This window comes from Aquirufa sp. A-Brett2-15D (assembly GCF_054558735.1).
The window spans coordinates 115343-173013 of sequence record NZ_JBSKFT010000004.1 but is presented as its reverse complement, the minus strand read 5'-3'; the positions used below and the strand labels follow the sequence as shown (position 1 = coordinate 173013).

Genomic DNA, 57671 nt, shown 5'->3' with positions numbered 1-57671 from the left:
CTTCTGTTTCCGCCTTTAAACCGAGCGAATCATAGATCGCGGTCACCTCTTTCACTTTTTCTGCAGCGTCGTACTCGGTGGCGGAAACCCAGCGCGTTAAATCGGATAATAAAGATCCCGACGCTTTTTTAAATGCTTTTATCAGTAGATAGGTTTTTTTATTCGCTAAAATATCTCCGCCAGGCTGCTTCCCAAATTTCTCCGGATCACCATAGACGTCTAATAAATCATCTTTCAATTGGAAACCCAGACCGATGGTTTCACCGATGCGGTAAAGTGAATCCGAAACCGACGAAGGCACCGAAGCCAACAAACCGCCCATTTCCATCGAAAATCCGATTAAAACCGACGTTTTCAAGCGAATCATCTCCATGTATTCTTCGACTGTCACGTCATCCCGACTTTCGAAATTCATGTCAAATTGTTGTCCTTCGCAGACTTCCGCAGCAATCCGAGAAAGGCGCCCCAGCAGGTGCTGAAAGTCGGCTAAACTTAAACCTTTAGCCTTATTCAGATATTGATAAGCATTTACTAGCATCACATCCCCAGAGAGAATAGCAATGTTATCATTCCATTTTGCGTGCACTGTTTGCTTGCCGCGACGTAAGGGAGCTTTGTCCATGATGTCGTCATGCATCAACGTGAAATTATGGAAAATTTCTACTGCTAAGGCTGCTGGAACTTGTTTTTCCCAGTCAGATTTGAACAAGGAATAAGTCAATAAGCAAAGGACAGGACGAATTCGTTTGCCCCCTAAACTGAGGAGGTAATGGATGGGGTCATAGAGCTCGCTAGGATTTTGGCCTATATCTAAACGACTGATTTCCTCTTCGAGGGCTGCTAAAAATTCTTTGTTCATTTTATCTATCTACTTCACCCATCACTAGATCTAAGGATCCGATAATGGCTACTAAATCTGCTAAATATGTCCCCTTCGCTAAATAAGGCAGCACGGACAAGTGGTGGAAAGAGCAAGCGCGCACTTTCAAACGTTGTGGAATATCCGAACGACCATCTGTGCGAATGTAAAAACCGAGTTCCCCTTTCGGATTTTCGGCCCTCACATAGGCATCCATCGCTTTAGGACGGATTTTTTTAGGGACCAAAGCCTGAGGATCAAAATCCCTCGTTCTCTTTTCATCCCCTAACAAGGCCACTAGACATTGTTCCATGATCCGAATCGACTCCTCACATTCCCGAATTCGCACGTGATTCCGATCCCAACAATCGCCTACCGAACCCATGGCACCTTCTCCCACAGGAATATCAAATTCTAATTCCGGATAAACCGAATATCCATCGATTCTACGAAGGTCAAAAGGCAAACCAGATCCACGTAACACCGGACCCGTACAACCATAATTTATTGCCGCTTCCAGTGGCAAAATACCCACGCTGGCTGTCCGCTTAATGAATATACTATTATCCTCTACTAATTGTTTTACTTCTTTAATGGTATTCTTTAAAACGGGAATCAATTCTTGTATTTTCTCTTCAAAACCCAAAGGTAAATCATAGAACAATCCTCCCACCCACACGTAATTATACAACATGCGTGCACCTGACAACCATTCCAGCAGTCGCTGAATGTCCTCCCGGTCCCGCATCAACCATAAAAAGGGGGTATAGGCTCCAATATCTAGTCCATACGTTCCGATCGCCACGAAGTGTGATGCGATCCGGTTTAATTCTGCCACCAGAACGCGGATGTATTCAATGCGTTTAGGTAGCTTCCCTGTTAAATCCAGCATCTTTTCCACCGCCATGGCATAGGCATGCTCAGAGTTCATCGCGGCCATATAATCCAAACGATCCACATAAGGGATGATTTGGTTAAAAGGCAGCGCCTCTGCATGTTTCTCGAAGCAACGGTGTAAATAGCCTAAATGAGGAACGACTTCTTTTATCCATTCTCCATCAGAAATTACCTCTAATCGAATCACACCGTGAGTCGATGGGTGCTGTGGCCCTAAGGAAATGATCATTTCCTCCGATTTCAAATCTTCTAGCCGAAATTTATTCGGGTCAGAATTCTTGAAATTTTCGGGAAGAAATTGATACTGGATGGGATTCATTAAGCAAAAATGAGAAATCTAATGGGTAAAAATAAATTTTTACATCTATTTTTAACAAAGGCTTTGGGGGAAAAAGAAATTATCCTACCTTTGCATTCCGTTTCGAGCAGAGGCGGATAAATGATTTATCTATTATGGCAAAGAAAGGAAATCGCATTCAAGTAATCTTAGAATGCACTGAGCACAAAGAAACTGGTCTTCCAGGCATGTCTCGCTACATCACGACAAAAAATCGTAAGAATACGACAGCACGTATTGAGTTAAGAAAATATAACTCTTTTTTGAAAAAAGTTACTTTACACAAAGAAATTAAATAGGTTGATCCATGGCTAAGAAAGTAGTTGCAACTCTGAAAAAAGAAGGCGGCGTTAAGTACGCTAAGATTATTAAGGCGGTTAAGAATCCTACTACAGGAGCTTATACCTTCAAAGAAGAAATCATCCTTCAAGATGACGTTAACGCTGCATTGAGAAACTAATTTTTCAATACCCGTTTACCTATCTTAAAAAAAATAGAGTCCCTTCTTGAAGGGACTTTTTTTATTTTGTTTACCTTCGTATCGTTTTATAACCTATACCATGGGATTATTCGATTTTTTAAAAAAGAAGCCAGAACCGCAGAAGCAAGAAGAAATTCAAGCTTTGGAGCAAGGTTTAGAGAAGACCTCCACCGGTTTATTCTCTAAAATCGGACGTGCTGTTGTCGGAAAATCGAAAGTAGACGAAGATGTACTCGATGAATTAGAGGAAATTTTATTGACCTCAGACGTAGGAGTAGCTACTACTTTAAAGATTATCGAGCGCATCGAGCGACGCGTGGAGCGTGATAAATACGTTTCTACAGAAGAATTAGACAAGGTATTAAGAGAAGAAGTTGCCGCCTTATTAGAGGAAAATCAATCGTCCTCTTTAGAAAATGCTTTTACTGAGCCCGCACAAAAACCCTACGTGATCATGGTCGTGGGCGTGAATGGAGTGGGCAAGACGACTACCATTGGTAAATTAGCGTCCCAATTTCATCAAAACGGGTTAAAAGTCGTTTTAGGTGCGGCTGATACATTCCGTGCAGCGGCAGTAGATCAATTAAAATTATGGGGAGAGCGCGTGGGGGTTCCGGTGATCGACCATGGCATGAATACCGATCCAGCGGCGGTCGCTTTTGATGCCGTTAAACAAGCCGTTGAAATGAATGCTGATATCGTCATCATCGATACGGCAGGGCGTTTGCATACTAAAGTAAACTTGATGACCGAGCTGGGTAAAATTAAGCGGGTGATTCAAAAATTTATTCCAGAGGCACCACATGAGGTGATGCTGGTTTTAGACGGTTCTACAGGCCAAAACGCCTTCATACAAGCACAAGAGTTCACTAAAGTAACCGAAATTACCTCCTTAGCCATTACGAAGCTAGATGGCACAGCAAAAGGGGGCGTAGTGATTGGAATTTCAGATCAGTTCAAGATCCCTGTCAAATACATTGGAGTGGGAGAAAAAATCTCTGATCTCCAAGTATTCAACAAAACCACTTTCGTGGATTCGCTTTTTGCGAAAAAATAATTATTTAACTTTTTCTTTCGCCCAAGTGTCTTTCAAAGTCACCGTACGATTAAATACCAGCTTTTCTGCTGTCGAATCTGAATCCAGACTATAATATCCTTTACGGATAAATTGCAAAGAATGACCTACCTCGGCAGATTTCAAACCTGGCTCTACGAATACCTTTGGAATTATTTGCAAAGATTCTGGGTTGATGAATTTCATGAAATCGTCCCCTAATTCTGAGGCATCTTCCACGATAAGCAAACGATCAAAGTTTCGCACCTCAGCTTCTATGGCATGAGCCACAGACACCCAGTGAATCGTTCCTTTCACTGAAACACCACTCGTATCTTGTCCAGACTTGCTTTCCGGAATATATTCCGCCTGCACTTCTATCACATTACCTGCCGCATCCATTTTGAAATCAGTACACGTCACGATGTAGGCTCCTTTCAAACGAACTTGCAAACCTACGCCTAAGCGGAAGAATTTCTTAGGAGGATCGATCATGAAGTCATCACGTTCGATATATAATTCGTTCGAGAAAGGAACGGAACGCTTTGTGATTACTTCGGCTTCTGGATTATTTTCAATGAGTAAATCCTCTGTTTTATCTGCAGGATAATTCGTAATCACTAATTTAATCGGATCCAAAACCGCCATCACGCGATCAGCAGATTTATTCAAGTCTTCCCGAATACAGAATTCTAGTAAGCTTAAATCAATCAAATTATCGCGTTTCGCCACACCGATACGCTCACAGAAATTACGAATGGATGCGGGAGTAAAACCGCGTCTGCGCAAACCTGAAATGGTAGGCATGCGGGGATCGTCCCAGCCATTCACGACTTTTTCGTTCACTAATTGCAATAATTTACGCTTACTCATCACTGTATGGGACAAGTTCAAACGGGCGAATTCATATTGATGGGAAGGAAAAATTCCTAATTTATCTAAGAACCAATCGTATAATGGACGGTGAACGTCGAATTCCAAGGTACAGATGGAATGGGTAATTTCTTCGATGGAATCACTTTGGCCATGAGCGAAATCGTACATCGGATAGATGCACCATTTATCTCCTGAACGGTGGTGTTTCACGTGGCGAATACGGTACATTAAGGGATCTCGCAGGTGCATGTTTGCATGAGCCATGTCTATTTTCGCACGTAAAACTTTTTCTCCGTCCGCATATTTACCTGCCCGCATCTCTCGGAATAAGGTCAAATTTTCCTCTACGCTACGGTTTCTAAATGGACTATGCGTTCCGGGTGTGGTAGGAGTTCCTTTTTGAGCAGCAATTTCCACGGCAGAAGAATCATCTACATACGCGAATGAAAGTGAAATTAATTTCTCTGCGAATAAATACAGCTCCTGGAAATAATCGGAGGTATATAATTCATTCGCCCAAGTAAACCCTAACCAGGAAACATCTTTCTTAATCGACTCCACATACTCCGTTTCCTCCGTCACCGGATTCGTATCATCAAAACGTAAATTAGTCCCCCCTCCGAAACGCTGCGCTAACCCAAAGTTCAAGCAAATACTTTTTGCATGTCCAATGTGCAGGTAGCCATTCGGCTCAGGCGGAAAACGAGTCAAAATACCTTGTGGGTATTTCCCAGACGCGATATCCTCCTGAACGATTTCTTCTAAGAAATTAAGGGATTTGGGTTTTAATTCTTCCATGTATACTTTTCGTGTTCCTTTTCGTGTCGACGAATAAATTTTAAGCTATAAGGTTCAAAAATAATCATTATTTGCCAAAATCCGTAATTTGCAGCACTATATCGATATGAGAAAAAACACCTTATTACTCGCACTACTTTTTTGGGGAGTTTTCCAAAGCTTAGCGCAATGGACTCCTCTTACACTGGATACGAAAGCCTCTTTTCGAGCGATTAGATCTCAAGGGAAGCATATCTGGATCGGAGGAACGCGAGGTACCGTCATTCATTCGCCAGATGGCGGAGAACATTTTACTGTTTCCACCGTACCTGGAGCCGATTCTTTAGACTTTCGTGACCTAGCCATCTTAGATGAAAATACTGTTTTGCTAATGAGCGCAGGTCCTGCAGAGAATGGAGCAGCGAGAATTTACCGCACGGATAATGGCGGATTAAGCTGGGAATTAGCCTTTCAAATCAAAGAGAAGGGCTATTTCTTTGATGCTATTAGTTGGGATGGTAAGCAAGGATTAGTTTTATCCGATCCGGCGGGGCCTTTTTACGGTTTAATTCGCATTAGCGAAAAAGGCAAAGCGTTTCAGTTACTAAATCCTATAAGTCATCCAGAATTACAAAAAGGAGAAGCCGCTTTCGCTGCGAGTGGATCAAGTTTGCAGAAAACAAAGGAAGGTTATTATATCGTCACCGGAGGTGGCGAAAAAGCTAGGGTACTTTTAAGTGAAGATGCACTAAATTGGAAAAGTATATACGCTGAAATTCAAGGCGGCGAAGGAACGGGGTTTTTCAGCCTAGGCGTTCGTAATGCCAGAAACCTATGGATCGCCGGGGGTAACTATTCGCGCATTAAAGAGGGGCCTGTGCCGGTAGTAGAAAGCAAGGATGCTGGTGCATCGTGGTCGCCTGTAGCGGGAGCACCAGCTTATTATGTGGAGAAAATTTTATGGGCAGATCCATATTGGATTCTATCTGGGCCGGCAGAAAGTTCGGCTTTTGACCCAAAAAAGAAGCAATGGATTAGCTTAGGAAAAAGCCCTTACCATAACCTATGTCGCGTAGGGGATCGCATCTATGGTGTAGGTGGAAGAGGCCAAATCGGTTTCATCAGCCTCTCCCAAATACAGCAACTATTTCTTTCTAAAGAATAACGAAATAGGCGTTCCTGATAAATCAAAGGCTTTACGCATCTGATTCTCTAGGTAACGCTCGTAACTTTCCTTGATGTACTGCGGTAAATTGCAGAAGAAAATGAAGGTCGGATACGGGGTCGAAACCTGCGTACAATATTTAATCTTAATGTATTTTCCTTTCCAAGCTGGTGGCGGATAACTCGCGATCACCTCCAGCATTACATCGTTTAATTTCGATGTAGAAATCTTTTGGGAACGGTTGCCATACACAGTTAACATTAATTCCAAAGCTTGGAAGATACGCTTCTTCTCCATCACCGATGTAAAGATGACCGGCATGTAATTCAAAGGAGCAATACGTTCTTTAATCGATTTCTCTAATTGAACGGCGGTATTCGTGTCTTTCGCCACTAAATCCCACTTATTAATCATTAAAACGATCCCTTTTTTGGCTTTATCCGCCATGCTGATAATGTTCATATCCTGCGCCTCTAAACCGGTCAATGGATCGATCGTAGTGGCATCAATAAGGATAATCGCCACATCGCATTCCTCTAAAGCCTTCATTGAACGCAATACCGAGTAATACTCGATGTTATCGTCTACTCTTGCTTTTCGGCGAATACCTGCCGTATCTGTAATAATGAAATCCTTCCCATACATCGTATAGTGATTGTGAATCGCATCTCTTGTCGTTCCCGCCTCATCTGTCACGATGGAGCGATCTTTTCCTAAAATGGCATTCAAGAAGGATGATTTTCCTACGTTCGGACGACCTAAAATCGCTACTCGAGGAATACCTAATTCTGGATTTTCAATTCCTTCCTCTTTAAAATGAGAAACCATCATATCGAGCATTTCACCCGTGCCACTACCACTTTCGGCTGCGATCGCAAATGGATCGCCTAAGCCTAATTCATAGAATTCTGCGGCAGCATACCCCTTTTCGTAGGTATCAGCCTTGTTCGCGATCAAAATCACGGGCTTACTCGAGCGACGTAAAACGTTCGCAAAATCCTTATCTAAATCCGTTAAACCGGTAGAGCAATCTACTACAAACAATAAAACCGCCGCTTCTTCAATGGCTAATTCTACCTGCTCACGTATGGCTCCTTCAAATTTATCGTCTGAACCATGCACGTAACCTCCCGTGTCAATCACGGTAAAGAAACGTCCAATCCATTGACCGTAACCATAATGGCGGTCGCGCGTCACCCCGGACACATTGTCCATGATAGCTTTCTTTTGTTCAATCAAGCGATTGAACAAAGTAGATTTCCCTACATTGGGACGCCCCACAATTGCAATAATATTTGACATTCTATGTTAAATTAATCGAGCGAATACCCGAATGAACGCAGCTTGTCTGTCTTCGCACGCCAATCTGGCTCCACTTTGACAAACTGCTCTAAAAATACTTTTTTACCAAAAAACTTCTCTAAATCCTCCCTTGCCTGGATACCCACCTTCTTGATATTTTCTCCTTTATGTCCAATGATAATCGCACGCTGCGACACCCGTTCCACATAAATTTCCGTAGCAATACGTAAAATAGTCGGCTCTTCCTTAAAGGATGTCACCACTACCTCACAAGAATAAGGAATCTCCTTTTTATAATTCAAGAAAATCTTTTCTCTAACAATCTCAGAGGCAAAGAATTTTTCAGGTTTATCCGTCAGTTCGTCCTTATCAAAAAAGGGAGGATGAACTGGCAAATGCTCCATGAGATGACTAAAGATTTGGTCCAAATGAACCGATTCTAAAGCCGAAATAGGAATAATCGGACGACCTGGGAAAATCCCCTGCCAATACGCGACCTTCTCCTCGAGTTTCTCCATGGTCACTAAATCAATCTTGTTTAATAAAACAAGAATAGGAGTTTCTGTAAAATCTTTCCAATTGGTCAAAAAATCCAAATCTTCAAATTCGTCAAAAACATCCGTCACATACAACACTACATCCGCATCCTCTATAGAGCTTTTTACGAAAGACATCATGGACTTATGCAATTCGTATTTAGGTAATAAAACCCCAGGCGTATCTGAGTAAACGATCTGGTATTCAGTACCCTTGTGTTCTCCATTTAACATCCCCAAAATCCGGTGACGTGTAGTCTGCGCCTTCGAGCTCACAATCGAAAGCCTCTCCCCCACTAAAGCATTCATCAGCGTGCTCTTTCCTACATTGGGTTTCCCAATAATACTGATAAAGCCTGCCTTGTGTTCCGGGGTCATAGAAATGTATGTAAAAACTGCCTAAATTGAGATAGGCAAGAATAATATCTACAAAGATACTTGTTTTTTCTGAAAGAAACGTGCATCTTTGCACTCCCAATTATATCGCGGGGTGGAGCAGTTGGTAGCTCGTTGGGCTCATAACCCAAAGGTCGTCAGTTCGAGTCTGGCCCCCGCTACATTGAAAAGAGGTCTTGAAAAAGACCTCTTTTTTTATACCCAAAATTTAAAGTCCAAGGCGACCGCTAAATAAATACATTGACCGCTTAATAATTCTTTTAACCAAGATGTTCTCAAATAGCTTAGGTTTGTTTGAAACTAGCCAAAGAATGAGAAAAACCTTGAAAATCCCCGGAATTGATCAATGCCCAGTAGAAGACATTGTTAGCATTGAAGGAAAAGGTAATTATACCACCATCTTTTTAAAGAATGGCCAAACCATTCTGATGGCAAAAACTCTCAAGAAATTCGAATCTCAATTACGCTTAGGCACTTTCCTTCGCATCCACAAGTCCTATTTAGTCAACAAGCTAAATGTGACAGGTCATGACTTAATCGAGACGAAGACGGTCAAAACAATTTTAAATCAATCGCTTCCTGTATCTCGTAGAAAACTAGATCTGGTTAGAGGGCAATTATCATAAAAGCATAATAACATAAAAAAAAGGCCTCGATTTTCATCGAGGCCTTTTTCATTTATAATCTAAAACTTAGTTCCCTTGAGGAGACATTAAGCTAAAGAATTGATCTAATTTAGGCGTTACGATAATCTCCGTACGGCGATTCTCTTTACGTCCTTTAGCTGTTTTATTAGCTGATGCTGGCTCAAACTCTCCGCGTCCACCCGCTGTTAAGCGCTCTGGATCCACATCAAATTTCGTTTGTAATACACGTACCACAGATGTCGCACGCTTAGCCGATAAATCCCAGTTATCTTGGATACAATCTGTAGAGATAGGCTGAGAATCTGTATGTCCTTCTACTAATACGTCTAACTCTTTGTGGTCATTCAATACTTTCGCCACCTTCGCTAAAACAGCTATTGCTTTCGCATTTACCACTGCGCTACCTGAAGCAAACATTAAGTTATCAGAGATGGAGATATAAACTACCCCTTTCTTCACTTCTACGGTTACATCTTCATCATTCACATCCGCTAAAGAACGCTTCAAATTCATCACTAAGGATAAATTCATTGAATCTTTACGTTGAATAGAGGAGTTCAAATCTTTAATGTACTTTCCTTGCTCATTTAAGGCATCTAAAGATTTACGGATACTTTCTGCACCTGATTTATTGATCACAGAAAGATCAGATAAACGATCTAATAAGTTGGTATTTGTCTTTTTAAAGTAATCCAATTGCTCCTGTAAAGTTTTCAATTGGCCATTTTTTGTTTCTAAATCAGAATCTCTCTTCTTTAATTCCCCTTGAAGGCTAGCTGTTAAAGATTGACAATCAGATAAGTCTGCTTTTGATTTAGATAAAGCTGAACTACTAGATGCTTGCAATTCAGTTAATTGTGATTCCAAATCCGCTAATTTCTTCTTTCCTACGCAAGAGGTGAATAAGAAAGGCAAGATTGCGAATACCAAAATTAATTTTTTCATAACGCTGTTGTGTTTATTTATCTGACAAAAATAAGGATCTACTTTAATATATGTATCCCGAAATGCAATTTTTTCTAGATAGTTTTTAATATTTCTCCGGCATCCACCTCCATTACTTGATTTACCGATGCCATCACTTCGAAAAAAGTCTTCATTTTTTCTGGCTCTACTCGATCATAAATCAACTTATTAAAAGCAATTACACCCTTTTTAGCCTGATCCCGTTTCTTCTTTCCTATCTCGGTTAGAAAAATCTTAACCACCCGCTTGTCTTCATAATTAGCCGAACGCTCGATCCACTTCTTATCCTCTAGGGTTTTCAGCATACGGGTCAAAGAACGCGCTTCTAATCCCAAGGCTGGAGCGATTTTAGTAGCGGGGGTACCATTTTTATCTATGTGCAACAACACATAGCCTATTGCCATGGTCATATCAAACTGTGCAGCATACGTGTTATACATGCGACTGATGGCGTACCATCCCGTCTTAATATGGAAATCAATCGTATCTTCTGCTTTCATGTGTATCCTATTTGTATGCAAAGTTTGTATGCATACATACCTTTGGGCAAAAATGGACTAAAAAAAAATAGGATGCAAGCATCCTATTTCCAAATTCCTATAAAAGCAATCGATTATTGTACTCGATTACCCTTCATTCTTTTCGAATCTACTTTCAATCCATTCAATGAAGATTTCATAATCATCAAACGAACACGCGGCGTTTTCGTTACTGACTTAGTTAAGCCCTCATATTTTTCGTTATAAACCAAGTACTTATTACCTTCGAAATTCAATCGAGAAATGGTTGAGTTACCTGTTTCATCCACTAATTGATAGAAATATTCTCCGCGCTCGCCTAAAACAGGTGCAAAGATTAGGCTATTTGAATCTTTAGCGGGGTTATCAAAGGAAACATACAATTTATCTCCCTCTTGTTTTAATAGAGCCCCTGGAGTTTGTTTCTCCAAGCTAACGCGATTTATCGACTTGCCGTTTTTAAAGACTAAGGCTCCTGCTTTCACATTCGCATCCGACGAGTTCATCTCTCTTTCTAAAATCAAACCATTATCATTATAAAACTGAATCTTCTGCAACGGAATGTTACTTTCCTTTACGGTCGCTAAAATTGATCCTGTTAAAAAGGCCTTTTCTGAGCATGAGCTGAATAAGACCGTTGCAAATAATAAAATGGCAAGTTTTTTCATGAGAATGTTTAGTTAACGCCTTCGGCTAAAACAAGTACTCGATTATTCAAAACTTCAACAACTCCTCCTTCGATTTGAAAGACCGTTTTATCTGCTGATAATTCTCCTTTTGCTAAAGTAGAAACAATCGCTGCGTGGTCATTTAAAATTTGGAAAGAACCATTAACGCCAGGCAAAGTCACAACAGATGCTTCTGCTGAAAATACTTTACGATCCGGTGTAATAATTTCTACAAACATAATTTTCTTTATTTAGCAGCTTCAGCTAATAATTTTTCTCCTTTTACTACCGCATCCTCAATGGTTCCCACTAAGTTGAAAGCAGCTTCTGGCAAATTGTCATAACCTCCGTCGATGATTCCGTTGAAACCTTTGATCGTATCGTTAATGTCAACAAGAACGCCTTTTAAGCCGGTAAATTGTTCTGCCACGAAGAAAGGTTGTGACAAGAAACGTTGCACACGGCGAGCGCGAGAAACGACTAATTTATCTTCTTCCGATAATTCATCCAAACCTAAGATCGCGATGATATCTTGTAATTCCTTGTAACGTTGTAAAATTTCTTTCACACGTTGAGCTGTATTGTAGTGAGAATCACCTAAAACTTCAGCAGATAAAATACGGGATGAAGAATCTAATGGATCCACCGCAGGGTAAATACCTAATTCTGCAATCTTACGTGATAATACCGTTGTTGCATCTAAGTGAGCAAACGTGGTTGCTGGAGCTGGATCCGTTAAGTCATCGGCAGGTACGTAAACCGCTTGTACCGATGTAATCGAACCACGCTTCGTCGAAGTGATACGCTCTTGCATCGCACCCATCTCTGTTGCTAAGGTTGGTTGGTAACCTACCGCAGATGGCATACGACCTAAAAGGGCAGATACCTCAGAACCCGCTTGTGTAAAACGGAAGATGTTATCGATAAAGAATAAGATGTCACGACCTTGACCTTCGCCATCTCCATCACGGAAATATTCCGCTACGGTTAATCCTGACAAAGCTACACGCGCACGTGCTCCAGGAGGCTCGTTCATTTGACCGAATACTAAGGTTGCTTGAGACTTCGCTAATTCTGTTTGATCTACTTTCGAAAGATCCCACTCACCAGCTTCCATCGCATGCTTAAATTCCTCGCCATACTTAATAACGCCTGACTCGATCATCTCACGCAATAAGTCGTTACCCTCACGAGTACGCTCACCTACACCTGCGAATACCGAAAGACCTTCGTATGCTTTGGCAATATTATTAATCAACTCCATGATCAATACAGTTTTACCTACACCGGCACCACCGAACAAACCAATTTTACCTCCTTTAACATAAGGAGCTAATAAGTCAATCACTTTAATTCCTGTGAATAAAACTTCTGTTGTTGTAGCTAATTCATCAAATTTAGGAGCAGCACGGTGAATCGGCAATCCTTTTTCTGATTTAGGCTGAGAGATACCATCGATGGCATCCCCTACAACGTTAAACAAACGCCCTTTAATTCCTTCGCCAGTCGGCATCGTCATCGGAGTTCCCTTATCGATTACCTCTTGTCCGCGTTGAAGACCTTCCGTTCCTTCCATCGCAATTGTTCTTACACGATCCTCCCCTAAGTGTTGTTGCACCTCAAGGACAAGCGTTTGACCATTTGATTTCGTTACTGAAAGAGCATTCAAGATTGCTGGTAAATGTGATCCTTCACCTTCGAAGCTCACATCGACAACGGGTCCAATTACTTGCGTAACTTTTCCTTTATTAACTGCGTTTGCCATTTGAATTTTAATTTGTTAGCTAAAAAACTACGTATTTATTTTGTTCTCGAATGCCTATTACATTCGGACTGCAAAATTAGCCTCTAAATTCGAATTTACCAAAACTGAAATTAGTATTTTTCAACTATTTTTTGCCAAAATCAGGTAATTTCTTTGAATGAATCGTAGTTTGTATGAAATTTAAAGATTCGTTTTTTTACCAAAACATGAGTTTAACTCGCACCCTCTTTTCGAAAAGCATTTATTATGCTAGTTTAACCCTGCTTTTAGTGGCAATCGCGCTTTGGATTCAGGGAGGAACGGAACTTTTTCATTGGGTAGACGTCTCAGAAATGATGCCCTATCAAAAAGTAGTGGACATCCAGGCCGGCCAAAAATTACATAGCACCGTTTATTTTATTCGTCAGAACTTTCATATCCAAGCAGCATCGTTAGATGCAACGCCAGAAATCATCGGATTTATTTTCGCTGTCATCGGAGTTTTAGTTTTGTTATTTTCCTTTTTACCCGTTTGGCAGGCTCTAGTAGGAGTCATATTGTGGATAGGAATCGTCAGTTTTACTCTTTCTGATGCGTCATTTTCCGCTTTATCTCAGATCGTAAGTGGGCAGGTATTTAGTCTGAGTCTCTTAGCAATAGCCGGATTATCTGTTTTAAGTTCAGCTAGTATCCCTACGTTTTTAATGGGGCTTGCACAAGGGCGCGATAGAGCAATATCTAAGAAGAACCGAACTATTTTAGGTTTGGTTTGGGGAATAAACCTGTTATTGACTTTGGGGAATCTACGCTTTGATTTAGGTTTTAGAACTGCGATTCCCGCATTTATATGGGTCATTTTAGGACTTGGCTTATATGTTTACCAAAACAGAGACAATAAGACCCTTCTTGGTTTAAGCTTACTTTCTGTATCGGCCTTACTTCCGCTGCTCTGGCATAGTAATACGCCTGGTATTCAAGCTTTAGAAAACTGGAATATGTTCAATCAGGTGATCATGGCATTGCTGTTCCCCTTGTTTATTATTCGAAATTTTGGCCCACTGATGGTCCAAAATCTTCCCGTACACAAGGTCATTCATAAGGCTGCGTTGCTCCCGCTGCATTTAATTCAAATTGGCGTACTCCTACTCAGTATGGGGGTTGTTTTTGCTTTTAATTCAAGTGCTTACCACCTGGGTATGGCTGCAAAGGAAAATTATGCGGGGGATGTTTCCGGCTTTTTGGGCGATAAACAAATGGCTGAAATCCATTACAAAAATGCCACCTTGCACAGTCGTATAAATACAAAAAGTAATCTGAGTCTCGCGGCTCTAGCGCAGCAGGCTGGGGATACGGAGACTTTCGCTTATTATGTGGCGGCAAGTCAAAGCACTAAGCAAGATCCTGCCCTTTCTGTGGCTTTAGCGAATGTTTTCGCCACGGAGAATCATCCCTTTGATGCCTTGTTTACTTTGCAGAAAAGCGATTTGAATGATCCGCGCATAGCGACACAACTCGCTTTGCAATACGAAAGACTCGCCTCCCCTGACTCTGCGGCCTATTTTTACGAACGCGCCCACACATTAGACCCGGAGAATCCACTATATGCCGCAAATAATCTTTATTCCGAGGTTGTTTATCTGAAACGCAAGCCAGCATTTACTGCCTCAGGGGATCTGGGCATTCAAGCTAATCTTTTAGCCGCTGGGATTCCCACCGCACCTATGCATCCTTCCTTTGTGCCCAAGGCTGATTTACGGGATTTGGTTTACTTATATAATGGTTTGGTCTTTTGGAAAGGAAAGGCACCTCAGTATGATTTACAGGCTTGGCAAAAAACGCATGCCGGTTTGTTCCCAGAACTAGCCCTTTTAAAATCCTGGCAAGCGTTTTACCACGCAAAACCTTTGTTTGCCTTGAATCAATTAAATTTGACCATCGCGGTAGACACTGCGCAAGGGCAGGCGCTGCCGGGAATTTTGGCCTTTTGGAAATATGCAACAGCGTATCCTGTGAAAACAGCACCGATTACGAGTGCTTCACAGGCTCGCAAATCGCTAGAAAAATACCCCTTCCAAGTAGCTGTCTTGCAGCAAGCACTCCCGCTTATTCCTGCCAAAACCGGATACGATGCAGCCTTGGCTGCCTTGCAATGGAACGAACAAAATCCTGCTTATTATCCGATCTATGCCCATCAAGCATTATTACTAGGTGAAATTTCGTACGCGGAAGACGCAATGGGGAAATTAAAAACGATAGACCCTGCGTTTTACAGATCGGTACTTGCGAGCTATTTGACTGATAAAGAACGCGCGCTCCAAAAAACAAATTTTTAACGCTTGTATAATTAATGGAGATTCTGTACTTTTGCAGTCCTTATTAATTTAAGTAGCGGAGTAAATGGTTCTTTCGCTGCTTAACCATTTAAAGAACCATCTTTTATGAATCAAAAAATTCGCATTAAACTGAAGTCATTTGACCACTCATTAGTAGACAAATCGGCTGAAAAAATCGTGAAAGCGGTAAAAGCTACAGGAGCAGTTGTTTCTGGCCCTATCCCTCTTCCAACGAAAATTGAAAAATTCACTGTTTTACGTTCACCACACGTTAACAAGAAAGCACGTGAGCAATTTCAATTATGTACTTACAAGCGTCTAATTGACATTTTCTCTTCATCTGCAAAAACAGTAGATGCGTTAATGAAATTAGAATTGCCATCAGGAGTAGACGTAGAAATCAAGGTTTAAGGACCAGTCAAGCGAGGGCTTAATCGCACCAAGCTTAACAAATAAATATGTTGTTTTACCTTTGCAGGCCATAAGCGCAAGTTTAAGCTGCTTTAATAAATAAAGAAATGAAAAGAACTTTTCAACCCTCTGTACGTAAGAGAAAAAACAAACACGGTTTCCGTGAGCGTATGTCTACAGCAAACGGTCGTCGCGTATTGACAAACCGTCGTGCTAAAGGACGTCACAAGTTATCTGTTTCAGACGAAAAAAGAGGCAAATAAGCCATAGATCTTAGAAAGGAAGATTTCTGGTTTGCTATTGTTGTACACTTAGTATTCCTGCTTTGAAATTTACATTTTCTAAATCAGAGCGTCTGACGCACATTAAAATTATAGATTCCTTATTTGAAAAGGATAGTCGAATCGTTGAAGAACGATTTGTCTATCCTTTTCGTGTTTTATACATCCAAGAGAATCCGTTTGAAAAGGATCCGGAGAATCCTCAGATTCTAATTTCTGTTCCGAAGCGCCGTTTTGCCAAAGCCGTGGACAGAAATACCTTAAAACGTCGCATCCGCGAAGCATATCGCTTAAACAAACCTCATTTTCAAGTCGAAGGAAAGGCGAAACTTCCGGATGTATTGGCTTTTGTCTATATTGGCTCTACAATTGAACCATCGGACAAAATCCATAAAAAAATGGTCGCCATCCTCGATAAATTCACCCAGCCGAATGAAACAGCTAGCTAAAATTTCCTTATTCCTGTTTTTAGGCTTGGGTTTGTGGGCATTTAATCGGGCTGACCAACTTTTTGATCTAGCTAAAAACCTGGACATCTATGCCAGCGTGATTAAAGAATTGAATCAATTCTATGTAGATCCGATCGATCCTAACAAGGCGGTGCAAAACTCCATTGACGGAATGCTGGACCAATTAGACCCTTATACGGTCTATTATCCGGAAGAGGATTTGGATGAATTCACTACGCTAACAACGGGGAAATACGAAGGAATCGGCATCCGGGCCTCTTGGGTAGACAAAGCCTATTATATCACCTTTGTGGACGAAAATAGCCCCGCCTTACAAGCTGGCTTACAGATAGGGGATCAATTAGTTTCCATTAATAGCAATCCAATCACGGAGGATTCCGATCCTAGTATCTTAATTAAGGGCCCCCGAGATAGTAAATTAATCGCCGAGATAAAACGAGGGGATGCACATCAAACATTAACTATTAACCGTTCTACCGTTCAAATCAAGAATGTAGGCTATGCTGGTATCATTCGACCAGGAATCGGCTATATCGAATTAGAAGAATTCAATCAATCCGCTACCAAAGAAATGAAAGCCTCCCTTGTTCAGCTGAAAAAGGAGGGGATGAAGAAATTGATTTTAGACTTGCGAAATAATCCGGGCGGTTTACTGACCCAGGCTGTCGACATTTGCAATCTATTTTTAGAGAAAGAAACAACCATAGTGAGCACGAAGGGCAAATTAAAGGAATGGAATGCGACCTACAAAGCTTTAAATCCGAGTTGGGATACTCAGCTGCCTTTGCTGGTTTTAATCAACCAAAATTCTGCCTCCGCGGCCGAGATTGTGGCGGGAGTTTTGCAGGATTATGATCGGGCGACAGTGGTGGGACAGCGGAGTTTTGGAAAAGGTCTTGTTCAAGTGACGCGCGATCTACCCTATCGTTCAAAAATCAAGATTACCACAGCAAAATACTATATCCCGAGTGGCCGTTGCATTCAAGCGATCGATTATTCTGATAAAAAAGATACTACTAAGCAAGAATTTAAAACGCGAAATGGCAGAAAGGTGAATGCTGGCGGGGGAATTGAGCCCGATGTTTTTGTGGGCAGACCACAGGCAAACAGTTTGACCCAGCAATTACTAAAGGAGAAAATCTTCTTTCAATATGCCCGTTTGTATAAATTAAAACATCCGCAAATCGCAGCGGCGGCTAGTTTTCATTTGAATGAGGGGGAATATGAAGAATTTGTGCAATGGGTAAAGGCTAGCAAGTTTAGCTTTCAAAGTCCTTTGGAAAAACAAATGCGCGAAGTCTTACAGGAAACACAGAAAGATTTGTTGTATGCGAATCTAAACAAAGAGCTAGACCGCCTAAAACCGGAATGGGATTCATCCATTGTGAAAGAGCTACAAGGCAATAAGAAGGTAATCGCTGCGCTATTAGAGCAAGAAATTGTACATCATTATTACCTGAAAAAAGGGATTAATGAATGGTCTTTTACACATGACCCTACCCTTTTAAAGGGAATTGACTTAATTACATCTACAAAATGAGCCTGATTCTTAGTTTAGAAACTTCGACACTAAATTGTTCCGTTGCCTTGCATGAAAAGGGGCAATTGATTAGCCATGAACTCGTCTCAGAGGAAGGTTCTCATTCGAAGGCTTTGACCCTACTAATCGAAAAAGTACTGCAAACTGCTGGGAAAAAACTAGCAGATTTAGCTGCTGTGGCTGTTTCCAATGGACCCGGTTCTTATACGGGATTACGTATCGGCTTAGCCACTGCGAAGGGAATTTGCTTTGCCTTAGACAAGCCTTTGATTTGCTTACCTACCCTTCAGATTTTAGCCTCCGTAGTTCAGGCACCGGAGGGATCACTCCTTTTGCCCTTGTTAGATGCCCGTAGAATGGAAGTTTATGCGGCCATTTACGATGCGCAATTAAGGGAGATTTTACCGCAGCAGGCTCATATTTTAGAGACTACTTCTTTTCAAGAATATACTTCATTGATTGCCTTCGGTAATGGGGCTGCGAAGTGGCAAGATTCCTGCGCGCATTCGTCCATTACTTTTTTAAAGGAGCCTTTATTACCTGATGCGATACATATGGGTGATTTAGCTTATGAAGCTTATGTGAACCAAAGATTCGAAAATCTCGTTACAAAAGAGCCCGACTATTTAAAAGAATATATGGGGACAAAACCGACATTAAAATCACTTTAACATGGCAGAGGAAATTATCAATAAGGTGAACCAAAGTGGGCTAACACAAATCGACCTAGAAGATTTACGCGTAGCTGGCGATCGGGTTTTTATCGATATTAAAGATCAATTATTTCAGGGGATTGCTTTGCGTGAAAAAGACTTTCGAGCCTTCATCACGGCACAAGATTGGTCTAGCTACCAAGATAAACATGTGGCCGTAGGATGCAGTGAAGAGGCTATTATTCCCACTTGGGCCTATATGTTACTAGGTGTTTCTTTGACTCCATTCGCGAAAACGTTGGTTTTTGGGAATTTACAGGACTTAGAAAAGGTTTTGTTTGAGCAGGCTCTTGCAAAAATTAATCCGTCGGATTTCCAAGATGCTAAAATCGTCATCAAAGGATGTTCGAAAGAATCAGTTCCTACCGAGGCTTATGTAAAAATCACGCAATTATTGCAGCCGGTGGCGAAGAGTTTGTTTTTTGGGGAACCTTGCTCCACGGTTCCGCTTTATAAAAGAAAATAGTAAATTTGAACTATGTCGACTGAAACGCAAGCACAATACCAGTTTATTGATAAAATTATCCAACATCATTTAGGCTCAACTACCGAAGTGAAGGATTTAGAATTTTTCTATGGGGGTAATTTTAATCTAGCGGTGCGCGTTAAATTGCAAAATGAGGAGGAGTATTTTATCAAATGGAACCAGGGCGATCACCAGGGCTTGTTTGAGGCTGAGGCTAAAAACTTGGATTTGATGGGAAAAACCTCCTCCATCTCTGTACCCAGCGTCATAGGCGCAGGTGCCATGGAAGAAAAAGAATACCTGATGATGGAATGTATTCCATCCGGTGAAAAGGAGGCAACCTATTGGAAAGATTTTGGTGAAAAAATAGCGCTTTTGCATAAAAACACGAGCCCCAAGGGACACGGACTTGATTATACGAACTACTTAGGTGCTGCAGCACAGATCAACACGTGGAATAAAGATGGGGTAGCCTTTTTTACAGAGAATCGACTACGAAAGCAACTCGAGCAAGCAGTGTATGATCGCAAAATCGATGCTGCTTTAGAAGCAAAATTTGAGTCACTGTTTGAAAAATTGCCCTCCCTGCTTCCGAACGAACCTTCTGCTTTGATTCATGGGGACCTTTGGTCTGGAAACGCGATGACGAATCCAGACGGTCTGATTACGCTGGTAGATCCGGCTTGTTATTACGGTTTAAGAGAGGCTGAAATTGCCTTTACGACGATGTTTGGAGGATTTGACGAGGCGTTCTATGAAGCTTATAACACGAATTTCCCTATTCAAAAAGGATTTCACGAACGAATTCCTCTCTATAATTTATATCCACTTTTAGTTCATGTGAACCTATTCGGGGAGGGTTATCTGCCAGCTGTTAAGAAGATTGTAGATACGTATTAACGACTTCGTCTATCTCTTTTGCCCCTGGGAAAAACGATACTAGTTTTCGCAAAATTTCCTCCATCACCGCATCTGGACAGGAAGCGCCGCAGGTCAATAAGACACGCACTTTATCTTTTTTAGGAATAAATGAATTCGTTATGCGCTCTTGCTTCGGCTCATTTTCAAAATGCTGAATTTCCTCTTTCGAAATAAACTTCTCCGCATTCTTAATGAAATAGGTAGGTAATTTCTCTACGCAAAGGTCCACTAAATGGGCTGTGTTAGATGAATTATAGCCTCCGGCCACAATCGCAAAATCAGCCTCCTCAGCTAATAAGCCATAGGTTGCGCTTTGATTATCGTTCGTAGCATAGCAAAGCGTATCACGCGTATCAGCAAAATAATCTTTAATGTTTTCTGGGGCAACCTGGAAGTGAAAGCGAATGATTTGGCGTAAATAATCGACTATTTCTTGCGTATCTGTCGCGAGCATGGTCGTCTGATTTACCACACCAATACGCTTCAAATCTTTCGTAGGATCAAAGCCTTCAGAATATTGCCCCGCAAATTCTGCATAAAATTCGTCTGCCGATTTTTCTTGTTTAATATACGCGGCTAAAGCAATCGTCTGCTTCATATCACGTACAATCAAAGTGGGGGTAACGGACTGAGAATGTGAAAAGGTAGCTTTCGTCTCTTCGTGACTAGGCTTTCCGTGCACAATCACTGTATAATCCTTTTTGCCAATGGCATCCGCTCGATTCCAAACCTTTTCCACAAAGGGACAAGTCGTATCGTAGGCATACGGGTCAATTCCCCGGGATTGCAAGATCGCTTGTATCTCTAAAGTAGTCCCGAAAGCCGGCACGATTACCACATCTTCTGCACTCAATTCTTCCCAGGCAACTAGTTGATCACCAGACGTATCTTGAATAAAGCGAACCCCGCGATCGAACAAATCTGCATTAACAGCAGGATTGTGAATCATTTCAGAAAGCAGAAAAATGCGGCGATCTGGGTTTTGATCAATAATTTGATAGGCTGTTTCAACTGCATTTTCCACCCCATAACAAAAACCAAAATGCCGAGAAAGTAACACCTCCACGGGACCAAAATCTAAGTGTGTAGGTGTAAAATCTTTCTTTAATTTATCTTGAACTCGCCTAGCCTCCTTCACTCGACCAATCAAGTTGCTCTTAAATAAGGAGGGTATAGAGAAGGATTTCATTTTTTTTAATATTCTTTTGTTCGTTATGAGAAGTGGTTGTGCAAGTGCTTGCATTATATAAACTGATTTTTTGGTTATTGGTTTCCAAAATTACGACATCTACCTCAATTAATCATTTTTTGTGCCTAATTTGCATCTCATTTAATCATAAATCCACATGGAATTCGAGCCGGCCTTAGTTATTGAAGAATGGGGGATGATTCTCGATTTTTTTGAAAACTCGTTTGGCAAGCGCCCATCGGAGATGGAGCCTATCTTACTACTGATAGGCGTTCAGGAATTAGGTCAAGGTCATGCGCATTTTACGAAAGAACAAAAGCAAGATCTCTTGCACATCGCAACGTGTAAGGTATTGAGCTACAGTAATTTTTACCAATTAGAGGGCTTGGATGAGGACGGTTGGCCGCATTGGGAAAATACCCAAGCAATTCCTTCGTTGCCCCTAAAAGAACAGGAAATTCTTTTAAAAGCACATGTCATTCATTATTTCAAAACAGAGGTATTCCCGAATGAAACTAATTAGTTATAATGTTAACGGTATTCGAGCCGCAATTACAAAAGGTTTTGTTACTTGGCTTCAGGAAGAAAATCCTGATATCATTTGCATACAAGAGCTGAAAGCGGAGATCGAGCAAGTTGATTTGAAAGAAATTTTCGCTTTGGGCTATGAAGTCTATTGGCATTCTGCACAGAAAAAAGGCTATTCAGGAGTGGCTATTTTCAGTAAGATTAGGCCAAATAACGTATCTGTGGGTTGCGGAATCGATAAATACGATGCTGAGGGCCGTGTTTTGCGCGCTGACTACGATGGATTTTCCGTGATGAGTGTGTACATGCCATCGGGTTCCAGCGGAGATGAACGCCAAGCTTTTAAAATGGACTGGTTAGCCGATTTTCAAAATTACATTAATGCCCTCAAGATCGAGTTTCCAAATTTGATCATATCGGGCGATTATAATATTTGCCACAAAGCCATCGACATTCATAACCCGAAAGGGAATGCGACTAGTTCTGGTTTCTTGCCGGAAGAGCGCGAATGGATGGAAGGATTTGTGAACCGCGGTTTTGTGGATTCCTTCAGAGCTATTAACGCAGATCCCCACCACTATAGCTGGTGGTCCTACCGCTCAGGAGCACGGGATAAAAATTTGGGCTGGCGAATTGACTACCAGCTGGTGTCTGAGGCTTTGGCAGAAAAAATACAACACGCCTCTATCCTTCCAAACGTTAAACATTCCGATCATTGTCCTATCGTACTACTCTTAAATAGCTAAATTATGCACTTTGAAAAACACGTATTTATCTGCGCTAATGATAAAGATGCCCCCAAAAAATGTTGTGGCTCAGGTCACGGAATGGAATTAGTAGATGCCTTCAGAGCGAGTTATGCGGCGCAAGGGGGAACCGCTAAAATCCGTGTCCAAAAATCTGGATGCCTCGATTTCTGTGGAAAAGGACCCACGATGGTCGTTTATCCGGAGGGGGTTTTCTATGGTAATGTGCAAGTAGAAGATGTAGCAGAGATCACAAAATCGCATTTAATCGAAGATGAGATTGTGACTCGCCTCCAAATTCAATAAATTGCAACATGATTTACCGCTTATATCCCACGCTTTTAAATTCCTTTAATCTCTACGCGAATCAATCCCGTGATTCGAATGGCAAAATCATCGTGGATGAAATCGAGCTAATCGATCGCATCAACCGAGTGAGAAAGCCTACAACGAATGCGCAACAAAAAGGAATTGATTTTGAGCGCGCAGTCACGTTAGGGGAAAATGAAGAGGCGTTTGCGGAAGGAATCATCGATCAAGCACGGGGTTTATTACCGGTTAAATACAAGACGCAGTTTTACGTGGAATCCCGCTATAAAAATGCGATGATTTACGGATATGTGGATGGAGTGGGTGATACGGTGGCTTTTGACTTGAAAAGCACGGCTTATTATGAGCCGAATCGCTTCTTAACAAATCACCAAAACCTCTACCTCCTAGGCCTTCAAAAATACGGTATTCAACGTTTAGACTACGTAATTACCGACTTCAAGCAAGTATATGTCGAATCATACGACGTGAATAATATCGATTTCAGCGCTCAATACGAGCAAATCGAAAAATTCATTCTTTTCTTAGAGGAAAACAAGAAATTTATTCGGGATAAGAAGATTTTTGATCGCAAATCGAGCGATAATCAATTATCGATTTTTGAGTAAAGCCCTTAGTTCATCTAAATGTTGAATTTCATGTGATAGATCCGTCTCTACGGAAAAGGGATTATAATGGATGGCTGGGATTCCTACTTGTAAAGCCCCACGCACATCGGCCTCCACGTGATCGCCTATCATCAAGGCCTCCTCGGCTTGAATTCCAGCGCGCAATAAAGCATACTGAAAAAACAAGGGATCTGGTTTCTTTGTGCCTACCTGCTCAGAGGTGATAATTTCCTTGAAAAAGGAGCGCATTCCGGCCCCTTCAATTTTTACATATTGAATGTCATCAAAACCGTTGGTTAATATATACAGCGGGAAATGTTCCGCTAAATCTTGAATAAGCTCAAAAGCCCCGGGCATCAGATTTGTCTTGCGCGGTGCACGCTCGAGGTATTTATCCCCGAAATCGGTAGCAGGACCCGAAACGCCAAGTTCCTGGAAAAACCGCAGAAAACGTGTTTCTCTTAATTCCGCTTGCGAAATTTCACCAGCTGCATATTGATCCCACAACGAGTTATTGATTTTTTCAAAGGTTTTCCAATAGGTTTCAGGATCGAAGGAAAAGTCGTATTCAACCGCTAAATCGAGTAATACTTCCCGGGCATTTAAGTCATGATCCCAAAGGGTGTGATCCCAGTCAAAAAAAAGCGCTTTCGGTTGAAAATTCATTTGACAAAGGTAATAATAACTTATCTTTGCTTTGGCCCATTTTAAAAAATCCCATGGAACATCAATTACAACTGAAGAAACCCCTCGCATTTTTCGATTTAGAGACGACCGGCATACAAATTAACCGGGATCGCATCGTAGAAATTTCGATTGCTAAAGCCAATCCAGATGGAAGTGTGGAGGTAAAAACGCGTCGCGTGAATCCGGGTATTCCGATTCCGCTAGAAGCGTCTTTAGTGCATGGAATTTACGATGAAGATGTAAAAGACGAACCTTCTTTTCGGATGGTTGCTAGATCATTGGCCACATTTTTAGATGGTTGTGACTTAGCCGGATTTAATTCCAATCGTTTCGATGTACCTATGTTAGTGGAGGAGATGTTACGTGCGGAAGTGGATTTTGAAATGAAAAACAGAAATTTAGTGGATGCCCAACGCATTTTCCATCTGATGGAGCCACGAAATTTAACCGCGGCCTACCAGTTTTATTGTGGCAAGGAATTAATCGGGGCACACGGCGCTGAAGCAGATGTGCTAGCTACCTTAGAAGTCTTAAATGCGCAAGTAAAACACTATGCGACCCGATCTACGAAGGATGCTGAGGGCAATGAAGTTTTCCCTATTCAAAATGACATGGAGAAACTTCACGAGCTAAGTGCCTCTAATTCAATAGACTTCGCAAACAGAATGGTTTATAATAAAGAGCGCGTGGCTTGCTTTAATTTTGGCAAACATATAGGTAAACCGGTACTCGAAATTTTAAAGTCCGATCCCTCGTATTACGACTGGATGATGAAGGGGGATTTCCCGATGGACACGAAGCGCAAACTAACCGAAATAAAATTGCAAGGTTTTCAGCGTTAAGGCATTTTTGATGTCGAGGCTATCAGATATTTTTGTAAATTTACCTCGCATAAATGCACTTTTTGGACAGGCTTTTGCCTGAAGCCTTTGTAATTATTTAAGACTATGCAATCAATACCTGAAATTATTCGTACGATTCCATTAACCCACTACATTATATTAAGCTCTGCTTTGTTTTGTATTGGTATTATGGGCGTATTAACTCGCAGAAACGCGATCATCGTATTCATGGCGATCGAATTAATGTTGAATGCCGTTAATTTATTATTAGCTGCTTTCTCCTCTTACTATTCTGATCCTGCCGGCCAAATATTCGTCTTTTTCATCATGGCAGTAGCCGCAGCAGAAGTGGCTGTAGGTTTGGCCATTATAGTGATGATCTACCGAAACATTCAAAGCATCGATATCGGTGTACTAAGCAAATTAAAAAACTAATTAAGCGCACCTATTCCGCCCAATTAATATGTCTTTATTATTCCTTATTCCACTTTTACCCTTACTAGGTTTTGCTATTAATGGTTTAGCATATCCGAAATTACCGAAGCAAATCGCGGGAATTATTGGAACTATTCCTCCCCTAGTTGCCTTCGCTCTATCGCTACAATTATTCTTGAATTTTGATGGCCAAGCGCAAATTCTTACTATCGCAGATTGGATTAATGTAGGTTCATTAAAAATTCCATTTGCCTTCCAAATCGATCAATTGTCCATTTTAATGCTCTTGGTTATCACCGGAGTAGGCACCTTGATACATATGTACTCGATTGGGTATATGGCGCACGATGCTGGTTTTGGCAAGTTTTTCGCCTTCTTAAACCTGTTTATTTTCTTCATGTTGATCCTGGTTTTAGGAGCTAACTTCACCGTTTTATTCATCGGATGGGAAGGCGTAGGTTTGTGTTCATACCTGTTAATCGGTTTTTGGAATAAAAAGAATTCGTACGGGGATGCAGCCCGAAAGGCCTTCATTATGAACCGCATTGGTGACTTAGGGTTCCTGGTAGGTATATTCTTGTTGATTCAGGATTTTGGGACAACAGATTATCAAACGATTTTTGCAGCCATTCAAAGTGGCGAGTATACAACCGATTTAAGCCTTATCGCCATCTGTCTATTCGTCGGAGCGATGGGTAAATCAGCGCAGATTCCTCTATTTACCTGGCTTCCTGATGCGATGGCAGGTCCTACACCCGTATCTGCTTTGATACACGCAGCTACCATGGTAACGGCGGGTATATACATGGTCATTCGCGCGAATGCCTTATTCGAATTAAGCCCAGAAGTACTACATTTCGTAGGCTGGATTGGTTTAGCAACGGCCTTATTAGGCGCAGCAATCGGTCTATTCCAAAACGATATTAAGAAAGTCCTTGCCTATTCAACTGTATCCCAATTAGGCTACATGTTTATGGGTTTAGGTGCCTCCGCTTATTCAGCTTCATTCTTCCATGTAATGACACACGCGTTCTTCAAGGCCTTATTGTTCTTAGGAGCAGGTTCTGTGATTCACGCGATGTCAGACGAACAAGATATTCGCCGTATGGGAGGTTTGAAATCGAAAATGCCGATCACGTTTATCACCTTTATGTTAGGTACGATCGCGATTGCAGGTATTCCTCCCTTTGCTGGTTTCTTCTCGAAAGACGAGATTTTAGCTAGCCTTTACCACCACGATCCTTTGATGTGGGGTTTAGCGATTTTAGGTTCGGCTTTAACGTCCTTCTATATGTTCCGCGTGTTTATCCTTACTTTTTATGGAGAATTTAGAGGAACAGAAAAACAAGCACATCATTTACACGAGTCCCCTATCACAATGACTTTACCTCTGATTATTTTAGCGGTATTCTCTGTGGGTGGTGGATTGATAAACTTGCCTCATTTTGCAGGAGGAAATGAATTTTTAGCTCATTGGTTAGCGCCTTTATTGCCTATGACGGGAGAAGCTGGCGAGGTAAATTTCTTAAGTTTGGAAGGAGGAGCCCCTCTATTAGCCGCTTTCTTACCAGCGTTCTTAGCGATCTACTTATTCGGAATGCAGAAGTCGGTACCATCAGAGGACGCAGAGATTTCAGGTATTCAGAAGGTGATTTACCACAAATTCTACATCGACGAATTATACGAACTGCTTTTTGTGAAACCGATAGCCTTCTTGTCTAATTTCTTCTTCCAAGTTATCGACTTTTTAGTGATTGATTTATTCGTAGAAGGCCTAGGCCGTTTTGTTAAATATGCTTCGAACGAATTTCGAAGAGCCCAAACAGGTAATGTAGGCATCTACTTATTCTGCATGGTCGCGGCCATCGTTGTCATTTTATTTGTTAGTTTAAAAAGTACGATCCTTCCTTAAACATTCGATCGCCACCTAGCTATGTATCTACTATTTATACTTTTATTTCCGCTTTTGATTGGATCAGCTTTGTTGATCTTCAAGCCAAAAAATGCGTTTGCCATTTCATTAGCGGCATCCATTATCGAATTAGCGGCAACGGCCTTCGTTTTGCAAGAGGCGCGTTTGAGCCCTGTTTCCTTCTCAGCCCCTTGGGTGGCTGAAGCTGGATTATCCTTCTCCTTATATGTGGATGGAATTAGTGGTGTGCTCATAGGGCTTTGCGCTTTATTAGTGCCTTTCATCGTAGCGACTACGGCTAATACGGATCGTGCGAACAACTCCCAATTCCAGGGTTTAATGCTTGCCATGCAAACGGCCTTGATGGGTGCGTTCTTAGCAAAAGATGCTTTCTTATTCTACTTTTTCTTCGAAGCCTCTTTATTACCGATCTACTTCTTAGCTGCTATTTATGGTGGCGAGAACAAGAACGCCATTACATTTAAGTTCTTTGTTTACACTTTGTTTGGGTCTTTATTCTTCTTAATCGCCCTAGTATATGTGTATTTACAAACGCCAGGCGAGTTTCACTCTGCGGATATCGAAATTTTGTACCAAACCACGAAAGGCCTGAGTGCTGATCAACAAAGTTATTTATTTGCTGCCTTCTTCTTAGCATTTGCTATTAAGATGCCAGTATTCCCCTTCCATACTTGGCAGCCAGATACTTATACGGTCGCGCCCGTTCAAGGAACGATGTTATTATCAGGGATTATGTTGAAAATGGGAACTTACGGAGTCATCCGATTTGTGTTACCTATGTTCCCCGTTGGCGTCGCGACATGGGGCTTGACGGCTTCCGTACTTTCGGTAATCGGGGTGATTTATGGATCCATTATCGCTATTCAACAAAAGGACGCGAAACGCTTATTAGCTTATTCATCTTTTGCTCACGTAGGTTTGATGTCTGCCGGTATTTTAACGGGAAGCATCGAAGGTATTCAAGGAGCGCTATATCAAATGTTATCTCACGGTATCAATATCATCGGTTTGTTCTTCGTAATCGAAATCATCGAGCGCAGAACTAAATCGAGAGAAATTGCACAACTAGGGGGAATCACTCAATTCTCGTATCCATTAACAGTGACGTTTGTGATCTTGAGCTTAGGTTCAGTGGCACTTCCATTAACGAATGGATTTATAGGGGAGTTCTTATTATTGAAGAGTGTATTTGACCAAAACATGACTTTAGGCATTATCGCAGGTATCACCATCATCTTAGGAGCGGTGTATACGTTGCGCTTAATTCAGAAATCGATGTTTGGGAATGTGTCTAGAATTACGGCTGAATTTGCGGACTTAACGGGAGCAGAGAAAGCAGTATTGATTCCTTTAAGTGTACTCGTAATTTTAGGTGGAGTTTTTCCATCGATAGTTTTAGGTTTTAGTGAACCAGCGGTTCAGCAATTAATTCAATGGTTCAAATAAAATAGTAAAAAAGCATTATGACGGCTATCATTGCATTATCACTTCTAGGTATTTTAAATTTATTCTTGGGCTTTTGGTCCTCGAGAAAGGTTATTCAAGCAGCGACCCTACTATTTTTAGCGGGCAGCATGACTTTAACGGCTTTGGACTGGAATCACGAAATGTTATGGTACGGACACATGTTCCATACCACGAACACGTCGATCAGCTTCAGCTTAATCATTCAATTAGCCGCTTTTATGGTCGTTAGTTTTTCCAAAGGCTTTGGCATCGATGAAGAACATACGCATCCAGCAGAATACTATGCGATTCTATTATTCTCCGTGGTAGGAGCAATTTTAATGGTTTCCTTCGACCACTTGATCATGTTCTTCGTGGGACTTGAAATCTTATCTGTAGCCATGTATGTGCTAACGGGATCCGATAAACGTAATTTACGCTCGAACGAGGCGGCCTTGAAATACTTCCTAATGGGTTCTTTTGCAACGGGTATTTTATTATTCGGAATCACTCTAGTTTACGGAGCCACCCGTTCATTCTACCTAGCGAACATCGCCTTAACCATCGCCAATACGCCACCAGAATCGACTCCTGTTTTCCTTTCGATCGGGGTATTATTGATGTTAGTCGGTTTCTTATTTAAGATCTCCGCTGCACCCTTCCATTTCTGGACGCCAGATGTGTACGAAGGTGCGCCTACCATCTTTACGATGTTTATGTCTACGGTTGTGAAGGCCGCTAGTTTTGCCGCCTTATACCAATTGCTTTCTGGGCCATTCGGAACGATGTATGGCACCTGGGTTTACCCGATCTATTATATCAGCATGTTAACCTTGCTAGTAGGTAATGTCACAGCGGTTTACCAGCAATCCGTTAAACGAATGTTAGCTTATTCTAGCATCTCTCATGCTGGTTATATGTTATTAACGGTGAGCGCTAATCAAGTGAGCACTCCGTCTAGCATCTTGTATTATTCTTTATCCTATACCCTTGCGACTATCGTTGCTTTTGGTGTAGTGATGCTTGTAGCGGAATACCAAACAGGGCGCACAGAGAAACCAGAGAATTTCAGTTCTTTTGAAGGTTTGGCCAAAGCAAATCCAGGTCTAGCTTTCTGTTTCACGATATCTATGTTGTCATTAGCGGGGATTCCATTAACAGCAGGTTTTTGGGGTAAATTCTTCGTCTTCTCAGACATTTTTAACAGACATGTCTATTATCCCGTGATTTTAGCTATTATTATGTCTGCTGTCGGAGTTTATTATTATTTCAAAGGTATCATTGCGATCTATTTCAAAGAAGGGGATATCGATCGCATCGAATTACCTGGATTAGTGAAATTCGCGATGTGGGCTTGTACTATAGGCACCTTGCTATTAGGCGTATATCCGAGCATCGTTAAAAACCTCTTTTAACCCAAGCATTTGAACCAAAAGAAACCAGCCCTATTTAATCAGAAAGACTTATTCGCTTACTTTATTGTAGCTGGACTAGGGGCTTGTGTTCAACTATTAGCCGGTGGATTAATTAAAGATTGGTTTCGCGTTTCCTACGAAGACTCGATTCTTCCCGCCTATTTTATCGCCCTAGTAGTGGGTTTTTTCCTGACAAAGCTTTTTGCCTTCAATGCTCGTCAAAGCCAGCAAACAAGACGCGAAATGGCAAAATACGTAGTAGTGGCTAGTTTCTCCGGAGGCGTCACCTGGCTATTTAGCACGATCCCGTATGAATACATCCATGCGCGTTACCCAGATTTCTTTTTACATATTCCTTATTCAGTAAAAAAATTAAATATCACCCAAATAGGAACCACCTTGCATGGAATGGGATATAGCTTCATCTCTAATTATATCTTACACAAGACTTTCACCTTTAAGTCAAGTGGCTTCTACGATCGTTTCAAGGATCTAATAAAATAGGACTTATCTAATTTAGCTATTTGGCTAAGCCTTAATTCTTAAGGATTCTTAAGTCAAATATGTGTCGTATGGGCACATTTTTATAAATATGATTCCATTCCTTAAAAATTTCTTAAAAAAATAGTTGCATTTATTTGTACTTATAAATTTATGCCGTAGATTTGTAACTCAAACCTTAAACAAAATAAGAAATGAAAAAAGTATTCGCTCTAGCTTTCGTTGCTGCAATGGTAACTTTAGCATCTTGTGGTGAGAAGAAAGCAGAAGCTTCTGCTGATTCTATGGCTGTTGATTCTGCTGCTGCTGACACTGCTGCTGCTGACACTGCTGTTGCTAAATAATTTTAGCACAACGATCACAAAAAAGTCCATCGCATGCGATGGACTTTTTTTTTGCTTAAAATCAGGATGAAGAATAAAAAAATCGATTCTTTTTTTGATCACTTCCCTCCCAAAGTAGCGGAATACTGCTTTCAGCTTTGGCATGATTATTCGTTTGACTTTATCGTCAGTAAATCCCGGGATTCTAAATTAGGGGATTACCGTTTCAGTCCAGCAAAAGGACATCAGGTAACTGTTAATCACAACCTCAACCCTTACGCCTTCTTAGTAACCTACATCCACGAAGTAGCACACCTGACTACGTATCTGGCTCATAAGAATAAAGTGCTTCCCCATGGACAAGAATGGAAGTCGCAATTCTATGTACTTTTCGAACCCATTTTAGATGAGGAATTATTACCAGCAGAACTCGTCAAAGTCCTGAGCGCTTATTTGAGAAATCCGGCAGCATCCTCTACCGGCTATCAACCTTTAGTCGATATATTAAAATCATTCGATACAGAGTCCCCCGCAGGCATTCCTATTCATGAATTAGCTGAGGGAACGGCCTTTCAATTAAAAAACCTTTCCTTGATCAAAGGGAAACTTCGTCGAACACGTTACATTTGCAAAGAAATTAATTCAGGCCGAAATTACTTAGTTGCCAAAAATGCGCACGTGTTACCGATTAACATTTCTTAGTATTTGTTTACTCTTGCTTTTGGCAGCCTTTACAGGACATGCTCAAAGTTCGGTTTTAGCTAGCGGCCGTTGGCTAAAAGTCGGCATCACCCAATCTGGTATTTACCAAATTACCCCATCATGGCTCTCAACACTAGGCCAAAAAGCCAGCCAAATGGGCGTGTATGGTCATGAAATAGGAGAATTACCGCAAGCAAACTCGACGGCCCGACCTATCGACTTACAAGCCATTCCCTTCCTGAAGCAAGGTGATGCTATTCTATTCTGGGGAGAAAAATTACCGAATCATTATAGCGATACGACTTTTTACTTCATCCGTTTAGATGATCCAGCACCGAAAGCCATCGCGGAAATTTCGGCTGCAGCTGGTTCAGTGGCGCAAACTGTTGATTATGGACTAAGTAGATTTCATTATGAACCCGAAACATATAACTTATTACAATCGGGACGAGAGTGGCTGGGGGATGGATTTTTTGGCAATGTAAACCGGACGATTCAATATCCTTTAGCGGATTATAAAACGGGAATTTCTAGCGTTCTAACAGGTCGACTCGCGTCGTCCTCCATTGCTCCCGGAACCTTCAGCTTTTCCATTCCTGGTAATTCGATTAATCCCCTTATTTTCCCAGCTACCACCGGGGGGCGCTATGACCAAAAAGCCTTTGTTCAACACTTTTCTGCTCGTATATTTCCAGAGATAAAAGACCAAAACTGGACCTGGAACTTAGCCTACTCGAATACCACTGGATCTGGTTATATCGACTATATCGATCTCGAATATCCGCGAAAATTTAATGCCTTAAACGAAAATCCGCATTATATCCTAGCCAATAAGACGGATTCCAGCTTCACTATTTCCATTCAGAATTTACAGGCAAACCACCAGGTTTGGCTAAAAAAATCAGGAAATAGCTGGAAAAAAATAACAGCAAACGAACCGAATCTAGCCCTTAGCCAGGTGAATCCAGGGACAGAACTTTTGATTTTCAATCCTTCGAAAGCAGCTGATCCGAAAACGGGGGAAATTATTGCGAATCAAAATATTAGAGCAGATGCATCGGCTGACCTGATTATCATTTCTAGTCCTTCCATACTTCCCGCGGCAAAACTATTAGCGGCTTATAAAAAGTCAAAAGGAATCAGTACTAGAACCTATTCGACTAAGGAAATATTTAATGAATTTTCTGCTGGCAAATTAGATGTAACAGCTATTCGAGATTTTATTCGATTGAAGAAACCTCGCTATGTCCTCCTTTTTGGGGATGCAACGGTCGATTATAAAGGAATTAATAAGGTAGCCACGGCTACGGAGCGATTGAATTATGTGCCTAGCTATGAGAGTAGGGAATCCTTAGAACCTTTACAGACCTATGTGTCCGATGATTATTTTGGCTTATTAGCTGAGAATCAGGGAGAATGGCTAGAGGGTAATGATGCTACGAACGAAGCTTTATCGGTAGGCATTGGTCGAATTCCAGCTAGATCATTTGAAGAGGCAAATACGGTAGTCAATAAACTGATCAGTTTTGAGTCCCAAAATCGCAAACAGCCCTATCGTTTCGCCTGGTTAGCCGATGATGGCGATTTGAATATCCACGTTCAAGATGCAGAAGACTTCTCGGCATTAATTCCTGAGGCATTCCTGGTACAAAAAACCTATTTAGATCAATTTCCCCAAGAAGGAGCTAACGGAATTTATACCTCAGCCGCTGGCAAAAAAGCCAGTCTCGATTTATTTAACCAAGAGGCAGATTTTATTCATTTCTTGGGTCATGGATCAGAATCAGCTTGGACTGACGAAAAAATCATCACGAATAACGAATTACAAACCCTGAAAAACAGCCAGCATCTGCCCATTCTTTTAACGGCTACGTGTCAGTTTGGTCGATTCGACGATCCTAATCAAATGTCAGGCGCCGAAATCAGCCTATTGTCGAATCAGGGAGGAGCTATTGCCCTTATTTCGACGACAAGACCCGTTTTTCAGAGTAGCAATTATCTATTCGGTCAAGCATTTTATAGACAATTAACTAATCATCTAAATGATATTAATTACCGCTTAGGGGATTTGTTCAAAGAGTCGAAAAACGACAGCCAATCTGGTGTTATTAACCGTAATATCACACTTTTAGGGGATCCTTCGCAAGCTCTACCTTGGAATCAAAAACAACTAAGTATTACAATAGACACCTTGGCCTCCGGTTTAATTCAAGGACAGACCACTCCCAGCATTGATGGAGAAATCCAAGTATATTATTATGGGGAGGATCAAGATAGGCAGACTTTGGGAACAAAAACAGAGAAATATAATTACCGTATCCCCGGAAATCTAGAAGGAATGCACTCTGCCAGCGTACTAAAAGGAAAATTCAATCTAGCTAACCTGCCTGCGTCTCGATTAAAATGGATCGCGCGTAGCGCCACTGACACCTATGGAGGAGGAATGAAAAGTGTGTTGAAAGCCAGTTCAGAAGCAAAAGAAAGCACTCCTCCTGTGCTTTCCGCAAGCTTATTAAACGAGTCTAATCCACAAGCTTGCTCGCCTAATCCCATCTTAAAAATCAACATAACAGATGCCAGTTCGCTTCGATTTGTGGGGCCAAAAGGTGAATTAGCTTATTTGACCATAAATGACACCTTGAAAATCCCCATTGCAAGTCTTTTTTCACCCGATTTGAATAATAGTAAACAAGGAACACTCCTTTACCCGTTCCAATCTTTAAAACCTGGAAATTATCGAATTAAGGCGAATTGTTTTGACCTACATACGAATCAGGGATTTTGTTCGTTTGATTTCACAGTTTCCGCATCAAATAAGGAGAATAGTTCGCTGAGAATTTACCCTAATCCAATGACAGAACGAAGTAATTTCTCCTTTATACAAGAGAAACGTTGGACCAGCTACTTCTACAAACTAAAAATTTATAGTATCTTAGGGAAGCAAATTTTAGAGAAAACTGGCTTGGTTCCTGGAAGTGATTCCGTCAACCAAACTTTCTCGATCGATTGGAGTCCTGAAGAGAAAAACCAATTAGATTTTATTAACTATTATCAATTAGAATTAACTTATGATACGGGAGCCCCTTTTCAAAGCTTTAGCGGTCGTATTGGAAATATAAAATAGCCCATGAAACAATTAGTGACCCTGATTTTATGCACCTTAGGATTTAATACCCTAGCTCAAACGACTTTAGTTTCTGGCCAAATCAATGCCGGGAGAATTCCTACTCCTACCCTCTTGTTCTTAAACGTGGCACCAGATGCGCGTTCTGCGGCGATGGGGGATGCAGGAGTGGCCTTGTCAGTAGATGCTAATGCCATTCACTGGAATACGGCGAAGCTTGCAACTACAGAAAAGAAAATGGGATTTTCCATGTCTTACACGCCTTGGTTGCGTAACCTAGTCAATGACATGGCACTCTATAATATAGCGGGCTATACGGTGACGAAGAAGAATTTAGTCTTTGGCTTTTCGGTTGATTATTTTGACCAAGGCATGTTCCAAGCTACGTTAGATAATGGAACAAGTGCAGGAAATTTTAATTCAAAAGAATTTGCATTAGGCATTTCTCATGCTCGGAGATTATCGCCGGCGCTTTCTTTAGGGATGAATTTGAAATACATTAATTCGAATTTATTAGGTAACTACCAGGGTGGCGGAGGAATAAGCAATGCATTGAAGCCTGCAGAAACGGTGGCGGCGGATGTTTCGGTATTTTACTCCAAGCCCAGCGTAGGACCATGGAAATATAGCTATGGCTTGACCCTTTCCAACATATCAGGTAAAGTAACCTACGGCGGAACGGAGAAGAATTTTATTCCCACCAATTTACGTGTCGGTATGGCGGCAACCCATGAAATAGATGATTTGAATAAATTAACATTCACCGTTGACTTCAATAAACTAATGGTTCCTACTCCTCCAGCTTATGTAAATGGCAAAATGGTGGGCACGGATCCGGCGACGGTTTCGGCGATTGGGGGAATTTTTGGATCTTTAGGGGATGCGCCAGACGGGATTAGTGAGGAGATGAAAGAAGTGACTACCTCGATCGGGGCGGAATACCTATTTAATAATTCCTTTGCCTTACGAACAGGCTATTTTAATGAGAGTGAAATGAAGGGAAATCGCAAGTACTTTACCTTTGGGGTAGGCTTTAAGATGGACTCGAAATACGGTCTTGACTTTGCCTATTTAGTACCAAGTGGACAAGGAAGTCCCCTAGCGAATACCTTACGTTTAACGCTCATTGCGGGTATAAATCAGCCCGTTAAATAATATGCTAGATCGCAGTATTGCCCCAGCCGCCTATCCGGTGGAGAAAGTCTTATTCCCTACACCTAGCCAGTTTACCTTATCGAATGGAATCGAGGTTTGGGTAGTTTCTGCTGGAGAACAGGAGGTTTTTAAATTTGAATTAAGTACTAAAGCTGGTGCGATTCATAGTCCTTTGGCTGGAATAGCGGGAATGACAGCTTCGCTCATGAAACGAGGCACATCCGAACATTCAGCACAAGAGATACATCAAAGTTTTGATTTTTTCGGTGCATTTTGGGATATACAGGCGAGTCTAGATCACGGCACTTTTACTGTTTATGGCTTAAATAAGCACTTTAATTCTTTAATGCTGCTGGTAGCAGAAATTCTACAGGACGCCACATTTCCCGCTGAGGAAGTGGAAAAAGAGATTGAAATCGAACGCCAAAAAACGAAACTCAGCTGGGAAAAAACCTCCTATGCTGCAAGCCAAAAATTTCGTTCTCAAATTTTTCCAAACGACCCATATGGTCGCTTCACGCTTGCTGAATCCTTCGATCAATTAGATCAAAAAAAACTTATTCAGCAGTACGAAGCCACTTGGAAAGCACAGAAACCGGTCATTTTCCTGTCTGGCAAGATTTCAGAGGGACAAATAAAATTTTTAGATCAAACACTAGGCCAAATTACCTTTAGTAGCCCAGCGATTCACATTCCTACACTTCAAGTTGCTTCCAAGCCTCTAAAAATCAGGGAAGAGAAAGAGGACTCCGTTCAAAGTTCCATTCGTTTCGGTCTGTCTGCTGTTTCAAGAACCCATCCAGACTATTTTAATTTCAGCTTGATGAATACCGTTTTAGGCGGCTATTTTGGATCTCGCTTGCAAAAAAATATCAGGGAAGATAAAGGTTTCACCTATGGTATCTCCTCCAGCTTAGCCCCCTATCCGCGGGGCGGGTATTGGGTCGTGGGAACGGATGTGAATGGGGAAAATGTGAATGCGACTTTGGCAGAAATAAAAAAGGAAATAAGCATTCTTCAAAACGATTTAGTCCCTCAAGAAGAATTAGACATCGTGAAAAGCTATCTATTAGGGAGCTTCACTGGAGAGCTCACTCAAGCTTTCGATATCGCGGAAAAAGTGCGAGTAATTCAATTAAATGGCCTGGCAGCCGATTTTTTTGACCAGTACCAAGATCATATACAAAATATCCAGGCCCAGGATATTAGAGACATGGCTGCTAAATACCTGAACCTGGATCAAATGCACGAAGTTATCGTGGGCTAAGAATTAAAACGAGGCTAATTCTTTAAATTCATTCACACGGCCAGCTAAATCAGCTTCCGTAATTTCGAATAAACGTTCTGTTCCGAATTTCTCCACACAGAAAGAGGCCATCGCCGAACCGTGTACGATAGCCTTACGCATGTTTTCGAAGGAGATATCATCTGTCTTCGCAAGGTATCCGATAAATCCACCCACAAAGGTGTCTCCAGCTCCAGTCGGATCAAATACCTCTTCTAATGGCAATGCTGGGCAATAGAACATGCGATCCCCTTGGAATAGCAAAGCGCCATGCTCCCCTTTCTTAATAATTAAGGTTTTAGGTCCCATCGCCATGATTAATCTCGCGGCAGTACGGAGCGAATATTGCTCAGATAATTGACGTGCCTCCTCATCATTAATGCAAAGGACGTCTACCATCGTCAAAACGCGTTTCAAATCATCCATCGCCACATCCATCCAGAAATTCATCGTGTCCATGACGACTAATTTGGGGCGTTTATTTAAGCCCTGAATCGCTTCGATTTGAACCTGCGGCGTTAGATTTCCTAACATTAAATAATCACAATCCTGGTAAGAGGCTGGGATAGCTGGCTTGAAATCAGCTAACACATTTAATTCCGTCACTAAAGTGTCACGGGAATTCATATTGTTATGGTATTTACCAGCCCAAAAGAAAGATTTCTCCCCTTTCTTAATCTGCAAGCCGTCCAAGTTGATGCCACGAGACGACAAGGTGTCCATGTATTCTTTAGGAAAGTCGTCTCCTACCACAGCCACTACATTTACCTTAGGTAAAAAGAAAGCTGCAGACAAGGCGATATAAGTACAAGATCCACCGATAATTTTATCAGTTTTCCCATAAGGGGTTTCAAGGGCGTCGAACGCTACGGTTCCAATGGATAATAAGCTCATAATAAATGATTTAACCTACTTTAGGACAACGACTAAAGGCTTGGTTTGGGTTGAAAAAATATCGGTATGTAATAAAAGTTTTATCATTCGTGGCTCCTAACTGGGAGACAAATCGAAGCATTTTAGGATTAAAGTCCCCTACCCAGTTCATATCCATGGTCGCATAGGGATAGAAAGGATTCGTTCGAGCAACTTCACGGAAACGTAGCGCAATCGCGGATTCAACTCCCTTACCTTGGTGCTCAGGAGTTACGCCAAAAATCACCCCACAAGTCCGGGTCAACGTTCCTTTCATCTTTAATAAGAGGAATTTTATCATGCCCCACCAATTCAGTTTACCGTTTAGGTGTTTCACGATTTGGTTTAGGTCTGGGATTACAATAAAGAAAGCCACCGGTGTCCCATCGGTTGTATAGGCAAACCACAATAATTGCTCATCGATGATGGGCTTCATGGTTTTCACTAGTTTTTGGGCAGATTCCGAGCTCATTTCCTTCACCCCAGGGAATTTCGACCAAGCCGCATTAAAAATGAAGCGAAAATCGTCTGCGTATTTTGGTAGATTACTCTTCTCAATATGTTGAAAGACATAATCTGGATTGTTAAAAATGCGTTGCGCTTTTTCCTCGATTCCCTGCGTGACGTTTGCTCCTGCAATAGAGGAAACGAATACATATTGTTGAAAATAGTCCTTAAAACCGTAGTTTTCGAAGAATGCGATGTAATAAGGTTTCGTCCAGGGCATTTTATAGGTAGGCTCAAACTCCCAGCCTTTGACCATCAAACCCCAGAAACCATCGCGCTCCCCAAAATTAATCGGGCCATCCATCCCCTCCATTCCTCGCTCGGCTAGCCAATTTTTACAGGCATCAAAAAGTAATATAGCTGCACTTTCATCCTCAATACACTCAAAAAAGCCCATTCCTCCCACAGGCACTTCGCCTTCCTTGGTATTGCGTTCATAGAAAGCAGCCACTCGACCGATAGGCTCACTGGAATCCGAAAATAAAATCCAACGAATTGCTTCACCTTGCTTAAAATGGGGATTCTTGCGTGGATCGAAAACAGCTTCCACATCGTTATCTAATGGACGAATCCAATTTTGGTCAGTTGTATATAACTGAACAGGTAATTCCAGAAAGGTCTTTTTTAATCGAGTGTCGTCTCCTACTTCTCTCAAAAACATGCCAAAAACGATTTAATGCAAAACAAATACAAAGGTAATGAATTGCGTTTGGGTTTGGTGAATTAAAAGAATCCAATTAATTTTAATTAATATTATTCTCTTTCGATCAGAAACGATCCGCTTACCATGCAGCCCTTAAAAATATACAATACCCTGAGTCGTGAAAAAGAACTTTTCACCCCGATCCACGAAAATCACGTTGGACTTTATGTCTGCGGGCCCACGGTATACAACTATGTTCACTTAGGTAATCTGCGCACATTTACGTCTTTTGACATCCTAAACCGCTATTTATTGCATATCGGATACAAGGTGCGTTATGTGAGAAATATTACGGATGTGGGTCATTTAGTGGGTGATGGTGACGAGGGTGAGGATAAAATAGGGAAGATGGCCAAACTGGAAAAGTTAGAGCCGATGGAGATCGTCCATCGCTTTACACAGGATTTCCATCAGGTATTAGAAAAATTCCATGTTTTGCCTCCTAGCATTGAGCCTACGGCGACAGGGCATATCGTAGAACAAATAGAGACGACGAAATCCTTAATTGAGAAGGGAGCAGCTTACGAATCGAATGGTTCGGTCTATTTTGACATCGAGACCTATAATAAGAATGGGGGGAATTACGGCCATCTATCCGGTCGCGTAATCGAAGATTTATTAACCGAAACTCGGGATTTAGATGGGATGGGCGAAAAGCGAAATCCATTGGATTTTGCGCTTTGGAAAAAAGCGTCACCAGAACACATCATGCGCTGGCCGTCCCCTTGGGGAGAGGGTTTCCCAGGCTGGCACTTAGAGTGTACTTGCATGAGTCATAAATACTTAGGGGATACGTTTGATATTCACGGAGGTGGAATGGACTTAAAGTTCCCCCACCACGAATGTGAAATCGCGCAGGCAAAAGCGGCATACGGTCGCGCTCCGGTACGGTATTGGATGCACACTAATATGTTAACGGTGAATGGCCAAAAAATGAGTAAATCCCTGGGAAACTCCTTCTTGCCATCCGAATTATTTGCGGGAAGTCACGCCCTTTTAGAGCAAGCCTACAGCCCCATGACAGTGCGCTTCTTTATGTTGCAATCGCAATACCGCAGCACCTTAGACTTTTCAAACGATGCGCTAAAAGCAGCGCAAAAAGGCTATAAGAAAATCGCCAATGGCTTGCGCATCATTAAAAAATTAGTCTATCCAACGGATATCACGGCAAATCCAGATGCTGCTCAGGAAAAAGAAATCAACGACGCGATCCAAGGTTGCTACGAAGGGATGAACGACGATTTAAACACGGCCGTAGCAATTGCACACCTGTTTACTTTATTAAAGAAGATCAACTCTATTTATACCGGTGGAGTAGCTTTTGAATCCATCTCAGCTGAAACATTTTCGAACTTACAGCGTTCATATGTCAGCATTTTAGAAGATGTTTTAGGGCTACACGAAGAAATCCCTGCTGAAATGAATGGCTTGACCGATGAACTTCTTCAGCTTTACAAGGGTTTCAAGGAAAGTAGACAATATGATAAAGTAGACGAGATCCGCGGCGCCTTTAAATCAGCTGGATTATTAATTAAAGACATGAAAAACTCCATTGACTGGGGATACGAAGAATAATATGCTCAGAAATTTAACACCCACCGTACGGAATTTGATTTTCATCAATGTCGCGATGTTCTTAGGATCAAGCTTCATTCCAGATGAATTATTTGCCTTATATTTCTTCCAGTCCACTAATTTTCATTACTTCCAAATCATAAGCTACATGTTCATACATGCAAATTTTTTGCATTTGTTGATGAATATGTTTGGGCTATATATGTTCGGATCGATTTTAGAAAAAGTGTGGGGTGGACAGCGATTTTTATTTTTCTACCTTTTCTGTGGTGTAGGCGCCGGTCTTTTACATGAGGCAATTCAATATTTCCATGATTATGCGAGCATTCGAAAGGCGCTAGAATTAGCTATTTCGAATCCTAATTCCGATTTCTTGATGGATTATTTCAATCGATTTGATGGCAGTTCTGCGATCAACGAAGGAAAAATGAATACCACCGGGGCAATCGAACATTATAAAAATTATACTACCCAAAATCCAGTAGTAGGAGCTTCAGGAGGTGTTTTTGGCATCTTGATGGCCTATGGCTATTTATTCCCTAATTCAGAGATGTTTGTGTTTCCTATTCCCATTCCGGTGAAAGCTAAATACCTGGTGATGGGATTTGCCTTTTATGAACTGTATGCTGGCAGAGCTGCTGCTGAAGGAGATAATGTGGCTCATTTTGCCCATTTAGGAGGAATGCTTTTTGCGGTGATTTTATTATTAATTTGGCGCCAAAAGAGAGACAGTTTCTATTAATATGCTCAGTATTTATAACGATATAAAAAATATTATTCAGCAGCCTGGACAGGGCTTATTGAAGATCATTATAGCGAATGGAGCCATTTTCATTGCTTTAATGATCGTCCGCGTGGGCTTATTGATCGCTGGAAAATCTGAATTATTTGACGCCTTTTTTGCGCAGGTTTCTCTTCCTTCATCCCTTGATTTACTACTCCAAAGGCCTTGGAGTCTACTAACTTATTTTTTCTTGCACATCGAGGTCTTCCACCTGGTGTTTAATATGATGTTCTTGTATTGGTTTGGCATCATTATCCAGGATTTCATTGGAAATAAGCGCCTCGTTCAACTCTTCTTTTATGGCGGTTTAGCTGGGGCTGTGGCCTTTATAACGGCCATGAATACCGTCAGCTTTTTCATTGAAAAAGGGCCTAATTTTATGAATGGGGCCTCTGCAGGGGTTTTTGCGGTGGTGGTTGCCGCAGCCACGATTCGACCTAATTACGAAGTGCGTTTGCTTTTATTGGGGCAGGTGCAAATAAAATATATTTCAGCCTTTTATGTACTTTGGTCCTTCATTGAAACGACCGGATCGAACGCTGGAGGGAACATTGCCCATTTAGGAGGGGCGATTATAGGATTCATTTTCGCCAAAAACTTTTTAGCTTCATCCCGTCCACAAGCCCTATTTGAAATTAAAATTAAAGAATTTGCACAGGTAGTCAACCAGAAAATTCAAACTAGAAAAGAACCTGAAACTGTACCGGAGGACGAGTTAAACTCCATTTTGGACAAAATATCACAATCCGGATATGATAGTTTAACGGATTACGAACAAAAAAGATTATTCAAAGCGAGTCAAAAAAATGAATAAGGCTTAAAAACATTTTTACCTTTGCCTTGTTACTCTTTCACCCTTACATCACAAGCGTCTATGCAATTTGAAGCCGGTCCATTACTTAGTAAAATCAACTCTCCGGAGGATTTGCGTAAGTTGCCGAAATCAGACTTAACTCAAGTTTGCGCTGAATTGCGTCAGTTTATCATAGACAACGTATCGGTGAATGGGGGCCATTTTGGCGCCTCTTTAGGTGTAACCGAGTTAACTGTAGCCTTGCATTATGTGTTCAATACGCCTGACGATCAATTGGTTTGGGATGTGGGGCACCAGGCTTACGGACACAAAATATTAACTGAACGGCGGGACGTTTTTCATACAAATCGCTTAATTAACGGCATTTCCGGTTTTCCGAAGCGTTCTGAAAGCGTATACGACACCTTTGGCGTAGGTCATTCCTCTACTTCTATCTCCGCAGCACTGGGTATGGCAGTGGGATCACGCTATAAAAAAGAAACACAAAGGCAGCACATCGCTGTGATTGGGGATGGATCGTTAACCGCGGGGATGGCTTTCGAAGCCATGAACCACGCAGGTGATATCCCGAACAATATGCTCATTATCTTGAACGATAATTGCATGGCCATCGACCCTAATGTGGGGGCCTTGAAAGAATATTTAACGGATATCACCACGTCTCACACCTATAATAAGGTGAAAGATGACGTTTGGAATCTGTTAGGGAAGATGTCCAAATTCGGAAAGACGGCACAAGAGATTGTTTCCAAGATCGAAAATGGATTGAAAGCCACGCTTTTGAATCAAAGTAATCTATTTGAATCGCTTAATTTGCGGTATTTTGGCCCTATCGATGGTCATGACATCGCTAATTTAACGACTGTATTAAATGACTTAAAAGATATACCTGGCCCGAAGATTTTGCATTGCATTACGACCAAAGGAAAAGGATATTCACTAGCCGAAAAAGATCAGACGCTTTGGCATGCACCTGGGAAATTTGATAAGACAACAGGGGAAATTCACAAGAAAACCTTTGATGATCCACAACCGCCTAAGTACCAGGAGGTTTTTGGTCATACACTCTTAGAATTAGCCGAAAAAAATCCGAAGATCATGGGAGTTACTCCGGCGATGCCATCAGGATCTTCCATGAATATTATGATGCAGGCAATGCCTGATCGGGCTTTTGACGTGGGAATTGCGGAACAACATGCCGTTACTTTCTCCGCTGGCCTAGCTACGCAAGGATTAACCGTCTTTTGTAATATTTACAGCACCTTCATGCAACGCGGCTACGACCAAGTCGTACATGATGTTTGTTTGCAAAAATTACCTGTCATCTTTTGTTTAGATCGCGCTGGACTAGCGGGAGCAGATGGTCCTACACACCACGGTTTACTTGATTTAGCCTTTATGCGTTGTGTGCCAAACATGATTGTGGCTGCCCCTCGCAATGAGCAAGAGTTGCGTAATATGATGTACACGGCGTCTTTAGATTCCTTCAAGGCCCATGAAAAAGCGATGACCATTCGTTATCCACGTGGAGAGGGTGTTATGCCCGCTTGGAGAACTGACTTAGAAGAAATTGAAATAGGCAAAGGAGTTCAAATACTGGAGGGGGAAGAAATCGCCATCTTATCTATTGGACATATTGGGAATGAAGCGATCGCCGCTTGCGAGGCCGCGCGTGCCCAAGGATTAAAACCTGCTTTATTTGATATGCGATTCGTGAAACCTTTAGACGAAGCCTTATTACACCGCATTTTCAAAGAATTTAAGACGATTATTACCATAGAAGACGCCGCTATTCAAGGCGGATTCGGTTCAGCCATTGCTGAATTCCTGGTAGACCACAGCTATACTTCTAAACTAATTCGCCTAGGAGTTCCCGACGAAATCATCGAACATGGGGAGCAAAAAGAACTTTATGCCCTATGTGGAATTGATGCAGCAGGTATTTTAGTAAAAATCCTAGCTAATAGCTCTGTGCAACCTGTGAAAAATAATCCGAAAGCACTTGTTTCTTAATTTGTTAATAGTACTTTTCAAAGAAATATTCCCTACCTTTGCACCTTGAATTTCCCAGTTAAAGGAATTTCGTTTCATTCAACGAATACATTTTTATGCTAAGCATTCGCAACATTGCCATTATTGCCCACGTTGACCACGGTAAAACTACCCTAGTTGACAAAATCATTCATGCCTCCAAGATTTTTAGAGAAAATCAAGAATTTGGAGATTTGATCCTTGACAATAACGACTTAGAGAGAGAAAGAGGGATTACAATTACGTCTAAAAACGTATCTGTTCGTTATAACGGGGTAAAAATTAATATTATCGATACACCTGGTCACGCCGACTTTGGCGGTGAAGTAGAACGCGTTCTACGTATGGCAGATGGTGTGATTTTATTAGTGGATGCTTTCGAAGGCCCTATGCCTCAAACACGTTTCGTTTTATCTAAGGCAATTGCCTTAGGTTTAAAGCCTATCGTGATTGTAAATAAAGTAGATAAAGAAAACTGTCGCCCGGACGAAGTACATGAAAGTGTATTCGATTTGATGTTTAACTTAGAGGCGTCAGAAGATCAATTAGACTTCCCTTGTATCTATGGTTCTTCTAAGCAAGGATGGATGAGTACTGACTGGAAACAACCAACAGATAATATCATTCCTTTATTAGATGCCATCATTGAGCACATTCCAGCTTCTAAAGTACAAGAAGGTACACCACAAATGCAGATTACGTCATTAGACTATTCTTCTTTCGTAGGTCGTATCGCGATCGGCCGTTTAGAGCGCGGAACGTTAACAGAAGGCATGCAAATTGCTTTATGTAAAGCGGATGGTTCAACGAAGAAAATGCGTATCAAAGAACTTCAAGTATTCGAAGGTCTAGGAAAAGTAAAAGTAGAAAAAGTAGAGTGTGGTGAGATTTGTGCCATTACAGGTATCGAAGATTTCGAAATTGGTGACACAGTCGCTGATGCGGAGAATCCAGAGGCGTTAGAGCGTATCGCTATCGATGAGCCTACGATGAACATGTTGTTTACGATTAACAACTCCCCTTTCTTTGGTAAGGAGGGTAAATTAGTGACATCTCGTCACTTACGTGATCGTTTGTTCAAAGAGACAGAGAAAAATTTAGCCTTAAAAGTACTTACAACAGATAGCGAAGACAAGTTCTTAGTGTTTGGTCGTGGTATTCTTCACTTATCCGTATTAATCGAAACGATGCGTCGTGAAGGTTATGAATTACAAGTAGGTCAGCCTCAGGTTATCTTCAAAGAAGGAGAGAACGGAGAGCGCCTAGAGCCTATCGAATCATTAGTAGTAGACGTTCCTGCAGAAGTAGCTGGTAAAGTAATTGAATTAGCGACTCAAGGAAAAGGTGAGTTATTGATCATGGAACCTAAAGGTGACTTACAACACTTAGAATTCAACATTCCATCCCGTGGTTTGATTGGATTACGTTCGAAAGTGTTAACGGCTACCTTTGGAGAGGCGATCATGGCCCACCGTTTTATTCAATACGAAGCATTTAAGGGAGCGATTCCAGGACGTATCAACGGATCATTGATCTCAATGAACACAGGTCCTGCCATTCCTTATGCCATTGATAAATTACAAGATAGAGGGGTGTTCTTCATCGATCCAGGCGAAGAAATTTACACTGGAATGGTAGTAGGTGAGCACAATCGCCAAAACGACATCGAGGTAAACCTTCAAGCATCAAAGCAATTAACGAATATGCGTGCGTCTGGTACAGACACCAATGCAAAAATTGCTCCTAAATTAAACTTCTCATTAGAAGAGTGTATGGAGTTTATCCAAAAGGATGAATACTTAGAAATCACTCCTAAATCATTACGTATGCGTAAAATTTGGTTAGACCCAAGTGAGCGTAAGCGTAACGAAAAGAAGCCAAGCTAATTTCCGAAAGGCTGCCCTCACCGGCAGCCTTTTTTTATAGCTCTATCGCTTGCCGCTCATCCAAAAAATAATAGTGCCTGGGCAGATACGGCTTCAACACCCCCATCCAATAATCCGACGGTTTCTTCAAGAAATACCAAGTGGCCCCCCGCCAGCTTTTTAGCCAAACAGGATTCTTGTACTTTATCTCTTTGCCAATAACCAACGTTTGCTGCCCCCTACACTCTGTAGGTTGTCGAACATAGGCAAACTTCTTGCCATGATAAATCCATTGGACATTCCCCTCTAAAGGCCAGCGCAGCGTCAAGGTGTCCTTCACTCCTTCATTCGACCACAGTGGGCTTAGATGTGATTGAATCCAGGCAGGTTCAACGGAGATAGGTAAGGAAGCAATCGAATGCCGCCCTGCCATTTCTACCCAAACAGCTTCCCCCTTTAAAGTGCTCAGGTACGCCGCAGGTTTTATTTCTGGTATTTGCCAAAACAACAAACCCACTAGCGCACAACTTTTCCACCTCCGAGGCGCCCAAACTAAGATGGCGATAGCCATAAAATACCCCCAAATTTCAAAGAGTGAAATGCGTAAAAAGGGGATCACCGAGGTAAATCGTTCTACCCATTGAAACATCAAACCATGCAGTAATTGAAAACTAGTAGAAAGTGTATAGGCTAAAGGCTGAAAGGCCCATTCGGGCAAAAATGATCCAATCCCCAGAAGCAAAAAACCTAAAAAGAGCGCAATGGAAGAGAACAGAATTAAAAAGGGATTCAGCAAAAAAAACGAAACCGGATGCGGCAATTGATGGAAATAATAGACGATCAAAGGCCAGGTCAACATTTGGGCAGCTAAAGCGACGCAGGTTAATTCCCAAATTTGGGTCAAAGGCCAACGAAGCAAGCCTGTAAACTGAAAAAGACGTGCCCAGCGTTGCTGAAAAACAATTAATCCCCAAACCGCTAAATAAGAAAGTTGAAAACCTGGGTCATACAGCGAGGCTGGATGTATAAACAGTAGCACGAAAGCACTAAAAGCCAAGGTATTCAGACTGTTTTGTCTTTGGAGAAAAGTTTTGGCAAATAAAATCACTGAAAACATCCAAGCGGATCTCAAAACCGGCAAAGAAAAACCACTAATCCCTGCATAACACCAGAGCAAGGCCATCATCAATCCAAAAAACACATAAGGGCCCACCGGCCGGCGCTTCAATGAAAAACCAAAAATCAAGGAAAGACCCATATACAAAAGACCCACATGTAGTCCTGAAACCGACAAAATATGAATCGCCCCTAAAGCGGAATACGTGGACAAAGTTTCAAAATCGATCTTCGTCTTCACTCCTAACAACATCGCCTCCGCGACATCTCTATCACGGCCAGGCTCAAAAGCGCGCTCTAATAGGCTAACAAAATGGGCCCGCGCTTTTGTGAAAAAGCTCACATCCTCCTCGCCTTTCCGCAAAAGTCGAATTCGATCGACTGAAACATAAGCCGATCCTCTAATTCCCTTTAACTCATAATAGTCTCTCCAATCTTTTTCATGCGGAAAGAGTGGTGCGGGGAATGGTTTTAATCCTACGCGAACTTCATAGACATCCCCTGCCCTCGGTCTCTGAATTTGATTTGTTATATACAGCCGATACAATCCAGGACTTTCGTGCCATATCGCTGAGGAATTCCGAGAACCTATACATCGAGCTAAAACGGACCAAGATTTAGGTTTTTGCTCGACTTGACCCTCCACTTGAAAAACCCAGCCGTCGCTAGGACGCACACTCGGAACGGGTTTTAGATATTCAGTCCAAGCCATGGAACTGGCGACAAACAAAGCCGAAATTCCGATACTTTTTAAAATTCGAGAAGGAAAAAAAAGAAGAGGGGACGCAAATAGCAGCCCATAATGAGTTCCCGAAAACAGAATTCCCACCATCCAAAGCAGGACGATTCGGACAAAAGGAAAACGAGAAAAATAGGAGTTCATCGATTAGGCGGAAAGGCCTAAAGGTAGAAGTTTTTAGTAGCGATTAAGGCCTCCACTTCATCAGGAACTAGATATTTTATAGACTTACCTTGTTGAATACAGGCCCTTATATAGGTCGCCGAAATATGTAAAACAGGTGCCTCGATCCGCTGAACGTTCTTATGTGCCCACAAATCTGAGCTTGGCTCTTCTCCTCGTGGATAGACATAGAGGCCATAATAATCAAGTATTTGGTGGTAGTTTTTCCAGCTTTTGAACTGTTCTAAATTATCGCCCCCTATAATCAGCTTAAATTCCGTAAATGGATGACGCTCGGCTAAATGAACCAGCGTATCTATCGTGAAGGAAGGACGTGGTAAATGAAACTCGATATCTGACGATTTGAAGGCAAAATTATCTGCAATGGCACGGTCTACTAGATCTAAACGATCAAATTCGTGCAAGAGGCTCTTGGTCTTTTTATGCGGATTTTGGGGGGAAACGACGAACCAGATTTGGTCTACCTCCGTCTGATTCAACACGGCCTGCGCAATGATCAAATGACCCTGGTGAATGGGGTTAAAAGAACCAAAAAACAGGCCTACTTTCATGATTTCTTCAATTGATCGTATAAGGCTTGTGCTTCTGCCACAGCCTCCTCCAGCTTATCATTCACTAAAATCACATCAAATTGATCTTGAAAAGACCACTCGAATTTCATCTTAAATATGCGTTTCGACAAAGCCTCTTCGTCTTCCGTTCCACGAGAGCGTAACCGATCTTCCAACATTTCTAAGGTAGGTACCTTCACAAAAACCGCTAAAGCGCGATCCCCGTAATATTTTTTCAAGGCTAGACCTCCGCGGACATCCACATCAAAAATCACCTGTTTCCCCGTCGCCCAAATACGCTCAATCTCCGATTTAAGCGTTCCATAATAGGCTCCCGAATAGACCTCTTCCCATTCCACAAATTCATCATTAGCAATTTTCTGCCGAAAGTCATCTGGAGTCAAAAAATAATAATCCTTTCCGTGCTCCTCATGACGACCACGTTTATCCCGCGTACAAGCAGAGATAGAAAAGCCTAAATCAGCATTGCGTGCTAATAATTCTTTAACTATAGTAGTTTTACCGGAGCCCGAAGGGGCGGAAAATATGATGAGTTTGCCTTCCAAAAATTCTGAGGATTAAATGAACCAACAAAATAAGGGAATTAAGAGCAATATAAGCAGTAGAATGGATGATATTTTTAACCGAATGCTATCAACTAGACTAGAAGGGCATTTCGAATGACAAGAGGATTTTAATGCTTTGCGTAAAGCTGCTTCTAACTCATGCCCTTCTTTACATGGCAAACATTGATCCTTATTAGCCAAAAAACGGTTTTCTTCCTCAGCAGTCGCTTCCTTATCCAAGATTCGTTGGATCAGCTTCATGCAATCGGGTTGATGGGAGCAATTCGTTTTCATAATGTTACTAACAGAGCTTCTAAAAAAATAGTTCCTAACTAGGCTGACAACATGTCAGTTTTGTAGCCTTTCTTTTCCGCATAGGTAGCTAACGTTTGTTTTAACATGGTTCGCGCCCGGTGAAGTCGCGAGCGGACGGTTCCGATGGGGATATTCAGAATTTTGGCCATTTCCTCGTAGCTGAACTCCTCTAAATCGCAAAGTATGATAATCATTCTAAAATCAACGGGCAAAGCCTGGATAGCAGATGTGATTTCATCCCCCAGCATTTCGTTCACCGTTTCGGCCTTCAAATCCGCTTGAAAAGCGGGTTCCGGATCATCTTCTCCTGCAAAGGATTGCTCCACCCATTCAAATTCTACTTTGGATGGACCTCGGGATTTTTTTCGGTAATCGTTAATGAAATTATTCTTGAGAATGCGGAATAACCAGGCTTTGGCATAGGTCCCAGGCTCAAATGAGCCAATAAAACGAAAGGCCCGCATGCAGGTATCTTGCACTAAATCATGCGCATCATCCTCGTCATTCGTCAGTCGTAGGGCAAAATTATACATCGCATCCAGATGAGGTACAAACTCCTTTTCGAAGAGTATTCTTGCTTGCGATTCTGTCAGCTCGGTGGCTGAACTTGTTGATGTACTCATGGCGGTTTATCTATAAGATATACCTAGGCTTACAATTTAAACGCCAAAAAGTAAAGATGACAAAAAGGCCTATTTACCCTTGTTAAATAATTCTAACAAAGTAAACACCGTAAGCCCTAAAAGAGTACTTAAAAATGCCTTCAACAGACTGAGTCCGAATAAACTCGCATTACTTGCCTCTAAAAGAAACAACACTACATGGTGTGTGAACAACATCAAACCTAAATAGGGGAAAAACCACATCCATTTCATCTCATCAAGACTAATGGAAGACCGCTCATCATACCCATTAGCAGGGGTTAAAAATTTAAAAATGGAAGGCCGTAACCAAGTCACTAGAACCGTGGCGAAGGCATGCATCCCGTGCGTATTATAAAATATATCTAATAACCAGCCTAAGGCGAATCCTCCCAAAATAAGGTAAGCAGGCGGCGTATTAATAGGCGCTTTGATAATCGCCCATAAATAAATGAAGCAAAATCCGTAATAAAATAAGGCCAAATCCCGCAAGAATAGCAACTGCACAACGATCGATAAAACCACCGCAATCAACCACTTGTATTGAAAATTTGCGCTCATATTAGTCGATTTTAGGTTTAGCTTGGTCTAATTTCGCCTGCTGACCCGCAAATTTGTTCTCAATCACATACACATAACGCAGTGTGGAAAAATGGGTCAATAACATCACTTTGATATCGTGAAAAGTTCCGTCATCCTGTAAGCCGACTTTGGCCACAATACCAATCGGAATATTCGGAGGATACACGGCATTATAATCAGAGGTAACGATGGTATCCCCTTTCACTACTTTCTTGTATTTAGATACATCCATCAGCTCAGCCACTTCGGATTGATAGCCCGGCCATTTAATGTAGCCGAGTTCACCGGACGATTTAATTTTCGCAGAAACCGTATTACTGGTATGCAGTACAGAAACAATTAAGGCTAAATTCTTCTCGCAGGAAATCACCTTCCCTACGACGCCAGTGGAGGAAATAACGGCCATGCCTGGCTTGATGCCATCTTGGTAGCCTTTTTCGATAGTTAAATAATTCTGGGAGTTGCGCGTGCTTTGGTCAATTACTTTACAGGCAATGGGCTTGTAGCGATCTAAAGAGGCTTGACTAAAAAAACTAAGATGCTCTGCCTTTCCCTGTACCTGAGCCTGCAATTGAAAAATTTGCTGATGTAATTTTTGATTCTCAAGGGCTAATTCGCCATTGATCTCTCGCAATTGGTGGTAGCTTGCCACTTCTTGACGGGCAGATAAAATAGACGCTGCCCAGGCATTCGTCGTATTAAAATAAATCGTGTGTTGGTAATTATTGTAAGTAAACACAGACCAAAGACTGATCCCCTGCAGCAGAACAAACAAGAGCAGGTTTCGCTGACGCAATAAAAACTCAAACAGTTGATTCATCCCCTACTAGGTAATCAATACCGCACGGTATTTCTCTAAGTTTTTCAAAATCTCCCCTGTTCCGCGAATTACCGCCTTCAAAGGATCATCCGCCACGTGTACTTTCAATTGAGTTTTCTTCTCAATACGCTTATCTAAACCGTGCAACATCGCACCACCACCCGCTAAATGAATACCGTTATGGAAGATATCGCCGGATAATTCCGCTGGAGCTTTTTGTAAAGTCTCCATAATCGCCACCTCAATCTTCGTGATGGAGCTATCTAAAGCATACGCAATTTCTGAATAATTAATCAAGATTTCCTTAGGGATACCGGTCATTTGATCACGGCCACGAATTTCAAAATCCGCTGGAGGATTCTCTAATTCTGGTAAAGCAGATCCCACTTGAATCTTGATCTGCTCCGCAGAACGCTCACCGATAACTAGTTTGTGTTCTCTTAATAAATAATCTTTAATGTCGCGAGTAAACTCATCCCCCGCCACACGAATCGAATTTTCTACTACGATACCACTCAAAGAAATAATTGCCACCTCCGTGGTTCCTCCTCCGATATCTACTACAAGCGATCCATTAGGTTGTTCAATATCAATTCCGATACCGATTGCCGCAGCAATAGGTTCGTGTACCATATACACTTCACGTGCTCCAGCATGTTCTGCGGAGTCTTTTACGGCTCTTTTTTCCACCTCGGTAATACCCGATGGAATACAAATCACCATTCGTAGAGCTGGAGAAAAGAAGGAATTTCCCTTATCCATCATCTTGATTAAACCACGCATCATTAATTCTGCCGCGGTAAAGTCTGCAATCACACCGTCTTTTAAAGGACGAATCGTCTTGATGTTATCATTTGTTTTCTCGTGCATCATCATCGCCTGACGACCCACGGCTAATACCTTATTCGTATTACGATCTAAAGCGATAATCGAAGGTTCGTCTACAACGACCTGATCTTTGTGAATAATCAAGGTATTTGCCGTACCTAAGTCCATGGCAATATCCTTCGAAAGAAAATTAAATAAGCCCATCTGATTTTGTGATAGTAAAACACAAATTTACATAAAAAATGCCCTAAATTTTGAAAAAAATAGAAATTTACAATTTCCTCGAAATAATCATAAAATAGGCCAAAGCAGATGCTCCGAATTACTTCCATACAACAATCTACCTCTTATTGATATATTACAAATAAATACCCGAAAAAAAATAGGGCAAAAGGGACAAATTAATCGACGAAATAATTTGGAATTATTATCTGTTTTATTAGTTTTGTCCAAGTTTATTTAGGAAATCGTATTAATTACACCGTTTGGTGATAAATTATGGAAGATTACAACAAGATCATTGAGTCCTTAGGTGTTAAATTCATCAAAGCGAGAAACATTAGAATATTACAACCGATTCGTATCAAGAATTTCTATGACGTAGAAAATTCACTCTTGATATTGTACAAAGGGGAAGTATCTTTTGGTGAGGAGGAGACTCCAGTTGAAGAGGGTGATATGCTATTTATCCCAGGCGGTAAAATGATCAGCGTAACCTACGGAAACGCAGAAAAACCGAAAGCTGTGAACAATGAAGAGTTCATGACACATCGGGAATTGTATTTTGACCAAAACACCGACGCTTCGCTCATCGGAACGCAACCCAACTCTTTCGGGATGGTGGCCTTCGAAGCAAAAGTTTTCGATTCAGTTAACTTCTTTACTTCTTTAGATATTCCTCCGTTCTTAATCAAACGTGATGATAAATTAGCGGCGACTATCCGCGAAATCTTAGAAGAGGATCTTTCTGATGCCATTGGAAAAGGACGTATCATCAAGATCAAAACGGAAGAGATCGTTATCGAAGTCATTCGTTACATTATTGAAAACCGTTTATTCGTAGAGCAATTAGCGACGAACTCGACTTACTTTAAAGATCCTCGCTTAATCGATATCTTCGCTTATATCAAGGATCATTTAGGTGGTGATTTATCGAACAAAGTTTTAGCGAACGTAGCGAACGTTTCAGAAGACTATGTAGGTCAATACTTCAAGATGTTAACGGGTATTAACCCACAAGATTATATCGAGTACCAACGTATGGAAGCGGCGGTAGGTTTACTTCGCACCACGAAGAAATCTATCCGCGCGATCGGTTCCGAAGTAGGGTACAAAGACACGGCGTATTTCTGCCGTCGTTTTAAGATGATGTTTGGTATTCCAGCAGGAAAAATGAGACGAAGAGAATCGTTGATGAATATTTAAACAAAAAACCCGCTGATAAACAAAAAACCCGCTGAATTTCTTCAGCGGGTTTTTTGTTAGTAGACAGTCGGCAGTGGTCAGTCGACAGTAACTGACTACTGCCGACTGATCACTGGCTACTGTATCGAAGCGAAGCTGCGACTACATCAAATACTTCAACTTCACTAACTCTCTCTCCGTTAAGAATCTCCAGCTTCCGCGTGGAAGATCTTTCTTCGTTAATCCAGAGAAAGTGGTGCGGTCTAGTTTCGTTACTTCGTAACCTAGGTGTTCGAAGATACGACGAACGATACGGTTTTTGCCAGAGTGGATTTTAACGCCGATGACGTAGCCGTCTGGAGTGACTTTGGCCAAATCATCTACTTTAATTTCGCCATCCTCTAAAACTAAACCTTCCTTAATTTTTTCGAAATCTTCGTCCGTCAAAGGTTTATCTAATTCTGCCTGGTAAATCTTCTCGATTTCGTTCGATGGATGCGTTAATTTATCCGCTAATTCACCGTCGTTTGTTAATAATAACAAACCAGTCGTGTTTCTATCCAAACGTCCCACCGGGTAAATACGCGATTCTGTTGCGTTCTTTACTAATTCCATGACGGTCTTGCGATCGTTCGGGTCGTCGGTAGTTGTTAAAAAGTCTTTTGGCTTATTTAATAATAAGTAAACTGGTTTTTCGCGGTTTAACTTACGGTTACCGTATTTTACGATATCCGTCGGATGCACCTGATAGCCCATTTCTGTGATTACCTTATTATTTACCTTGATTTCACCCGCTTCGATTAATTTATCCGCATCGCGACGAGAACAAATTCCCGCGTTTGCGATGTAGCGATTTAAGCGAATTTCGTCAGAACGACGATCAGTTTGGGCGATTTTCTTTTGGATTTTCGCCGGAGCACGCTCCTTGTAACGATCTAATTTATATTGAGGCTCGAAAGCGGGACCTGCATCAAAACGCGAACGACTTTTAAAGGTCTCACGATCTGAATAACGGGGATTGCGATCTCCTTCTGGACGCTCAGGGCGATCAGCAGAACGCTCTGTACGCTCCTCATAACGACGCTCAATACGCGCAGTTGGATTTTCATCAAGCGGTGTAGTAGGCGCAGACGATTCCTCAGAACCCTCTGGCTTAGGGACCGCATTGCGATCCCAGCGATTTTCTCCTTTATAAGGCGTACGTGTTGGATTTTCAGTTCTGCCAAAAGGCTTGCGTTCGCCACCTTGGTAGGGTTTGCGCTCGCCATCAAATGGCTTGCGATCTCCTCCTTGATATGGTTTGCGTTCGCCGCCTTGGTAGGGTTTGCGCTCGCCATCAAATGGCTTGCGATCTCCACCTTGGTAGGGTTTGCGTTCGCCGCCGCCTTGGTAGGGTTTGCGCTCGCCATCAAATGGCTTACGGTCTCCACCTTGGTAGGGTTTGCGTTCGCCGCCGCCTTGGTAAGGTTTGCGCTCGCCATCAAATGGCTTACGGTCTCCACCTTGATAAGGTTTGCGCTCACCACCGCCTTGATAGGGTTTGCGCTCACCATCAAATGGCTTGCGATCTCCACCTTGGTAGGGCTTGCGTTCTGATGAAAAACGATTAGTTGATTCTTGTCTAGGTGCACGTGGTGCACTTGAGTCATTGCGTGGTCCGCTGAAATCGCGGCCTCCTGAAGGACGACCTTCTGATCTGCTTGCAGATCTTCCTGTGGATCTGTCTGATGACGCACGACCTTCTGATGGTCGGCTGTCACGACGGTTATCGTCGTTTGAAATTCTTTTTCTCATAATTGTACAACATCACTGCTGGGAATAAATGATGACGAACGTTTGTCATCTTGCTTTCGATTGTCGAAATTTAGGCAAAGGTATATAAAATAATCGGGTTTGTATTTACATTTACGTTAGTTAAGCCATATATGAAATTCCTAAAGCCATTCTATTCAAGCGTTTACCTCTTTTTGATAGCGATCGTCGGCTTATTGAGTAGCTGTAATTATGATGCGCGTCTGTTCAGAAAAGCAAAGCAAAATTTCGAGTTAGGGGAATACGAATGGACGATTCGGGAAGTTAAGCCTTTGGCCCAAAGATACTTCAGGGCCGCTGAAACGAATTATTTTGTAGCAGAATCCTATCGACTTTCGAACCGCATCCAGTATGCTGCGCCGTTTTATTTAATTGCCAAAGAAAGGGGCTACGAAGACAAAAATATCAACTTGAATCTCGCCTACGCCGCTAAAGCGAATGGAAAATACGCGGATGCGAAAAAATACCTGAAAGAATTTATCGATTCTAAACCCTCCCGCGAACTAGTGGTGAAGGCCGAAATTGAATTAGATAATTTGCCCGCGGTAGAGGAATACAACAAAAAGCCGAGCCCCGTAAAGATTCAAGGACTAGTGGGGAATACGAATCAAGCGGAATTTGGCCCGATTAAAATGGGAGATGACCTCATTTTAACGAGTTCGAAGAAGCCTTTGATTTACAAAAACAACGGACTCCCCTTCTTAGGTCTCTATAAAGCTCACCTGAAAAAACCCGGAGAGATTGAAAAATTAGAACTGTTCAGCCCTAATTTACTAGACGCTAACGCAAATGAGGGTACGCCGGCCTTTTCGAAGGACGGAAATTTGATGGTTTTTGCGAGAGGAAATTCGGGTAAAAGTAAGGATCCGTCACCGGACGTAGATTTGTATATATCTACTAAAAGAGATGGGAACTGGTCTACACCAGAACGCTTAGCGATCTCTGATTCAATTGGTTGGGATGGGAGTCCCGCTTTTTCACGTGATGGGAAAACACTCTATTTTAGTTCCAACAGACGCGGAGGAAAAGGCGGACTGGATTTGTATCGGGCACCGATGGATAATTCAGGACGTTTTGGAAGACCTATTAATTTAGGATCCACCATTAACACAAGAGGAAATGAAATCTTCCCTTATGTTTCTGAAGACGGAAAGCTCTATTTCTCTTCTGATGGACACCCTAGTTTAGGAGGTTTGGATATTTTCGTGGCTAGTCGTAGCGGTGATGAAATCCAAATTGAACACCTCGGCATACCGGTCAATTCAGTGGCCGATGATTTTGGCCTATTTTTATCGGATGTTACTCAAGGCTATTTC

The 57671-nt window shown here is 41.7% G+C and carries 58 protein-coding genes and 1 tRNA gene (2 of these 59 running past the window's edge); 36 read left to right on the top strand and 23 right to left on the bottom strand.

The genetic code is table 11. From position 1 onward, the window contains the following. Window positions 1-859: the 5' portion of a polyprenyl synthetase family protein gene (locus ACST14_RS10800; protein WP_459463439.1), read on the bottom strand. It extends 119 nt beyond the left edge of the window; 859 of the gene's 978 nt are visible here — the first part of the coding sequence; the start codon lies at window positions 857-859; its stop codon lies beyond the left edge, outside the window. 1 nt (window position 860) lies between these two features. Then, complete coding sequence (locus tag ACST14_RS10795) at window positions 861-2075, bottom strand: NADH-quinone oxidoreductase subunit D (RefSeq protein WP_459463437.1); 1215 nt, start codon at window positions 2073-2075, stop codon at window positions 861-863. Between the two features lie 134 nt (window positions 2076-2209). Between ACST14_RS10795 and rpmG the strand changes: the two genes are divergently transcribed. From rpmG to ftsY, 3 genes are all read left to right on the top strand, one after another. After that, on the top strand, window positions 2210-2392 hold the full coding sequence (rpmG, locus tag ACST14_RS10790) for a 50S ribosomal protein L33 (RefSeq protein WP_459463436.1): 183 nt from the start codon (window positions 2210-2212) through the stop codon (window positions 2390-2392). A gap of 8 nt (window positions 2393-2400) precedes the next feature. Beyond that, window positions 2401-2553, top strand: a complete 153-nt coding sequence (locus tag ACST14_RS10785) for a DUF4295 domain-containing protein (RefSeq protein ID WP_459463434.1) — start codon at window positions 2401-2403, stop codon at window positions 2551-2553. Between the two features lie 100 nt (window positions 2554-2653). Next, on the top strand, window positions 2654-3631 hold the full coding sequence (ftsY, locus tag ACST14_RS10780) for a signal recognition particle-docking protein FtsY (protein ID WP_459463432.1): 978 nt from the start codon (window positions 2654-2656) through the stop codon (window positions 3629-3631). Here the strand turns inward: ftsY and ACST14_RS10775 are convergent, their stop codons facing one another. Next, on the bottom strand, window positions 3632-5302 hold the full coding sequence (locus ACST14_RS10775; protein WP_459463430.1) for a glutamine--tRNA ligase/YqeY domain fusion protein: 1671 nt from the start codon (window positions 5300-5302) through the stop codon (window positions 3632-3634). A gap of 106 nt (window positions 5303-5408) precedes the next feature. Here ACST14_RS10775 and ACST14_RS10770 point away from each other — a divergent pair, with 106 nt between their 5' ends. Next, window positions 5409-6446, top strand: coding sequence for a WD40/YVTN/BNR-like repeat-containing protein (locus ACST14_RS10770; RefSeq protein ID WP_459463428.1), 1038 nt, complete (start codon window positions 5409-5411; stop codon window positions 6444-6446). Here the strand turns inward: ACST14_RS10770 and der are convergent. Continuing rightward, a complete protein-coding gene (gene der / locus ACST14_RS10765) occupies window positions 6426-7748 on the bottom strand; it encodes a ribosome biogenesis GTPase Der (protein ID WP_459463426.1) in 1323 nt (440 codons plus the stop codon). The two genes, ACST14_RS10770 and der, sit on opposite strands and share 21 nt — an antisense overlap. 11 nt (window positions 7749-7759) lie before the next feature. Continuing rightward, window positions 7760-8662 carry a GTPase Era gene (gene era / locus ACST14_RS10760; protein WP_459463424.1) on the bottom strand — a complete coding sequence of 301 codons (903 nt, stop codon included), beginning with the start codon at window positions 8660-8662 and terminating at the stop codon, window positions 7760-7762. 106 nt (window positions 8663-8768) lie between these two features. Between era and ACST14_RS10755 the strand changes: the two genes are divergently transcribed. Together ACST14_RS10755 and ACST14_RS10750 are read left to right on the top strand one after the other, a co-directional pair. After that, window positions 8769-8841: transfer RNA gene (locus ACST14_RS10755), tRNA-Met, on the top strand. Between the two features lie 150 nt (window positions 8842-8991). Further along, complete coding sequence (locus ACST14_RS10750; RefSeq protein ID WP_459463422.1) at window positions 8992-9306, top strand: LytR/AlgR family response regulator transcription factor; 315 nt, start codon at window positions 8992-8994, stop codon at window positions 9304-9306. A gap of 66 nt (window positions 9307-9372) precedes the next feature. Here ACST14_RS10750 and ACST14_RS10745 read toward each other — a convergent pair whose 3' ends face one another. The 5 genes from ACST14_RS10745 to atpD all read right to left on the bottom strand — a co-directional run bounded on the left by ACST14_RS10745 (window position 9373) and on the right by atpD (window position 13244). After that, a complete protein-coding gene (locus ACST14_RS10745) occupies window positions 9373-10272 on the bottom strand; it encodes an OmpA/MotB family protein (RefSeq protein WP_459463420.1) in 900 nt (299 codons plus the stop codon). A gap of 74 nt (window positions 10273-10346) precedes the next feature. Then, window positions 10347-10793, bottom strand: coding sequence for a MarR family winged helix-turn-helix transcriptional regulator (locus tag ACST14_RS10740; RefSeq protein WP_459463418.1), 447 nt, complete (start codon window positions 10791-10793; stop codon window positions 10347-10349). 113 nt (window positions 10794-10906) lie between these two features. Next, entirely contained in the window at window positions 10907-11479 is a 573-nt protein-coding gene (locus tag ACST14_RS10735; protein ID WP_459463416.1) for a hypothetical protein, read from the bottom strand. 8 nt (window positions 11480-11487) lie between these two features. After that, entirely contained in the window at window positions 11488-11718 is a 231-nt protein-coding gene (locus tag ACST14_RS10730; protein ID WP_459463414.1) for a FoF1 ATP synthase subunit delta/epsilon, read from the bottom strand. Window positions 11719-11726: 8 nt separating this feature from the next. Continuing rightward, complete coding sequence (atpD, locus tag ACST14_RS10725) at window positions 11727-13244, bottom strand: F0F1 ATP synthase subunit beta (RefSeq protein WP_459463412.1); 1518 nt, start codon at window positions 13242-13244, stop codon at window positions 11727-11729. 206 nt (window positions 13245-13450) lie between these two features. On the opposite strand from atpD, the gene ACST14_RS10720 reads away from it, so the two are divergent. The 8 genes from ACST14_RS10720 (at window position 13451) to ACST14_RS10685 (ending at window position 20337) form a co-directional block, all read left to right on the top strand. Further along, a complete protein-coding gene (locus tag ACST14_RS10720) occupies window positions 13451-15556 on the top strand; it encodes a hypothetical protein (protein ID WP_459463410.1) in 2106 nt (701 codons plus the stop codon). Between the two features lie 105 nt (window positions 15557-15661). Continuing rightward, a complete protein-coding gene (gene rpsJ / locus ACST14_RS10715; protein ID WP_130895342.1) occupies window positions 15662-15967 on the top strand; it encodes a 30S ribosomal protein S10 in 306 nt (101 codons plus the stop codon). A 107-nt stretch (window positions 15968-16074) separates the two neighbouring features. Then, window positions 16075-16230, top strand: a complete 156-nt coding sequence (gene rpmH, locus ACST14_RS10710; protein WP_459463408.1) for a 50S ribosomal protein L34 — start codon at window positions 16075-16077, stop codon at window positions 16228-16230. Window positions 16231-16292: 62 nt separating this feature from the next. After that, a complete protein-coding gene (locus ACST14_RS10705; RefSeq protein WP_459463406.1) occupies window positions 16293-16697 on the top strand; it encodes a ribonuclease P protein component in 405 nt (134 codons plus the stop codon). Further along, window positions 16681-18258, top strand: coding sequence for a S41 family peptidase (locus ACST14_RS10700; RefSeq protein WP_459463404.1), 1578 nt, complete (start codon window positions 16681-16683; stop codon window positions 18256-18258). The genes ACST14_RS10705 and ACST14_RS10700 overlap by 17 nt, the downstream gene beginning before the upstream one ends. Then, window positions 18255-18929 carry a tRNA (adenosine(37)-N6)-threonylcarbamoyltransferase complex dimerization subunit type 1 TsaB gene (gene tsaB, locus ACST14_RS10695; protein WP_459463402.1) on the top strand — a complete coding sequence of 225 codons (675 nt, stop codon included), beginning with the start codon at window positions 18255-18257 and terminating at the stop codon, window positions 18927-18929. Before ACST14_RS10700 ends, tsaB begins: the two co-directional genes overlap by 4 nt. A gap of 1 nt (window position 18930) precedes the next feature. Further along, on the top strand, window positions 18931-19437 hold the full coding sequence (locus tag ACST14_RS10690) for a DUF2480 family protein (RefSeq protein WP_459463401.1): 507 nt from the start codon (window positions 18931-18933) through the stop codon (window positions 19435-19437). A 12-nt stretch (window positions 19438-19449) separates the two neighbouring features. After that, a complete protein-coding gene (locus ACST14_RS10685; protein WP_459463399.1) occupies window positions 19450-20337 on the top strand; it encodes a fructosamine kinase family protein in 888 nt (295 codons plus the stop codon). On the opposite strand, the gene ACST14_RS10680 is transcribed toward ACST14_RS10685, so the two are convergent. Beyond that, on the bottom strand, window positions 20312-21547 hold the full coding sequence (locus ACST14_RS10680) for a 4-hydroxy-3-methylbut-2-enyl diphosphate reductase (RefSeq protein ID WP_459463397.1): 1236 nt from the start codon (window positions 21545-21547) through the stop codon (window positions 20312-20314). The genes ACST14_RS10685 and ACST14_RS10680 overlap by 26 nt on opposite strands. A gap of 157 nt (window positions 21548-21704) precedes the next feature. Here ACST14_RS10680 and ACST14_RS10675 point away from each other — a divergent pair, with 157 nt between their 5' ends. From ACST14_RS10675 to ACST14_RS10660, 4 genes are read left to right on the top strand one after another with little or no spacing between them, the layout of a single operon-like run. Further along, window positions 21705-22070: a hypothetical protein gene (locus tag ACST14_RS10675; protein WP_459463395.1), complete on the top strand. Its 366-nt coding sequence runs from the start codon at window positions 21705-21707 to the stop codon at window positions 22068-22070. Continuing rightward, window positions 22057-22821, top strand: coding sequence for an exodeoxyribonuclease III (locus tag ACST14_RS10670; RefSeq protein WP_459463393.1), 765 nt, complete (start codon window positions 22057-22059; stop codon window positions 22819-22821). The genes ACST14_RS10675 and ACST14_RS10670 overlap by 14 nt, the downstream gene beginning before the upstream one ends. 3 nt (window positions 22822-22824) lie before the next feature. Next, the gene (locus ACST14_RS10665; protein ID WP_395617490.1) at window positions 22825-23127 is read left to right on the top strand and encodes a (2Fe-2S) ferredoxin domain-containing protein; all 303 of its coding nucleotides are present in this window, start codon (window positions 22825-22827) and stop codon (window positions 23125-23127) included. Between the two features lie 8 nt (window positions 23128-23135). Then, window positions 23136-23759, top strand: a complete 624-nt coding sequence (locus ACST14_RS10660; RefSeq protein ID WP_459463391.1) for a hypothetical protein — start codon at window positions 23136-23138, stop codon at window positions 23757-23759. On the opposite strand, the gene ACST14_RS10655 is transcribed toward ACST14_RS10660, so the two are convergent. After that, the gene (locus ACST14_RS10655) at window positions 23742-24425 is read right to left on the bottom strand and encodes a YjjG family noncanonical pyrimidine nucleotidase (protein WP_459463389.1); all 684 of its coding nucleotides are present in this window, start codon (window positions 24423-24425) and stop codon (window positions 23742-23744) included. The two genes, ACST14_RS10660 and ACST14_RS10655, sit on opposite strands and share 18 nt — an antisense overlap. 53 nt (window positions 24426-24478) lie before the next feature. On the opposite strand from ACST14_RS10655, the gene ACST14_RS10650 reads away from it, so the two are divergent. The 11 genes from ACST14_RS10650 (at window position 24479) to ACST14_RS10600 (ending at window position 37589) form a co-directional block, all read left to right on the top strand. Next, on the top strand, window positions 24479-25288 hold the full coding sequence (locus ACST14_RS10650) for an exonuclease domain-containing protein (RefSeq protein ID WP_459463387.1): 810 nt from the start codon (window positions 24479-24481) through the stop codon (window positions 25286-25288). Window positions 25289-25393: 105 nt separating this feature from the next. Next, window positions 25394-25723, top strand: a complete 330-nt coding sequence (gene nuoK / locus ACST14_RS10645; protein WP_459463385.1) for an NADH-quinone oxidoreductase subunit NuoK — start codon at window positions 25394-25396, stop codon at window positions 25721-25723. 28 nt (window positions 25724-25751) lie between these two features. After that, window positions 25752-27635 (top strand): NADH-quinone oxidoreductase subunit L, encoded by a 1884-nt coding sequence (nuoL, locus tag ACST14_RS10640; RefSeq protein ID WP_459463383.1) that lies wholly within the window; start codon window positions 25752-25754, stop codon window positions 27633-27635. Between the two features lie 21 nt (window positions 27636-27656). Continuing rightward, entirely contained in the window at window positions 27657-29102 is a 1446-nt protein-coding gene (locus tag ACST14_RS10635) for a complex I subunit 4 family protein (protein WP_459463381.1), read from the top strand. A 17-nt stretch (window positions 29103-29119) separates the two neighbouring features. After that, window positions 29120-30517, top strand: coding sequence for an NADH-quinone oxidoreductase subunit N (locus ACST14_RS10630; protein WP_459463379.1), 1398 nt, complete (start codon window positions 29120-29122; stop codon window positions 30515-30517). A 9-nt stretch (window positions 30518-30526) separates the two neighbouring features. Further along, entirely contained in the window at window positions 30527-31021 is a 495-nt protein-coding gene (locus ACST14_RS10625; protein ID WP_459463377.1) for a GtrA family protein, read from the top strand. Between the two features lie 191 nt (window positions 31022-31212). Continuing rightward, window positions 31213-31362, top strand: coding sequence for a hypothetical protein (locus ACST14_RS10620; RefSeq protein WP_459463375.1), 150 nt, complete (start codon window positions 31213-31215; stop codon window positions 31360-31362). A 66-nt stretch (window positions 31363-31428) separates the two neighbouring features. Continuing rightward, window positions 31429-32043: a SprT-like domain-containing protein gene (locus ACST14_RS10615; RefSeq protein ID WP_459463373.1), complete on the top strand. Its 615-nt coding sequence runs from the start codon at window positions 31429-31431 to the stop codon at window positions 32041-32043. 19 nt (window positions 32044-32062) lie between these two features. Further along, on the top strand, window positions 32063-35167 hold the full coding sequence (gene porU, locus ACST14_RS10610; protein WP_459463371.1) for a type IX secretion system sortase PorU: 3105 nt from the start codon (window positions 32063-32065) through the stop codon (window positions 35165-35167). A gap of 3 nt (window positions 35168-35170) precedes the next feature. Continuing rightward, window positions 35171-36322, top strand: a complete 1152-nt coding sequence (gene porV / locus ACST14_RS10605; protein WP_459463369.1) for a type IX secretion system outer membrane channel protein PorV — start codon at window positions 35171-35173, stop codon at window positions 36320-36322. Window position 36323: 1 nt separating this feature from the next. Further along, window positions 36324-37589 (top strand): M16 family metallopeptidase, encoded by a 1266-nt coding sequence (locus ACST14_RS10600; protein WP_459463367.1) that lies wholly within the window; start codon window positions 36324-36326, stop codon window positions 37587-37589. Between the two features lie 3 nt (window positions 37590-37592). On the opposite strand, the gene ACST14_RS10595 is transcribed toward ACST14_RS10600, so the two are convergent. Next, window positions 37593-38501: a PfkB family carbohydrate kinase gene (locus tag ACST14_RS10595; protein ID WP_459463365.1), complete on the bottom strand. Its 909-nt coding sequence runs from the start codon at window positions 38499-38501 to the stop codon at window positions 37593-37595. A 10-nt stretch (window positions 38502-38511) separates the two neighbouring features. Further along, window positions 38512-39687: a hypothetical protein gene (locus ACST14_RS10590; RefSeq protein ID WP_459463363.1), complete on the bottom strand. Its 1176-nt coding sequence runs from the start codon at window positions 39685-39687 to the stop codon at window positions 38512-38514. Between the two features lie 126 nt (window positions 39688-39813). Here ACST14_RS10590 and cysS point away from each other — a divergent pair, with 126 nt between their 5' ends. The 5 genes from cysS to typA all read left to right on the top strand — a co-directional run bounded on the left by cysS (window position 39814) and on the right by typA (window position 46819). Further along, window positions 39814-41304 carry a cysteine--tRNA ligase gene (gene cysS / locus ACST14_RS10585; RefSeq protein WP_459463361.1) on the top strand — a complete coding sequence of 497 codons (1491 nt, stop codon included), beginning with the start codon at window positions 39814-39816 and terminating at the stop codon, window positions 41302-41304. A gap of 1 nt (window position 41305) precedes the next feature. Continuing rightward, complete coding sequence (locus ACST14_RS10580) at window positions 41306-42046, top strand: rhomboid family intramembrane serine protease (protein ID WP_459463359.1); 741 nt, start codon at window positions 41306-41308, stop codon at window positions 42044-42046. Window position 42047: 1 nt separating this feature from the next. After that, on the top strand, window positions 42048-42902 hold the full coding sequence (locus ACST14_RS10575) for a rhomboid family intramembrane serine protease (protein WP_459463358.1): 855 nt from the start codon (window positions 42048-42050) through the stop codon (window positions 42900-42902). Between the two features lie 60 nt (window positions 42903-42962). Continuing rightward, window positions 42963-44915, top strand: a complete 1953-nt coding sequence (dxs, locus tag ACST14_RS10570; RefSeq protein WP_459463356.1) for a 1-deoxy-D-xylulose-5-phosphate synthase — start codon at window positions 42963-42965, stop codon at window positions 44913-44915. A 95-nt stretch (window positions 44916-45010) separates the two neighbouring features. Continuing rightward, a complete protein-coding gene (gene typA / locus ACST14_RS10565) occupies window positions 45011-46819 on the top strand; it encodes a translational GTPase TypA (protein ID WP_459463354.1) in 1809 nt (602 codons plus the stop codon). Window positions 46820-46853: 34 nt separating this feature from the next. Here the strand turns inward: typA and ACST14_RS10560 are convergent, their stop codons facing one another. The 8 genes from ACST14_RS10560 to ACST14_RS10525 all read right to left on the bottom strand — a co-directional run bounded on the left by ACST14_RS10560 (window position 46854) and on the right by ACST14_RS10525 (window position 53343). Next, a complete protein-coding gene (locus ACST14_RS10560; RefSeq protein WP_459463352.1) occupies window positions 46854-48797 on the bottom strand; it encodes a ComEC/Rec2 family competence protein in 1944 nt (647 codons plus the stop codon). Window positions 48798-48814: 17 nt separating this feature from the next. Then, a complete protein-coding gene (gene nadD, locus ACST14_RS10555; RefSeq protein ID WP_459463350.1) occupies window positions 48815-49387 on the bottom strand; it encodes a nicotinate (nicotinamide) nucleotide adenylyltransferase in 573 nt (190 codons plus the stop codon). Continuing rightward, window positions 49384-49953, bottom strand: a complete 570-nt coding sequence (gene gmk / locus ACST14_RS10550) for a guanylate kinase (protein ID WP_459463348.1) — start codon at window positions 49951-49953, stop codon at window positions 49384-49386. Before gmk ends, nadD begins: the two co-directional genes overlap by 4 nt. A 12-nt stretch (window positions 49954-49965) precedes the next feature. Then, window positions 49966-50247 carry a phosphohydrolase gene (locus ACST14_RS10545; protein WP_459463346.1) on the bottom strand — a complete coding sequence of 94 codons (282 nt, stop codon included), beginning with the start codon at window positions 50245-50247 and terminating at the stop codon, window positions 49966-49968. 38 nt (window positions 50248-50285) lie between these two features. Continuing rightward, window positions 50286-50891 (bottom strand): sigma-70 family RNA polymerase sigma factor, encoded by a 606-nt coding sequence (locus ACST14_RS10540; RefSeq protein ID WP_459463344.1) that lies wholly within the window; start codon window positions 50889-50891, stop codon window positions 50286-50288. Window positions 50892-50960: 69 nt separating this feature from the next. After that, window positions 50961-51470, bottom strand: coding sequence for a hypothetical protein (locus ACST14_RS10535; protein ID WP_459463342.1), 510 nt, complete (start codon window positions 51468-51470; stop codon window positions 50961-50963). A 1-nt stretch (window position 51471) separates the two neighbouring features. Continuing rightward, window positions 51472-52311, bottom strand: coding sequence for a rod shape-determining protein MreC (gene mreC, locus ACST14_RS10530; RefSeq protein ID WP_459463340.1), 840 nt, complete (start codon window positions 52309-52311; stop codon window positions 51472-51474). Window positions 52312-52317: 6 nt separating this feature from the next. Further along, window positions 52318-53343 (bottom strand): rod shape-determining protein, encoded by a 1026-nt coding sequence (locus ACST14_RS10525; protein ID WP_459463338.1) that lies wholly within the window; start codon window positions 53341-53343, stop codon window positions 52318-52320. A gap of 294 nt (window positions 53344-53637) precedes the next feature. Between ACST14_RS10525 and ACST14_RS10520 the strand changes: the two genes are divergently transcribed. Then, on the top strand, window positions 53638-54564 hold the full coding sequence (locus tag ACST14_RS10520) for a helix-turn-helix domain-containing protein (protein ID WP_130922635.1): 927 nt from the start codon (window positions 53638-53640) through the stop codon (window positions 54562-54564). 141 nt (window positions 54565-54705) lie between these two features. Here the strand turns inward: ACST14_RS10520 and ACST14_RS10515 are convergent, their stop codons facing one another. Continuing rightward, window positions 54706-56337 carry a pseudouridine synthase gene (locus ACST14_RS10515; protein ID WP_459463335.1) on the bottom strand — a complete coding sequence of 544 codons (1632 nt, stop codon included), beginning with the start codon at window positions 56335-56337 and terminating at the stop codon, window positions 54706-54708. A gap of 131 nt (window positions 56338-56468) precedes the next feature. On the opposite strand from ACST14_RS10515, the gene ACST14_RS10510 reads away from it, so the two are divergent. After that, window positions 56469-57671, top strand: the 5' portion of a protein-coding gene (locus ACST14_RS10510) for an OmpA family protein (RefSeq protein ID WP_459463333.1). It continues 804 nt past the right edge of the window; only the first 1203 of its 2007 coding nucleotides appear in the window; it begins with the start codon at window positions 56469-56471; its stop codon lies beyond the right edge, outside the window.

Bases quoted from the DNA above. Each gene is read 5' to 3' on its own strand.
- ACST14_RS10795 (WP_459463437.1), bottom strand. From the start codon at position 2,075: ATGAATCCCATCCAGTATCAATTTCTTCCCGAAAATTTCAAGAATTCT.
- rpmG (WP_459463436.1), top strand. From the start codon at position 2,210: ATGGCAAAGAAAGGAAATCGCATTCAAGTAATCTTAGAATGCACTGAG.
- ACST14_RS10785 (WP_459463434.1), top strand. From the start codon at position 2,401: ATGGCTAAGAAAGTAGTTGCAACTCTGAAAAAAGAAGGCGGCGTTAAG.
- ftsY (WP_459463432.1), top strand. From the start codon at position 2,654: ATGGGATTATTCGATTTTTTAAAAAAGAAGCCAGAACCGCAGAAGCAA.
- ACST14_RS10775 (WP_459463430.1), bottom strand. From the start codon at position 5,302: ATGGAAGAATTAAAACCCAAATCCCTTAATTTCTTAGAAGAAATCGTT.
- ACST14_RS10770 (WP_459463428.1), top strand. From the start codon at position 5,409: ATGAGAAAAAACACCTTATTACTCGCACTACTTTTTTGGGGAGTTTTC.
- der (WP_459463426.1), bottom strand. From the start codon at position 7,748: ATGTCAAATATTATTGCAATTGTGGGGCGTCCCAATGTAGGGAAATCT.
- era (WP_459463424.1), bottom strand. From the start codon at position 8,662: ATGACCCCGGAACACAAGGCAGGCTTTATCAGTATTATTGGGAAACCC.
- ACST14_RS10750 (WP_459463422.1), top strand. From the start codon at position 8,992: ATGAGAAAAACCTTGAAAATCCCCGGAATTGATCAATGCCCAGTAGAA.
- ACST14_RS10745 (WP_459463420.1), bottom strand. From the start codon at position 10,272: ATGAAAAAATTAATTTTGGTATTCGCAATCTTGCCTTTCTTATTCACC.
- ACST14_RS10740 (WP_459463418.1), bottom strand. From the start codon at position 10,793: ATGAAAGCAGAAGATACGATTGATTTCCATATTAAGACGGGATGGTAC.
- ACST14_RS10735 (WP_459463416.1), bottom strand. From the start codon at position 11,479: ATGAAAAAACTTGCCATTTTATTATTTGCAACGGTCTTATTCAGCTCA.
- ACST14_RS10730 (WP_459463414.1), bottom strand. From the start codon at position 11,718: ATGTTTGTAGAAATTATTACACCGGATCGTAAAGTATTTTCAGCAGAA.
- atpD (WP_459463412.1), bottom strand. From the start codon at position 13,244: ATGGCAAACGCAGTTAATAAAGGAAAAGTTACGCAAGTAATTGGACCC.
- ACST14_RS10720 (WP_459463410.1), top strand. From the start codon at position 13,451: ATGAGTTTAACTCGCACCCTCTTTTCGAAAAGCATTTATTATGCTAGT.
- rpsJ (WP_130895342.1), top strand. From the start codon at position 15,662: ATGAATCAAAAAATTCGCATTAAACTGAAGTCATTTGACCACTCATTA.
- rpmH (WP_459463408.1), top strand. From the start codon at position 16,075: ATGAAAAGAACTTTTCAACCCTCTGTACGTAAGAGAAAAAACAAACAC.
- ACST14_RS10700 (WP_459463404.1), top strand. From the start codon at position 16,681: ATGAAACAGCTAGCTAAAATTTCCTTATTCCTGTTTTTAGGCTTGGGT.
- tsaB (WP_459463402.1), top strand. From the start codon at position 18,255: ATGAGCCTGATTCTTAGTTTAGAAACTTCGACACTAAATTGTTCCGTT.
- ACST14_RS10690 (WP_459463401.1), top strand. From the start codon at position 18,931: ATGGCAGAGGAAATTATCAATAAGGTGAACCAAAGTGGGCTAACACAA.
- ACST14_RS10685 (WP_459463399.1), top strand. From the start codon at position 19,450: ATGTCGACTGAAACGCAAGCACAATACCAGTTTATTGATAAAATTATC.
- ACST14_RS10680 (WP_459463397.1), bottom strand. From the start codon at position 21,547: ATGAAATCCTTCTCTATACCCTCCTTATTTAAGAGCAACTTGATTGGT.
- ACST14_RS10675 (WP_459463395.1), top strand. From the start codon at position 21,705: ATGGAATTCGAGCCGGCCTTAGTTATTGAAGAATGGGGGATGATTCTC.
- ACST14_RS10670 (WP_459463393.1), top strand. From the start codon at position 22,057: ATGAAACTAATTAGTTATAATGTTAACGGTATTCGAGCCGCAATTACA.
- ACST14_RS10665 (WP_395617490.1), top strand. From the start codon at position 22,825: ATGCACTTTGAAAAACACGTATTTATCTGCGCTAATGATAAAGATGCC.
- ACST14_RS10660 (WP_459463391.1), top strand. From the start codon at position 23,136: ATGATTTACCGCTTATATCCCACGCTTTTAAATTCCTTTAATCTCTAC.
- ACST14_RS10655 (WP_459463389.1), bottom strand. From the start codon at position 24,425: ATGAATTTTCAACCGAAAGCGCTTTTTTTTGACTGGGATCACACCCTT.
- ACST14_RS10650 (WP_459463387.1), top strand. From the start codon at position 24,479: ATGGAACATCAATTACAACTGAAGAAACCCCTCGCATTTTTCGATTTA.
- nuoK (WP_459463385.1), top strand. From the start codon at position 25,394: ATGCAATCAATACCTGAAATTATTCGTACGATTCCATTAACCCACTAC.
- nuoL (WP_459463383.1), top strand. From the start codon at position 25,752: ATGTCTTTATTATTCCTTATTCCACTTTTACCCTTACTAGGTTTTGCT.
- ACST14_RS10635 (WP_459463381.1), top strand. From the start codon at position 27,657: ATGTATCTACTATTTATACTTTTATTTCCGCTTTTGATTGGATCAGCT.
- ACST14_RS10630 (WP_459463379.1), top strand. From the start codon at position 29,120: ATGACGGCTATCATTGCATTATCACTTCTAGGTATTTTAAATTTATTC.
- ACST14_RS10620 (WP_459463375.1), top strand. From the start codon at position 31,213: ATGAAAAAAGTATTCGCTCTAGCTTTCGTTGCTGCAATGGTAACTTTA.
- ACST14_RS10615 (WP_459463373.1), top strand. From the start codon at position 31,429: ATGAAGAATAAAAAAATCGATTCTTTTTTTGATCACTTCCCTCCCAAA.
- porV (WP_459463369.1), top strand. From the start codon at position 35,171: ATGAAACAATTAGTGACCCTGATTTTATGCACCTTAGGATTTAATACC.
- ACST14_RS10600 (WP_459463367.1), top strand. From the start codon at position 36,324: ATGCTAGATCGCAGTATTGCCCCAGCCGCCTATCCGGTGGAGAAAGTC.
- ACST14_RS10595 (WP_459463365.1), bottom strand. From the start codon at position 38,501: ATGAGCTTATTATCCATTGGAACCGTAGCGTTCGACGCCCTTGAAACC.
- ACST14_RS10590 (WP_459463363.1), bottom strand. From the start codon at position 39,687: ATGTTTTTGAGAGAAGTAGGAGACGACACTCGATTAAAAAAGACCTTT.
- cysS (WP_459463361.1), top strand. From the start codon at position 39,814: ATGCAGCCCTTAAAAATATACAATACCCTGAGTCGTGAAAAAGAACTT.
- ACST14_RS10580 (WP_459463359.1), top strand. From the start codon at position 41,306: ATGCTCAGAAATTTAACACCCACCGTACGGAATTTGATTTTCATCAAT.
- ACST14_RS10575 (WP_459463358.1), top strand. From the start codon at position 42,048: ATGCTCAGTATTTATAACGATATAAAAAATATTATTCAGCAGCCTGGA.
- dxs (WP_459463356.1), top strand. From the start codon at position 42,963: ATGCAATTTGAAGCCGGTCCATTACTTAGTAAAATCAACTCTCCGGAG.
- typA (WP_459463354.1), top strand. From the start codon at position 45,011: ATGCTAAGCATTCGCAACATTGCCATTATTGCCCACGTTGACCACGGT.
- ACST14_RS10560 (WP_459463352.1), bottom strand. From the start codon at position 48,797: ATGAACTCCTATTTTTCTCGTTTTCCTTTTGTCCGAATCGTCCTGCTT.
- nadD (WP_459463350.1), bottom strand. From the start codon at position 49,387: ATGAAAGTAGGCCTGTTTTTTGGTTCTTTTAACCCCATTCACCAGGGT.
- ACST14_RS10545 (WP_459463346.1), bottom strand. From the start codon at position 50,247: ATGAAAACGAATTGCTCCCATCAACCCGATTGCATGAAGCTGATCCAA.
- ACST14_RS10540 (WP_459463344.1), bottom strand. From the start codon at position 50,891: ATGAGTACATCAACAAGTTCAGCCACCGAGCTGACAGAATCGCAAGCA.
- ACST14_RS10535 (WP_459463342.1), bottom strand. From the start codon at position 51,470: ATGAGCGCAAATTTTCAATACAAGTGGTTGATTGCGGTGGTTTTATCG.
- mreC (WP_459463340.1), bottom strand. From the start codon at position 52,311: ATGAATCAACTGTTTGAGTTTTTATTGCGTCAGCGAAACCTGCTCTTG.
- ACST14_RS10525 (WP_459463338.1), bottom strand. From the start codon at position 53,343: ATGGGCTTATTTAATTTTCTTTCGAAGGATATTGCCATGGACTTAGGT.
- ACST14_RS10520 (WP_130922635.1), top strand. From the start codon at position 53,638: ATGGAAGATTACAACAAGATCATTGAGTCCTTAGGTGTTAAATTCATC.
- ACST14_RS10515 (WP_459463335.1), bottom strand. From the start codon at position 56,337: ATGAGAAAAAGAATTTCAAACGACGATAACCGTCGTGACAGCCGACCA.